This is a genomic window from Paenibacillus sp. NPDC056722, assembly GCF_042790635.1.
GTDB classification, from domain to species: Bacteria; Bacillota; Bacilli; order Paenibacillales; family Paenibacillaceae; genus Paenibacillus_AQ; species Paenibacillus_AQ agri.
In genome coordinates, this window is sequence record NZ_JBHTYV010000006.1 from 288,358 (window position 1) to 331,107 (window position 42,750).

The window sequence follows — 42,750 nt, forward strand, 5'->3', positions numbered from 1 at the left end:
ACACTGGCTAGTACGTTGTCGCTGCCGTTTTTTCTTGATGATGGCACAGCCTTTCCGGCTAGAGATCTGATCATTTTCCTTGCGGCTGGAGTGATATTGTGGACCCTGCTAGCCTCCAACTATCTGTTGCCGCTTTTATTGGGGAAAGAGACGCAAAATGAGCAGGAAGAAGAGGATATTCAGGCCAAAATTGAGATTCTGCGAAATGTAGTTACAGGTTTAAACGAACAGACCACAGATGAGAACCGGCTGGCAACGGTCCAAATTATCAATACGTATACTTCCAGGATTCGCACGCTCAGAAAAGATGACAATCAAGATAAGGTACAACGGTCCTTGGGCATATCTGTCCTGAAATGGGAAAGAGAGAACACGCTGCTTGCGCTTGAAGAGAAAGAAGTGAATCCATACATTGCATATAGTTACCTTAACAAAACTAATAAACTGTTATTTATGCAAACAAGAGATTCCAGCTATAAAAAAGAGCTTTTCCCCATTAAGCATTGGATCGAAATGTTCGAAAAACTACCGCAAGCTCCGTTAAGCTTCCGTGAAAGACGTGCCGAATTGCTTCGGCTCAGAATTCAAAATATTGCTAATGTCATTAAGCAACTAAACGCTCTGCTTGCAGAAGGTGAGCCAGATCATATGGTGACCGTCAGCGCACTGATCCTGCATCAGGAACGTACGCTACAGCATCTGAGCAAAAACGAATCGGTCACCGATACCCGAAAAGAGTTCGACATCTCGCTGCAGGAGCTGGCCCGGATCGGAATTCAGCTGGAGAGAGACAACATCCAATCCATGTTCGAGACAGGGCGGATCTCAAGACAGGGCATGAAGGAGATGAAACGCGATATTCTCTTTATGGAGCATGATCTGCGAGAAGAGATGGCTTGAGTGTGAGCCTGGACTATTCCTAATGAAGTGAACTGTTTAAATAGAAAATTTGAGAAGTTCAATAACATATTCAATACAAAAAAAAGGCAGCCCATTATAGGCTGCTTTTGCTATGTTCATGCTCATTATCCCGCAAAATGAATGCAGGAACGATCCGTATGTAAATCAACTCACCTACAAGTTCCACAATAGTCTGAGTTACAATAACTGCCGCTGCTATGGTAGCCCATTCCCCGGGTAAAGATAATGCCAAAGGGAGAACTACGAGCGAATTTCGAGTTCCTGAACTGAAAATAAGCGCTCTGCCTGCCCCAACATCCAGACGGAACCATGCCGCAATCATGCGTGATAACATTGGCATCACAATAAGAAATACAATATAAATTGGAAGGACATTTAGAATAACATCAAAATCGTTGACAACCTTCTCGATTTGAGAGGCAACTACAACAATTAAGGCTAGTGCCATGAACGGAACGGGTAACCAAGCTGATAAATTAAGTGCTCTTTCTCCACTTGTTTTATTTTTGGCCCACAGTTGCGTCATAATTGCCAGAAATAGAGGGATAACAATTAGAAACAAGAATGCTTCGACAAAAGGTCCAACCTTCACAATTTTAGCTGCTTCATCTCCAATAAATAACCACAAATAGAAAGGAAGCAAAATCATTTGGACAACGAATAAGATAGGAGTCGCTGCTAGCATAAGCTTTTCATTGCCACGTCCCAGTTGTGTAAATACGATTACGTAGTCAATACATGGCGTTAACAGTACCAAGTAAATTCCGACTAAGATTGGAGGGGACTGGGGGAAGATCTGAGTTAATATCCATACTACGATTGGGACAATCACAAAATTAGTGACCAATAAAGCCCCAATGAATCTTCCGTTGGAAAGCGAATCTCGTAGTTGAAGAAATGGGATTTGGGCAAACATGCTATACAGAAGAATCGCAAGAATTGGTGAGATCGTAAAATGAAGCAATGAACCAGCCTGAGGGTTAGTCAATCCTATAATTCCACCAATAATTAGAGCAATTACATACAGCCAAATTTGTTGATGTTCAAGTCTTTCTCTTGTTAACATTTCATTCTCCTTTCAACCATTAAGAAAATTATACTAACAAAGAGTGAAGGGGTAAACTTATTTTGTAGTACTCGATACATAGGCCAAAAGATTTATTTACATAAGTTTACATAAATCTATGTTCCTCCTAATTCTTTGGCGATAGGATAGTAGACGACAAGCAGGTGGTTAATTCTGGCAAGACCTGCCGTTCTATCACTGAAGGAGGATGGGGATGAAGAAGAGTCATTCAGATTGGAAAAAGAAGCTGATCAAAGGCATGTTCGCAGCGGCGGTAGCCGTTCCAATGCAGTTATTCGCATTTGGAGCCGGTCCGGCGGTATATGCTGAGGGACCAACCGACCCTGCGCCGTTCATTGAAGCCAAAGTAGTCAATGAGAATGCGGGCAAAAAGATTTTGTTCGACAATACCCATGAGCAGACTGCGGGCGCAGCCGACTGGGTGATTGACGGCGCTTTTTCCGATTTCGGTAACGCACTTGCGCAGAATGGTTATTATGTCAAAGAGCTTCGTAAGACAACGCCGATTACTTTAAGCGATCTATCCGCTTATGACGTCTTCATCACAGCCGAGGCCAACGTGCCATACAAAGCCAGTGAACAGCAGGCAATGGCGCAATACGTGCAGAATGGCGGTAGCATATTCTTCATCGCTGATCATTACAACGCAGACCGCAACAAAAACCGCTGGGACGGTTCCGAGGCGTTCAACGGATACCGCCGCGGAGCGTGGGACAACCCGGCCAAAGGCATGAGCGCCGTAGAGGCCGCTTCCGATGCAATGCAGGGTGTAGTCAGTTCCGACTGGCTGGCAAATGAGTTCGGCGTTCGGTTCCGCTACAACGCCCTCGGCGACATCAATGCAACCAATATTGTCCCTCCTAATCAGGCCTTCGGCATCACGACAGGAGTGTCGGCCGTAGCGATGCATGCAGGTTCCACGATCGCCATCCTGGACCCGAACCGGGCCAAGGGCATCGTGTACTTGCCACAAACGAGTGCAGCTTGGCCTAATGCCGTGGACCAAGGCGTCTATAGCGGCGGCGGAGTAGCGGAAGGTCCATATGTGGCAGTTGCCAAAAAAGGGGCCGGCAAGGCAGCCTTCATTGGTGACTCTTCCCCAGTAGAGGATGCGACGCCAAAATACCTTCGTGAGGATACCGGCGCTAAGAAAACAACTTACGACGGCTTCAAAGAAGTGGACGATGGCAAGCTGCTGGTGAATACTGTTAACTGGCTAGCCAAAAAAGAGAGCTATACAGATTTCACCCAGGTCAGCGGCCTGACACTGGATCAGCCGACAGCGTTGCTGCCATTTGAAGAGCCAGCACTATCCACCGAGCCAAAGCCTGAGCCATGGGCCGAGCCGAACGCCGGTTACAAATGGTATGATCGTAGTACGTTCAAGGCCGGCTCCTACGGCGGACCAACAACTAGCGCGAACGCGGTGTACAAATTCACGCACCAGGCCGTATTACCGAATGCGCAGGATTTTCAGATTCGAGTGATTGCGGATAATTTACCACCTGGTACTACAGTATCCGGCTTCCAGGTAGGTATCTACCAGGTAAGCGGGGGTACCCAGATTGCTAAGATTCAGAACAACGATGGTACCTGGCCGAGCAGCTACGGCTACAGCGCCTCTTTCAGCCTGACTGCCGATCTGAACGGCCATGCCTACAAGGATCTGACGGTACAGATCAAGCCAGGCACGACGGCTGCTTCGAACCTGCGACTTCGCCTTAATAGCACCAACCTGACAACCGAAGCAGTGACGCTGGGCAACGTTCCGGCCGAACCGCTCCCTGTCGAGAAAGATCCGATTCCGGCCACAATCTCCATCGGCGAAGCCCGGAACAAGGCCACAGGAACACTGGTGACTGTGGAAGGAACCGTGACGACTGAGCCGGGTATATTCGGCGGTCAGAGTTTTTACTTGCAGGATGAGACTGGCGGACTGTATGTCTTTCAGAGCCAGAGCGGCTTTCATATCGGTGATAAGGTTAAGGTGACGGCGCCCACTACTCTGTATATTACAGAGCTGGAGCTGTCCGACGTAGTGCAGATTGCGAAGACAGGAACGGCAGCACTCCCGCTGCCGATCTCGGCAACAGTGGTGAACGATGCTAATCAAGGTCAACTGCTCAAGCTTACGGGTGTGACGGTAAGCAACATCGTGAGCGCGGCTCCGAGTGGTTCTTTTGAGTTCGACGCTATCGCCGCAGATGGGACAAGCAATCACGTGCGAGTAGATGCCCGGACAGGAATTACACAGAGCAGCTTCCCATATACGGAAGGGCAGAAGTTGGATATTACGGGTGTTGCCGCGATTTTTAAAGGTGCCTATCAGCTCAAGCCGAGAAATCTCGAGGACTTCATTATTGTAAATGAGGAGAACGTTCCGGTAACGACTGCAATGCTGTCGTCCCAGCCGGGTGCTTCTGGCTGGCTGAATCAGCCCGTTGAGATTACCCTGACGGCTGACCCTGCTACGGCCACCATCCATTACGCACTGAATGATAAAACGGACAAGGTGTATAGCTTGCCAGTGGTTGTGAAGGAAGATGGACAGCATACGCTGACTTACTATGCGTTGTCTGGCAAGGGCAAGGCGGAAGAAATCAAGACACTTAGCTTTAATATCGACACGACTCCGCCGACCGCAGTATTGACGGAGTCCGGGCATACAGTCGGAGATGTGGAGGAGGGGGCGCAGCTTCAATTTGAATTGACCGCTTCTGATTCCCTATCCGGAGTTGCTTCCAAGCAGCTTCTGCTGGATGGACGGACGATGGCCGAAGGCCAACCCGTGAACGCTGCCGATCTGGGCGCAGGAGCCCATACGGTTGGATACGTTGTAACCGACGCCGCTGGTAACAAAGCGGAGAAGAGCTATTCCTTTCAGGTTACGAGCGGTACTTCGCTGGCTACAGGCAAGCCCGGACAAGCGGTACTGTCTTCGAATAGCGGCTATGCCAGCGGACTCAGTGACGGCAATTATACCGTCACCATGAATCTCTGGTGGGGCAACAATGGCACCAGCTACAAGCTCTATGAGAACGACGTGCTGATCGACAGCAAGTCGCTGAAGGATGTTTCTCCATCGGCCCAGACCACAAGCACAGAGCTTAACGGTAAGCCAAACGGCACGTATGTGTACACCGCAGAGCTGACCAACAAATATGGCACAACCAAGAGCAATACGCTCACAATCACTATTCGCGACGCCGCCCCGGGCAAACCAGTATTGACCCATGACAATTGGGATAGTGATGGCGAATATAAGGTCACGATGAACCTGTGGTGGGGTACCAATGCTACCGAGTACCGTCTGTACGAGAACGGTAAGCTTATCGACACGCAGGCGCTGAAACCGAACGCGCAATCGGCGCAGAGCGCTGAGACGACCATCAACGGCCGTGAACCCGGATTGTACGAGTATCATGCCGAGCTCGTCAACGCAGCAGGAGTGACCGTTAGTGATACAATCAAGGTAACGGTCAACAGTTAAGTAGATGAACTAATCATGACGTTAATAAAGAAGGGCAGCCATATCCGGCTGCTCTTCTTTATACATTGGAGAATATTTATCGGTTAATTCCACCGGTTCCGGCTAACGTAATGACTTGAATGCGGCGCGGAGTTCTGCAGTGAACAGCTCTGGCTGTTCCCAAGCCGCGAAGTGTCCGCCCTTGTCGAGCTTGTTGTAATACATGAGTTTGGGATATGCGCGCTGTGCCCAACTTCGCGGGGCCTGATAAAGCTCATCTGGAAAAACGCTCACGGCAACCGGGATCTCGACGCCCTTGACTCCAAAAAAGGAGAGCTTGTTCTCCCAGTAGAGACGAGCCGAAGAAATCGCCGTGTTCGTCAGCCAGTAAAGGGTGATGTTGTCGAGAACATCATCGCGCGAAAGGCCACCGGGGTGTCCGGCAAAGGCCTGTGAGATCAGCTCCAGACTTTTTGCGTCATGGTCGAGCATAAAGGCGGCCAAACCAACGGGCGAATCTGCCAGTCCGGTCAACGTCTGTGGCCGTGTTCCCATCATTTCAGCATAGCCGATGTGATTATATACGTACTCTAACTGCTTGTATGCACGCTTTTCGTCTTCTGAGAGGCCGGAAGGCATCGGACCGCCAGACTTGAGCGCCTTTTCAATGTCGGATGGAACCGTACCAGGCATGTTAGAGTGAATACCGAGCAATCCTTTGGGCTTCTGCACAGCCATCATATCCGTAATTATCGCCCCCCAGTCACCGCCTTGCGCCACATATTTCGTATATCCAAGGCGCTCCATGAGCTCTGCCCAGGCACTTGCGATGCGTTCAGGTCCCCAGCCAGTCGTAGTCGGCTTGCCCGAGAACCCATACCCTGGAATTGACGGGATGACCAGATGGAAAGCATCTGATGCCTTTCCGCCATGTGCCGTAGGATTAGTGAGCGGATCGATAACCTTTAGTAGCTCGATGATCGAACCGGGCCAACCGTGCGTAATGATGAGCGGCAAAGCGTCTTTATGCTTCGACCGAACGTGGATGAAGTGAATGTCCTCACCATCGATCTCGGTCTTGAACTGCGGCAGGGCATTTAACTTCGCCTCGACCTTACGCCAGTCGTAATCCGAAGACCAATAACGCGCGAGTTCCTGAATCGTCGCCAACTGCACGCCTTGTGATTGATCAGCTACTGTTTCCTTCTCAGGCCATTTTGTCGCAAGTATACGCTTGCGTAATTCGGTAAGATCTGATTCCGGGAACTTCACTTGAAACGGAGTAATCGCGTTCCTGTCTGTAGTTTCCTTCAATAACTCCGTTTGACTAGCTATGTAATGTTGGGGAGTTATTTTCCCGCTGCTTGCTTTGAAATTCGTACCCCAGCCCATCAAACCCATGGATAGAATCAGAATCATTGTCACACGAAACCAGTATCTGCTGCTCATAAGTAGAAACGCTCCATTCGGAAAGCTTTATTGGTTACCCCTCCGTTAGGTTCCTCCGAATAGCAATTCTTATTCCATGTTCTCATAGGAAACAGATGAACAATTAGAACATCAAGGGATGAGAAGAAATCAGAGCTGGCTTTACGACAGGTGACAATACCACTCGTTATTAGCGGGGCCCAAATCAGCCACATTCTACATAGAGTATGGAAAATTTAGGGGTGCAAATGGATTTCATCACTTTTTTGTACAACTAGTTGTCTAAAAAGTGGGATGTAAACGAATTCAACAATCAAATTTGTCATGTTATTATGAATCCACAGCAAGAACTTAGTTAATCCTGCTGGATACAAGGGATCATAAAGTAAGACAAAATAAATTTGAATTGAAGGTGACAAGAGACAAAACAATAACCTGAAAGTTGCAATATAGCTGAAGAAGGATTTTATCAAACCACATTGGAATGGATTTAGAACTCATATTAATTTATCTGGAGGAATTAACATGTCAAACTCAAAAATTGAAATCGTCGTAGCTTGTGGGAGCGGGGTAGCCACTTCAACGATTGCAGCAGATGCAGTGAAAGTAGTACTACAGGAAGCAGGTATTGCAAACTACAATATCATTAAAACGAGTATGGCGGAGCTACCGAATATCATTGACAACGTAGATATTGTTCTAACCACAAATAACTTCAAAACTGATGAAAAGCCACATCTGAACATTATGGGATTTGTAACCGGAATTAATGAAGAAAACCTGAAAACTCAGTTGCTTGAAAAACTTACGGATCTAAAAAAATAGTTAAGGTGGTAAATCATAATGGATACTTTGCATAATATTATAAAATCTATCACCGATATGGGTGCCACTGCTATTTTGCCGTTAATAATAACCTTACTTGGCTTAGTCTTTCGAATGAAATTTGGGAACGCTATCAAATCTGGGTTATTAGTTGGGGTAGGTTTCTTAGGATTAACATTAGTAGTTGGCTTACTTAATTCTTCGTTAAAACCAGCAGTCGATTATTATGCGAAGATTGGTTCTGGATTTACGATCGCGGATATTGGATGGCCTGCTGTAGGCGCTGCTTCTTGGGTGCCCCCATTTGCAGCATTAGCAATTCCGCTTGGTTTAATTATTAATTTAGTATTAGTTCGACTTAAATGGACTAAAACATTAAATGTTGATATATGGAACTACATGCATTTTTTGATTCCAGGGGCTTTAGCCTACTTCCTTTTTGACAATTTCTGGATCGGCTTGGTAATTACATTGGTAATGTCTGTTATTGCTTTATTTGTAGGCGATCTGATTGCTGCAAAATGGCAAGAATACTTTGGTTTAGAAGGTACAACGAATACAACGCTCATTTATTCAGCTTGGGGATATCCGATTGCCTGGCTGGTAAATAAAATCATTGATTTCATTCCCGGTTTGAATAAATTGGAGTTTTCACTAAACAAAATTAATAAAAAAATAGGCGTTCTTGGCGATCCCGTTATTATTGGATTTATTGTTGGTGTAGTTCTAGGGGCGATCACTAAAAGACCAATTGCGGAGATCGTAACTATGGCTACGGGAATAGCCGGAGTAATGGTATTAATGCCTAAAGTTGTTGGAGTGATGATGGATGGACTGTCTCCAATCGGGAAATCAGCCAGAGACTTTATGGTTAAACGCATGGGAACGGACTCCAAGCTCAATGTAGGAATGGATATCTCATTAGGCTTGGGTGATCCAACTACGATTACAACTACAGTTGTGTCTATTCCACTTGTGATGTTGATGGCACTCATTCTGCCTGGCGTTCAATTCTTTCCAATCGGACTGTTAATGTCTGTAACCTATATCTCCGTAATGTGTACTCTAGCAAGCAAAGGAAATCTATTCCGTTCGATTGTATCGACAGTCGTATTTTGTATTATCACATTCTATCTGGCAGGATTGGTTGCACCAGGTGCAACACAAATGCTTACTAGTGCAGGTGTTAAGTTAGACGGTTTAGGGACAGATGTTACATTTACTGGTTTTTGGAGCTTAATTATTTATTGGGTAAGCACTTTAGTTAACTAGGAATTAGGGAAGAGGAAACGATCATGACTTTAATTTTGCCTTCATTGTTTGCTGCAGATTTGATGAACTTGAAAAGTGAATGCGATGTGTTATATGAAGAAGGATTTCGAGTGCTTCATGTAGATATGATGGATGGAAATTTCGTTCCTCATATCGCATTTGGCCCAGAGCAAATTAAAAACTTAAAAAAACAAGTGAATATGAAATTGGATGTTCACATGATGGTGTCGGCCCCAGAGCAGCACATAGCGAGCGTGTTGGAGACTGGAGCAGAAATGATATCGGTACACTATGAATCAACGCCTCATATTCGCTATGTCATTGATCAGATTAAGCAAAATGGTAGGAAAGCAGGGATCGTCATTAACCCTGGGACGGACACTTCCTTACTGAAACCTTTCCTAAACATTATTGACTATATTCTAATTATGTCGATCAATCCTGGAAGACCTAATCAAGTTTTCATAGAAGAAACGATTGATAGAATAAGAGAACTGAAAGTACTGATAGGTGACCGGAGGATTCAGATTGAGGTTGATGGTGGAGTCGATGAGAGTATAGCCAGTCAATGTATTGAAGCAGGCGCCTCTTTGATTGTTATCGGTTCTTACTTATTTGCTAATGACAAAGCACATGTGAAGAATTTGAAGAGTCTAGAACATGGAGAGAGAAAGGAAGAGAGAAAATGAAATCATTAAAACTGTATGGTGTAAGAGATCTGCGTTTTGAAGAAGCGGAAAAACCCCAATTACTGGATGGAAAAGATGTCATTGTAAAAATAAAAGCATGTGGTATTTGTGGATCTGACATCTCTCGTTATAAAAAATTAGGTGCACACACACCTGGTCAAATATGGGGACATGAATTTGCAGGTGTAGTAGAACAAGTTGGCGATGAAGTAACAAATCTGAAAGTCGGAGATCATGTTGCTGGATGTCCGGCACTAATAGATGAAGACGATTATTATTACCGGGCAGGTCAACCAGCTAGAGCGAATTCATTGCATGCCATAGGTGCTAAGGAACCTGGTGGATTTGCTGAATTCATTAAACTCCCAGAGAAGAATCTAGTTAAAGTACCTGATGATTTAGATTTCGATTCTGCTTCAATGGTAGAACCATCTACTGTAGTTTTACATGGGTATTATCGGACCAATCTATCGGTTGGCGATGATGTAGTCATTGTTGGAGCGGGGGGAACCATTGGGTTGTTTGCAGTTCAATGGGCAAAAATTTTTGGTGCGAAAAAAGTAATTGCGGTTGATATTGATGATGAAAAACTTCAAATTGCCAAGGACTTAGGCGCTGATTATACAATTAACTCTCTAAATGAAGATGTTCTGATAAAAGTTGCTGAGTATACGGATGGCATGAATGCAGATATTGTAGTTGAAGCAGCCGGAACGCCAAATACAGCAGCAACTGTGTTTGGTTACGCCAAAAAAGGCGGCGGCGTTGTATTCCTGGGTATCCCTTATGCAGATGTTGCGATGGAAAGATTTTATTTTGAAAAAATCCTAAGAAGTGAGCTAACCGTATGGGGGTCATGGAGTTGTGTATCTGCACCATTCCCAGGTAAAGAATGGGCAACGACGGTTCACTTTATGCACAATAACAGATTAAATACTAAAAAAATGATTACACATCGAATACCACTTGAAGAGAGTCCGGAAATGTTCGAGCGATTAATGGAAAGAAAAGAACTTATCGGCAAAGTAATCATGTATCCAGAAAGCTGAAGGTGAATCTATGAATACTTTAGCGAAACAAATGGGAGTCATTTTGAGTGAATTGGAAACAGGCACTACCTTAATGAACGTTGCTGAGAGTGAGCAAATCTTGATTGCCCTGTACAACACAAAGCGAATTTTCCTTGCTGGCTCAGGCAGATCTGGTTTAGCGATCCGTGCGTTTGCTAATCGACTGCTTCACTTGGGTAAGACGGTGTATGTTGTTGGAGATATAACGACTCCAAGCATACAGGCAGGAGATGTTTTATTTATCGGTTCTGGTTCTGGAGAGACCGCAGGTCTCATTGTAAATGCCAAGAAAGCAAAGCAATCCGGGGCAACGGTAATTCTTAATACAACAAATTCGCAGTCCACTTTGGGTAAACTTGCTGATTATCTGCTTGTGATCAAAGTTGACAATAAAGAAACGGACACCAATGCAATGGAATCATCTGTTCAGCCGATGGGATCGGCATTTGAACAATTAAGTCTCCTCTTGTATGATGCGATTGTATTAGAATGGGTAGTTTCATTTAATGTAACTCATGATGATATGAAATTAAGGCATGCCAATCTGGAATAAGCCTTTTATCAAATCCTCTGGATCTGTCAATATTATGATTAACAAGGAAGGAGGGAAGAGAGCCATGCAGCTTGATGATCGAAGCAGTAGCTTGTTGCAAGAATTGTTATCAAACCCAAGTGTGAAGAGTAAGAACCTGGAAGTAAAGTACGGGCTGAGCCGAAGGCAAATTAGTTACAGCTTAGAAAAGATCAATGACTGGTTAGAGGGTCAACATCTGCCAAAAATCGAACGTAATCAACAAGGTGACTTTATTGTAGATGCCACTCTCTTCTCTGCTGTCCCTGATGAAGTGAACAAGCCCTCAACAAAAAAATACATTTTTTCTGAAGCAGAGCGAGTCGAACTTATTATTCTAATGCTCTTGAGCCGTTGTGAAGAACTATCATTGATTCATTTTACCAGTTCCATATATGTAAGCAAAAATACTATACTCAATGATTTGAAAATGGCGCAAAGCATAGTCGAACCGTATGATCTCATTATCCGTTACTCCCGGCGTTTCGGATACTCCATTGAGGGTCTTGAATTTCAAAAAAGAAAGTTATTGATAGATGTCGTCAACAAAATTCATCACATGTACAACGGGGAAACATGGGTTCAACAATTAGCCGAGATCACTGAAGAAGAAGTACAACTGATTCATGAACGTCTTGAAAAGATTGAAACCCATCTGAACTTGAAATTTACAGATGATAAGATGACAACATTGCCACATATCCTACTGATCTTACTGCGAAGAATCAAACTTGGAAAAACCATTAACTCCTTTCATATTAACTATGAGGAATTGTCGGATACCAAGGAATATCAAGCGGTTCAAGAACTACTAACCGACTTTGCATATATACCGACCGAGGAAAGATTATTCATAACCCTCCAAATTCTTACCACAAATGTTTCCTCGTCGGAGCGTTTAGAGGAAGATCTCGTAACGGATTTAAATCAGGCATTGGAAAAAATGCTGGAGCTATTTGAGCAAATGTCCTGTATTCTCTTGCAAGACAAAAAGCAATTATTGCATATGATGATGCAGCATATAAAGCCTGCATATTATCGCATTAAATACAAACTCACGATTACGAATCCACTGCAAGAAACCATTAACAGTGAATTCATTGAATTGCATCACCTGGTAAAAAAATCTGCATTACCTTTGGCTGAATTCATTGGTTGTGATATTCCAGATAGTGAATGCACCTATTTAACGATGCTTATTGGCGGCTGGTTAACCAAGCAAGGAGACAGCATTCTAAGTAAAACAAAAGCAGTAGTCGTTTGTACGAATGGAGTATCCATTTCTAAACTTTTGCTGATTACATTGAATGATCTATTCCCTGAATTCATTTTTCTGGATTCCTTATCTGTGAGGGAATTCAAGACGTATGATTTGGAATATGACATTGTTTTTTCTTCCGTATATCTGCAAACAAACAAACGATTATTTATTGTCAAACCCATACTTCAAAACGAAGAAAAAAGCTCTCTGCGTAAGCAAGTGATGGAATCGTTACACGGATTCACCCCATCAGAATTAAGCCTAAAAAATATTTTAGAGATCGTTGAGAAGTATGCAATCATCCAGAACCGTAAACTTCTTGCAAAAGAATTGCAACATTACTTTACCAACCAGCACTCGTTGTCGTTCAAATCACAACCGGAATTACAAAAAACAAATTTGCATGAACTAATTATGCCAGAGAATATTACATTGCTTCCTTCAGTATCTTCTTGGGAGGAGGCAGTACGATTAGGCGCACTACCGTTGCTACTTAATGGGAGCATTAAACCTTCTTATGTAGAAGCTATGATCCAGCATTATGATATGGAAGACCCGTATATCATTATTAGTCCATATGTGGCAATTCCTCATGATAAACCGGAAAGTGGTGTGAATGAAGTATCCATGAGTTTGCTTCGTTTAGAGCAAGGCGTTGAATTCGCCAAAAATCGACCAATTCAAATTGTTGTTATTATAGCCGCTGTTGATAAACAACAGCACTTAAGGGCATTAGTGCAATTAATGAAACTTGTTGAAAGTAGGGAAGATTGCGAAGCTATTATTCGTGCCCAAACCCCAAGCGATATCCATAACATCATCACAAAATATGGTTCGGATTAGGACTGGCTATTTAGATTCAATAAAAAGGGAGTAATTTTTATGAGCGAAAAAACGATAAACGGACTCATATTTGATCACGACTTGATCCAGTTGAACGCACGCTATGATTCGAAGGAAGAGCTTATCAAAAGCTTTGGAAGGAAGATCGAAGAGAAACAATATGCCAAACAAGGATATACAGAATCCTTACTTCAACGCGAAAGTGAGTATCCGACCGGAATAAATATGGGGACTATTGGAATAGCTATTCCTCATACCGATAAAAAATTCGTTAATGAAACTACGATTGGTGTGGCAGTTTTAGATCATAGCGTAGAGTTCCAAGATATGGGGGGCGATGAAACTGTCAACGCAGAAATCGTAATGGTACTTGTGGTTAAAAACCCTAAGATGCACATCTCATTTTTAAAGAATCTGACCAGATTGTTTCAAGAAGAAGAGTTTATAAATAGTTTTAAGAATGCTACTAAACCTTCTGAGATCGAGGCAATCCTCTTGAAGTTGCTCTAATAGAAACACATCGATAAAGCATACGACAAAACACCCGCTAACACGAAGGAACGCCTTCTGTTTGCGGGTGTTTTGTGATAGATCTGAAGCGTGATTTTCTTTTTTATAAAAGAGTATATCAACATATTAACGGTACCTGTAAGAAAAGCTTTGACATGTTCAACAGGTACCGTTATAATACAAACCAACAGGTACCGTTACATTGATTAACAGGTACCGTAAACAAAACAACCAAACCCAATCAAGGAGGATTTATTATGGACATGAATACCGAACTATACGAAAAGCTGGCGAAACTGCAATGGCTGCTGCAAAGGAAACAATTTAAAACCCACGCCGCTGTTGGTCCTATGGCAGACACATCACGCGGGCAAGGCAGGATTCTGGCGTTTCTCCGGATGAAAGACGGGATCAGCACAAAGGATTTGTCCTATATGCTGGACATCCGCGTATCATCCCTCAATGAGCTACTTGCAAAATTGGAGAAAGCGGAATATATCACACGTAGACCTTCAGAAACAGACAAACGTATTATTTTGATTTACTTGACGGAAAAAGGACAAAAGGAAGAAGAGCAGGAGATAGACGGTGGTAACATCTTTTCTGGTCTGTCACCAGAAGAGCAGGCTACTTTCGGGGAATATCTCACCCGCGTCATAGCCGCCTTAGAGGAGGAGCTTGGAACCGAAGAAGAACGTGACATCATGGCGATATGGATGAAGGCTGCGCGGGAGCGTATGGGAACAGAGGAATTTGATCGATTAATGGCCATGCGCGAACAGATGGGCAGAGAGTGGAGAAATTCTGGGGACGAGCGCTTTGGCGGAAGATTCCCCGGGTTTGGACGGGATGGACGCGGTAGCGACATGCGCGGATTCGGCTGGCCCTCCAGAGACGATAGAAATGCTTCGACTGACAACTCACAAGACCCGGAGGATAAGTAAGCAGAACATTTCCACCAAGTTCAAATAAATAAAGATAGTGGTGAACCCTATGGATGCAGAAAACCTCCATTACTTTGAAAAAGCCCCGGTCGCTAAAGCCGTCGCTCACTTCGCTATACCGATGATGCTAGGCACATCAATGAGTGTTATATACTCTATCTTGAATGCCTACTTCCTTGGTACACTCGGCAATACTGCCATGTTAACCGCACTGGCGCTAACCTTACCGTTATTCGCGATCATTATGGCGCTAGGCAACTTGATTGGCGTCGGTAGCGGTACATTCATCTCCCGTTTGCTGGGAGAGAAGCGATATGAGGATGTAAAGCATGTGTCTTCATTCGCTTTTTACAGCAGCTTGATTCTCGGTATAATCTTGATGGCTGCCGGCTTCCCGTTAATTGAACCAATCGTTCATAGCCTGGGAGCAACACCTGACTCCTTTGGATTTACGAAGGACTATGTCACGATCATGTTAATCGGTTCACCATTCATCGTATTATTCTTCACGCTGGAGAATATCGTACGTTCAGAGGGAGCAGCCATCACATCAATGGTCGGTATGATTCTCAGTGTCGTCGTGAATATTATCCTCGATGCATTAGTGATCTTCGTGTTCCATTGGGATGTGATCGGCGTTGCGTCTGCTACAGTCATTTCCAACTTGGTTGCGAGTGCATTCTACGCTTTCCATATCAGATATAAGAGCCAATTCTTTACCCTCTCCGTAAAATGGTTCAAGGCTACCAAGGAGATTCTGAGCAATGTACTCAAAATCGGAATTCCCATTTTTATCATGAGTGTCTTTATGGGAGCAATGTCACTCATCTTTAACCATTATCTTATTGAATATGGGGATCAGGCCGTAGCAGCCTTCGGTATTTCATCACGTTTATTGCAATTTCCTGAGTTTATTCTGATGGGATTATGTGAGGGTGTCGTGCCGCTTATTGCCTTCACTTTTGCAGCGAACAAATTGCGTATGAAGCATACCATTGGATTTACGATTAAAACGATAGTGGCGTTGGCTGTCGTGTTCGGCATCATCGTCTATCTGATTTCCGACCACTTAATCGGTTTGTTTACCAATGACCCGCTATTAATTGAAATGGGCAGCTACATTCTGCATGTGACGTTCTTATCCTTGTTCATTACAGGAATGACGTCGTTGTTCACAGGGATCTTCCAAGCCACTGCGCAAGGAACCGCCGCGTTCATTATGTCAATTATTCAAGGACTTACGCTGATTCCAGTGCTCTATATCGCCAATCAAATGAACGGATTTCACGGGGTGATCTGGTCGCTTGTTATTTCGGATGCTGTAGCATTCCTTGTTGGTGCCTTCATGTTGTATGTTCTGCGAAACAAATTGCAGCCAGACTTGGAAGCTTTAGCACAATAGAAAAAGAAAGCAAAGAACATACAAAAAGACAGGTTAAGGGCATCCCCAGATCCTGCCTTTTTTTGTTATATAGACGGGAGATACTAAACCTTCATAAGAAACTCATTCCGTTTCTGCAACTTCTTCAAGTGAATAGATGAGAGGCAGATGCTCGATCGGTGACGACATAATGATCTGAATGGTATAAGTTCCGTATTTATCACACTGTTTACCAAACTCTTCAATGGAAGACGTAGAGTCAGTCACGACTTTTAATAAATAATTGTAATCACCACTGATCCGATGACACTCTTTTATATAAGGGGATGTACGGGCGAAATCAAGAAATGCAGAACAGTCCCTAGTTCGCATAAGCATGTATGCTGCAGCGTTTTTGCCTATTTTCTCAGGTGAAAGGACTGTCCGATAACCCTCAATAACCCCTTTTTCCTCCATTCGTCTAACTCGCTCCGATACCGCAGGCTGGGATAGGCCCACATATTTGCCGAGCTCTGTCATCGAAATTCTTCCCTGTTCCTGAAGATAAAACAGAATTTGCTTGTCTATTTGATCCATTACAACTAGCTCCTTTTAAACTAAAAGTGAAGTATCTATAATTCAAAGTATTCCTTAGCAAATTGGCTATAATTCATCGATTGCGCTATGCAAATTATTCATATTCATTATTATAATAAACTTGTATCAATCAAGTATCAATACACTAAAATTCAGATAGGAGTAATGTTATGAAAGAGTCATTGTTAAAAGCACATCGTCTATTTAAAGATAATCTGCCAAGTTATTCAGCGTCCGTAGATGAGGTTCGTAAAATTACAGAAGAACAGATGTGGGGCTCACTGCCGGTAGCGAGTGATTTAATAACAGAAGAGGTAGACATTTATGGAATGCAGGGGGAATGGCAATTCTTCCCCGAGTCCAGCGAAGAACGTGTGCTATTATATTTGCATGGCGGCGGGTATATGATGGGAAGTATTAATTCACATCGAAGTGAATCCAGCGAAATAGGAAGAGCGGCTCAGGCACGTACATTGACTATAAATTATCGTCTGGCCCCGGAACATCCTTTCCCTGCTCCGATTGAAGATGCGATGAAAGCTTACAGTTGGTTACTGGACCAAGGATATCATCCCAAAAATATTATTATTGCTGGTGAATCCGCAGGGGGGAACCTTACGGCAGCCCTTTTAATGTACATCCGTGATACCGGGACACCATTGCCGGCAGGTGGGATCATGATCTCCCCATGGATTGATTTAGGACTAACCGGGGAGACGTATACCACCAGAGAGGGAGTAGACCCGATTAATACAAAGGCAGCCATTCAACAATTAGCTGATAATTATTTAAATGGTGTCTCACCGACAGTTCCGTATGCCTCGCCGATTCACGGCGATTTGAGGGGATTGCCCCCAATCTACGTCATGGTCGGAGAAGCTGAAGTTATGTTAAGCGAGTCCTTAACTTTTGTGACACGTGCAGCATTGGCGGGCGTCGATATCCGTTTCAGATCTTGGCCGGCTATGTTCCATAACTGGATCTTCTGTCACTCTTTCCTGGAAGAGGCCAGAGAAGGAGTAGATAGTGCAGGGGCTTTCATGGAAGAGCTGTACACAAAACAATAAATAAATCAGAGTTTCAAGAACCTCAGGTGATTCAAAACCTGGGGTTTCTTTTTGGTTTAGTGCACGAAAAAAGCGAATTGAAGCTTGCGAACAACTCAGGATAATAACCATTGGTTAATAATTACATTGACATTCGCAGGTTTTTCCAGAATAATAGAGTCTAATTGAATACTGGTACCTTTAATTCAGTCCAGAGAGGCTGGCAAGGGCAGCGGATTTTTATAATCACGCGTGAATCAGGGCATATTCCGTCAGGGGCTGCTCTGTGTCTTCGCGCGGGTTATGATGTAAAAAAGAGGCTACTTGTCAGTTTGAGACTTGACGAGTAGCCTCTTTTTTCTGCTTTTTTTGGTATCAGAACACTTTAACTTTGGAGGTATTCTGATGAGCAAACAAGATCAAGAGTTTTCCTGGCAAGCAGTGCCGAAAACGCAAAGAAACCATTTTTGGAAGACATTATCCGTGATGCTAGGGTTCACTTTCTTCTCGGCAAGCATGCTGGCAGGGGGGACGCTCGGAGTCAGCTTGACGTTCATGGAGTTCATTGGCATCGTGCTTGCGGGTAATTTGGTGCTCGGCATCTATACGGGGGCGCTGGCGCATATTGCCGCCAAAACGGGCCTGTCCACACATTTGCTAGCAAAATATGCGTTCGGTCAAAAGGGGTCGTACCTGCCTTCGTTCCTACTCGGCTTCACTCAGGTCGGATGGTTTGGTGTCGGCGTGGCCATGTTCGCGATTCCGGTCGCCAAAGCGATGGGTTGGAACGTGTACCTGTTGATCTTCCTGTTTGGTATCGCAATGACAGCATCTGCCATCTTCGGCATGAAGTCGCTCGTCATTCTGGGTTACATTGCGGTTCCGGCCATTGCGATTCTCGGCGGTTACTCCATGTTCCAAGGCGCAGACACGCTTGGTGGTCTGCAAGGGCTGTTCGATTACACACCGACACAAAGTCTCACTGCAGCAGCGGCGTTAACCATTTGTATCGGGTCATTCATTAGCGGCGGCACGCTGACACCAGATTTTGCCCGGTTTTCCCGGACGTCCAAGCAGGCGGTTACCGCAACGGTTATTGCCTTCTTCCTGGGGAATTCACTCATGTTCCTGTTCGGTGCAGTCGGCGCAATGGCGTATAACCTGGCAGAAATCTCGGAGGTCATGTTCCTGCAAGGTTTACTCATTCCTGCGATCATCGTTCTGGGGCTGAATATCTGGACGACCAACGATAATGCTCTTTACGCTTCCGGATTGGGTTTTGCCAACATCACTAAAATTTCGAAAAAGTTCTTCGTTATCGTAAACGGCATCGTGGGTACCGTATTCGCGATGTGGATGTACAATAACTTCGTCGGTTTCTTGAATGTACTGGGCGCGGCGGTGCCGTCTATCGGAGCTATCATCATCGCGGATTACTTCTTCGTGAAGCGTAGAAACTATAAACCGTTTGCCGAAATGACTTTCAAGAATGTAAACTGGATAGCGATGGTGGCTTGGGCTATCGGTGTTGCATTTGCCCAGCTGGCTCCTGGAGTAACGCCATTGAACGCACTGATCGGTACGGCGGTCGCCTACATCGTATTGATGCTGATCATTCCTGCGAAAGAATCTACACAAAACAAAGAAATGGGGAAAATAAATGATTATACAGAACGCGAAATTGCGGGGTAAAGAAGGTCTATGGAATATCGTCGTGAAGGACGGAAAGTTCGAACAAATTACGCAGACGCTTGAAGCAACTGCAAATGAGGAAGTAATTGATGTAAACGGCTCTCTTGTACTGCCACCGTTCATTGAACCTCATATTCACTTGGATACCACGCTGACGGCGGGCGAGCCGGAATGGAATTTGAGCGGAACGCTGTTCGAAGGCATCCAACGTTGGTCGCAGCGTAAGGCATTCCTGACGCATGAAGATGTTAAAACACGTTCCAAAACAGCGCTGAAATGGCAAATAGCGCAGGGCATCCAGCATGTGCGGACACATGTGGATGTTACAGATCCAAGTCTGACCGCAGTCAAAGCGCTGCTTGAAGTGAAAGAAGAGATGGCACCATTCGTCAATATTCAGCTTGTCGCTTTCCCGCAGGAGGGCATTCACTCTTATCCGAACGGCGCGGAACTACTGGAAGAGGCACTAAAAATGGGCGTTGATGTGGTCGGCGGTATTCCGCACTTCGAATTCACGCGGGAATACGGCGTAGATTCCATGAAGGTGGCATTTGATCTCGCTGAAAAATATGACCGTCTCATCGATATCCATTGCGATGAAATCGATGATGAACAATCCCGTTTCGTAGAAGTAGTCGCCAAGGAAGCCTACGAACGCGGATTGGGCTCCCGTACGACAGCAAGCCACACTACGGCGATGGGCTCCTACAATGACGCATACACGTACAAATTGTTCAGATTGCTGAAGATGGCTGACCTCAATTTCGTCTCCAATCCACTGGTCAACATCCATCTGCAAGGACGTTTCGATACATATCCGAAAAGACGGGGACTAACCCGTGTCAAAGAATTGCAGGAAGCAGGTTTGAACGTGTGCTTCGGTCATGACGATATCTTCGATCCATGGTATCCGCTAGGCACGGGCAACATGCTTCAGGTGCTGCACATGGGCATCCACGCTTCGCAATTGCTCGGTTACGATCAAATCGTGAACTCTATCGATCTCATTACGAAAAATAGCGCAAGAACGTTACAGATCGAAGATGTGTACGGCATTGAAGAAGGTAAGCCTGCCAACTTCATCGTTCTTGAAGCAGAGAACGAATATGAGGCTATTCGCAAACAAGCAGGAATACTTTATTCCTTCAAAGGCGGCCGCAAAATCGCAGAAACGAAACCGCGGGAAACGTCGATCATTCTTGAAGGCGGTTTGGAGAAGGTCACTTTCAATAAATAATCGAATAAAGCATGCGATGCAACAAGCAGAGCCTGCGTATTAACCCAAAAATCCCCTCATAGTGAACAGGACAACAAGAGATCACGTGATCTTGAACTCTTCCTGTAAACATGGGGGATTTTTGATTTCCGGTGGGGTGCTGTAAGTCCTTTTACATTTCCACTGAAATAAGGTAAGTACACTTCCCATTTTCTAAATACTGAAGTCGCCCAGAGTTTGCTTCAATAACCTTTCTTGATGATAGGTTTACTTCATTACAGGTTAAGAGCAATTCTCTAATTTTCTTCTGTTTTGCTGCCTTAATCAATTCATTAAGAATGATGTACCCATATCCCTTGCTTCTCTCGCTTGGTCTAATGGTATAGCCGATGTGTCCTCCTGATCTTCTTAAATCATCATTTAGATAATGGCGAAGCTTACCAATCCCGACAGGTCTTGAATTAACCAATAGCCAGTATGTTGTTTGGGGGACATAGTGAGGAGGGAGATTTGTACCTTCGGACATATCAACCTTTCCTTTTAAGAATTTAGGAAAGTCTACATAGGGGATATCAAATCCAGAATTAATATAGCCGTTTTCTCCGGGTCCTAACTCGACAATCATTTCATAAATATCTTCACCATCATCTTCGTTAGCTGGGCGTAACTCAATTAACAACCATCCCAACCTCCAGTCATAGTATCAAAGTTATAGTTTAACTCATAATACCACATATTGGGATTAATCTTTCCACTAGCTTAATCAAGCGGCTGCAGGCGGACCTACAATTCGATCAATTCCATTGTTCGTTCCATTAAGCCGATCTTGTAACTTTGATCTAGATTCTCCCTAAAGATCACTTCAGGTATCATCAGCTGCGGGATGTTGTTTGAGCAATTCATTATTATGTCTTTAACATCGGCTTTACAGAGCAAATCACCCGTGACAACCACTTTTTTCGGTTGTAGTTTTGGTACCATGCTTATTACCGCGTCTGATGCTTGAATGACTGCAGTGGATCGTTCGTGAATTCGGTTATTTGAAAAACCTGAAGGAAGAAAGTAGGACTCACTGAACACTTCTTTAGAAGCTACATGCGGGCTTCCATTTTCCACAAGTCCAGATCTAGGATATTTATTTTTATCAAATGAAACAACAACAATAGTAGCGTCACCCAAATCATTTTGCTCAAGATAAACGCCGTATGCTATCAAATTCATTTCATTTTCAACGAGTACTTTTGTATTAAACTTTTCCTGAAGGATAGACTCTAAAGGAACATGAATCAAGGATTGAAATTCACAGTTTTTAATAATTCCCTCATGAACTGAACCGCATAGTCCAATCCCTATTCCTTTTAATGAGATATATGCTTCCTGCAATACTTTAATAATATCTACGATAGTATCAAGGTTTATTTGCCATAACTCAAGGTGATATGTATGGGTATGTTGTTTAGTCAAATCAGTAACCGCATAGGTAAAAGAGACCTTATTGGACCTATTTTTTATAAAAATACAAACGATAAATGATGAAGTATCGTCATCTATGAATTGATAATTTGTGTAGTTATTCAAAGGGTAGGTGTTAGATACATGCATATCGTACTAAGGCCTCCTAATAAATCGCATCAACTTATTAAACGTGTTTAATAACTGGGGAGAATCATACCAGAATCAAATTATTATTACAACACCAATATTAATAGAATAGTTGAGAAAACGCATGAACTTTGCTACACTTTCTTGGGTATTTTAAATCTATTTAATAAGTCAACTGATGAGGTGGGGTTATCATTGAATGAGTTACTTACAAATGCTAAGGATATGAAAAAGGCCATTCTTCAACGTATCCGTACTCATCTTCTGCATATTGAAAATGCGACTAAAGCTGAAATTAGTGAATCGTTAGGACTTAGTTTTCCAACTGTCAGTAAATTTTTAAAGCTGATGGAGGAAGATGGCGAGGTTTTTCCAGCTGGAGTGGATCGCTCAAGCGGTGGAAGAAGGGCTATGAGATATCAGTATAATCCGGATTATAAGCTGGGACTAGCTATTTTTCTGGAGAAAAATGCGACAAACTACGCAGTATATAATTGCCTCGGGCAATTGAAAGAACAAGGTACAATGGCAAGTCTCTTATCTGCAGATGTTACAAACGCCGCTAAAACTATTGAGAATTTAATTAAGAAGCATCCTAAGCTTGGTTCAATTGCTGTTGGTGTGCCTGGCTCTGTAAAAAACGGAGAAATCATTTATATACCTAATTACGAACAGTTTCGTACAGTTGATTTGAAGCATGATTTTGAACAGCAATTTGCTATTCCAGTTATTGTGGAGAATGATATGAATGCAGCAGTTCTTGGGTATACTCGTAAGAATAACCTATCGAACAAAGTAACAATAGTGTACTTGTATCTTGGTCAAAATGGTCCAGGAGCAGGTATTGTAGTGAACGGTGAGGTTATCCGGGGGAGTTCCTTTTTTTCTGGTGAAATTCAGTTCACCCCCCTATATGATCATTTGAATTTCGGAGAAGCTTTGGAGAAAAGGGACAGCGGAACAAGTGATCATGCCACCGCTGATAAGCAAAAAACTGTAGATGCCATTAGCCGAATGGTAGCGACGTTTGCAGTGATGCTCAATCCGAATGCCATTATTTTTAATGCAGATGAAATAGATCGTTCTATGCTTCTACAAATTCGCACTAAGAGTGCCGAATACGTTCCGGAAGAGCATCTGCCTGAATTGATTGTAAGTGACTGGATACAGGATTATTTATACGGCTTACAGAGTCTCGGTCTAAATCTCATTGTGTCGGAAACAACCATTCCTGACAATAACGAAGGAGCCCAATATGAGAATTGACCACATTGCAATTTATGTTTTATCGCCGAATCTAATGAGCAGTTAAGCCTCGGATTATTTTTCCGAGGTTTTTTATATTTCATTATTGACAAAATGGTGGAGATCGAACATTATGTATTTACTTTATAAAGAACATTAACTAAGGAGTTGTAAAGATGTTAGAAGAAGAGAGAATTTTTCGAGGTCTATTATTTAGTCCGGGTCACCCTGAACTTAAAAAGATCAAACGGCGCGCCCACAACCTTAGCCAACAATATAGCAGTACTTTTGAGGAGCAGACTGAAGAACGTGAAGACATCCTTCAGCAATTGCTTGCTAATAAGGGAGAGCATTGCTTTATGCAAGGTCCGATTTTTTTTCATTATGGAGCCCATACCGAGATCGGCGATCATTTCTTCGCCAATTATAACCTTACTGTGCAGGATGATGCCAAGGTTACCATCGGGAATCACACAATGTTTGGTCCTAATGTAACCATTGTTACCCCGAGTCACCCTTTTATTGCCGCAGAGCGTCAACAGATGATTGATCAACATGGAGATATCAAATCCTTATGCTACGCAAAGCCCGTAACGATCGGCAACAATGTATGGCTCTCTGCTAATGTAACGGTTTGTGGAGGTGTAACGATCGGTGACGGCTGCGTGATTGGTGCAGGGAGCGTTGTAACACGTGATATTCCAGAAAACTCGTTTGCTGCAGGTGTTCCGTGTAAGGTCATTCGTTCAATTACCGATGCAGATAGCATGCGCTATAAGCCGGAAATATTGGGGGATTGTCATATTCTTGAATAGAAGCTGTAATCGTTCCAGGAATGGCTTTTGCTGAAGGTTCGGCAAACGACTGGATCCCGCTAATTATGGTGGACGGGTATAATGTTACACCAGCCCTAGGCTCTATAGCTTACAGTCTATTTGTAGCAGCTATGACGATATTCCGTATAACTACTCATTGTAATATTTGGCCAAAGCTATCACTTTGCCATTGTTGGAGTTGTGTTTTGGGGAATAGGCGCGGCATGTGGATTTCCGGTAGGCATGTCTGCAGCTGGAGACGCTCCACGTGGTGTAGCTGCAAGAGTGAGTGTAGTATCGACACTCGGTTATCTCGCCTCACTCGCCGGGCCACCTTTAATAGGACTCATAGGGGAGTCTGTTGGTTTGCTTCGTGCTCTAATGATTATACTCATCGCGGTAACCGTTACTGGTTTACTGTCTCAGGCAACTATTTTTCCAAGTATTTATTCTACGTAGTATTAATGACCAACATCAGACCTTCCTCTGAATTCACTCGGGGTTAGACCTACGAACTTTTTGAATTGCCGCATAAAGTGTACATCGTTCTCATAACCGCAAATGCCGGAAATATGGCTAATTGTATACGATGTGTTCTTCAGTAAATAGGAGGCATGTCCTAGCCTGTTAAGAATGATGTCATTAATTACCGATATGCCGAAGATTTGCTTGTACATATGCTGAAAATAAGACCGGCTCATATTCATCTTATCTGCCAAAAATTCGACGGTATACCAAACAGAAGGAGAACTGAACACTTCATTTCTCAAATTCAGGAACGAATCATAGTATTTACTAATTTGATTGTGAGGCTCCACATGATTCCGAATATCGCTAAGCTTCATGAACAGAGAGCGAATGGTATAATCGATGATTTCATTGCGGAAGGTTCCGTTCTGCAGATTCTCCCAATGAATCTCATTCACTTTTCTGGAAATATAAAAGGGGTCGTGTGCTTTGATTAAGGTATCCAGAGGGAGGTTCAGCCGAGCGAAAAAGGACTCCGCTTCCTCCATTTCAAAATGGAACCAGTCATGGACCAGAGGTTGTTCGGCATCACGGTAGAAATACGGGCTGTTTTTGTTGAAAATAATAAAGGTATTGGGTTCAGCAAACATAACCTGTGATTGAATCCTCAGTTCCATTCTGCTCCGGAAGAAGACAAAGACGTAATCCCCTGATCCGACCGGGCGGTCGACGGTAAAGCCCTCTGGATGGATTACATTATATCCGCACCTCTTTAAAAGCATCAATGGATTTCGCCCCTTAATAAGATAATAGATCAGTCTTTAGATAGGATAAATCATTTTCTTTCTTTGAACAAGATAGTAATCTGTGAAAGGCATACAGATAATACTTCAGTGATAAGAGAGAGGATAGATGCTAAAGTGACCGCAGCAGCTACGAAATTTTATATGAAAAACTACCCGCGACCCCAATTTGTACGGAGCCTATGGCTGGATCTGAACGGGGAGTGGGATTTTAGCTTCGATGATAACAAAGCCGGCGTTGCAGAACGTTGGATGGACCATTTTCCGGACTCACAAAAAATAAACGTTCCGTTTACCTATGAAACAGGGGCGAGCGGGATCGGCGAGGAGAAATTCCATCCGCAGATCTGGTACCGCAGACAACTGACGCTATCTCCTGAGGCGGAAGGGAAACGGACGATATTGCATTTTGAAGGTGTGGATTATAAAGCTACCTGCTGGGTTAACGGCAGTTTTGCGGGGGAACATGAAGGGGCCTACGCCCGGTTTTCCTTTGATATTACCGATCTGCTGGGGCAAGGCGGTGAAAATGAGATTGTGCTGAAGGTTGAAGACAGTGACAGCTGTCTGCAACCCCGGGGCAAGCAGCGCTGGGCCGGCCGGAATCATGACTCATTCTATGTGCAAACGACAGGCATTTGGAAAAGCGTCTGGCTCGAACATGTTCATGAAACCCGCCTGGATATGGTGAAAATGACGCCGGACATTGATCGTCAAATGATCCGGTTTGATTTTCGCATGCAGGGTACGAAAGACAAAAAGGATCTCCGGCTGGAGACGGAAATTACATTTAAGGGGGAAACGGTAAGAAAGCTGAGCCTTTCGGTGGACAGAGACTGGCTAACAGTGGAAACCAGCATGATGAACGGCATTAACGGGCCTTGGCTGCAAAACCTGTGGTCACCGGGCAATCCGAATCTGTTTGACGTGGAGTTTGTGCTTTACGAAGGAGAACGGGAGATCGACCGGGTGGGCTCTTATTTCGGTATGCGCAAAATCTCGATCAAGGGCGGCCAAATCCTGCTGAACAATATTCCCCTTTACCAAAGATTGATTCTGGATCAGGGCTACTGGACCGAAAGTCATCTGACGCCTCCGTCCGAAGAGGCGCTGATTGAAGATATCGAGGCGATCGCCGAGATGGGCTACAATGGTCTGCGTAAGCATATGAAAATTGAAGACGCCCGGTTCCTATACTGGTGCGATGTCAAAGGTATGCTGGTTTGGTCCGAAATGGCAGCCGCTTATGAATATAACGATGAGGCCGTGGAGCGTTTTACTAAGGAATGGTTAGAGGTCGTGCAGCAGCAGTACAATCATCCTTGCATTATCACTTGGGTGCCATTTAACGAATCGTGGGGCATTCAGAATATTATTCATGATGTCCGGCAGCAAAAATTTACGGAAGGCATTTATCATCTAACCAAATCTATCGATCCTTATCGTCCGGTCATCACCAATGACGGATGGGAGCACACCGTTTCTGATATTTTGACCCTTCATGATTACGTGGAGCGGGGTGAAGATTTGTACGAAACTTACAAGGATAAAGACTCTATCACCGGTAATAGCGGTACGTACAACGAGTGGAAGTTTGCGTTCGCCCAAGGCTACAGTTATAAAGGCCAGCCGATTATCATCAGCGAGTTTGGAGGAATTGCTTTCAAGAGCGAACAGGGCTGGGGTTACGGCAATCAAGTGGATAACGAGGAAGCTTTCCTGGAGCGGTTTGGCAGCATAACCGGAGCGATTAAAGCCATTCCGTTTATTTCCGGCTACTGTTATACTCAGATTACGGACGTGCAGGATGAAGTAAACGGCCTGCTGACCGAAGACCGTAAACCGAAAGTAGCGCTAGAAAAGATCCGGGAGATTAATTTGAGGTAGTGTATGGAAGTTGGACAAATAATATTACTCAAGAAATAGATGTTAGATAAATAAAAATCAGTAGAGCAGTCGCCCTTAGGGCGATTGCTCTATTTACGCACAGGGCAATCGGAATACATTCTCCGTATCTCATGATTGAACTCTCGGATATTATCGTTTTCTTGCTTTGATCACAAAAGTTACCGGGAGCATTTTTGCTTTTTTGGCAAAATCACTGTTCTCGTCATGTGATTGCAAAAGATCTTCATCAGATTCCTCGACCATTTCCTCTATAACAAATCCCGCTTTTGAGAGCGCGTTCACATAGGTTGATAGTTTGCGGTCCGATAAGGTTATTTCACCCTCACCAAGAGCTACCGAATACCAAGATTCATCGAAATAGCATTTTTTAAAAGCAAGCATATCATTTTCTGCAGCAACACATTTATGTATAGGGTGAGACCAGCTGAAAATAAACACACCGTCTTTTTTTAGATAAGAAGCAATCCGGCTAAAAGTACCCTCAAGGTCGGTGGTCCAGCCTATAGCATAAACAGAATAAACAAAGTCAAAATAATCCACGGGTATGCCACATTCTTCTTCCATGGGAGAACAGATAAATTTTGCTGAAAGACCGGATGCCGCTAAATGTTGCGCTGCTTTTTCGATTTGTCGTTCTGAGATATCTGTACCCCATAATTCAGAGGCTCCGCGTTCCCCCAGATATTGCAAGGAATGACCGCTTCCACAGCCAATCTCCAGCATTGTTTTCCCTGAAACATCGCCAAAAAGCTGGAGTTTCTCTTCTGAGACAAATGCTCCATAGAAAGGGAGTGCGGTTGCTCCTATGACGTCATTTCCTTGTGTGTCCCAAAAGATGCTATTTGTTTTATGAATAGAATTCTTATCCATCTCAACCGTGACGGCGCTACCAACCTCGCCAGCACCTATAATGTTTGTTCGATATGCAGAGTTCTTTGCCATGCCCGATATCCTCCCAAATATTAATAATTATGAGACAAAACATATATTCCGACTTGCGCGTGACCTCAACAACACATTTCGAACACGAACACCCGTGCTATTGTTCCCAAAATAATGTACCATTTACCGATGAACAAGTCCACCTAAAATTATCCATTCAACGTCTATTTGGTCTTTCACGTAGGCAGCTAGAACTGACAATCTTTTTTGCATCCACAAGACCTAATACGTTAATAAATTCACTGAATGCACATGTTTTAGCGATATCTTTATGGTAAATGAACAAGCCGTGACTGGTGTCAGCTATACGCAAGGGAATGCACTAGAGACTGCTCAACCTAAGTTAACACCCGTGTATCTGTGCGATTTTCTTACTGGATTCCTTGGTACATTCGGTGCTATGGTGGCATTAGCGCGTCGAGCTAAAGAAGGGGGCTCCTACCGGGTACAGGTGTCATTGTGTCAATCAGCTATGCTCATTCAGAGACAAGGATTATTGGAACAATTTAAACCTGCTCCAGGACACTTGTCGCAAGCGGAGTTTGAATCGTATGCTGTATATGACAATAATACCTCCTACGGGGATTTGAAAAGCTTAGGACCCGTGATTCGAATGAGCGAAACCCCGCCTGAGTGGTCTAGAACTACACCGGCGCTTGGTAGCGATAAAGCGGAATGGTTGCTGCGGTAAAGAAAAATTTCTTCATATTCATTTAACAGGGGGCGTTCATCGGTGTTTGAAACTGAATTAACACGTACGCTTAACATTCGGTATCCAATATTCCAAGCGCCGATGGCAGGGGGTCCCACAACTCCTGACTTGGTAGCAGCTGTTTCAAATGCCGGAGGCTTGGGCAATCTAGGAGCGGGATACTTAACACCGGAGCAGCTCCGAAGTACCATCCACAAGATCAGAGAGCTCACAGATAAGCCTTTTGGAGTCAATTTGTTTGTACCTGAGCAACCGGAAGAAAGTGAAGAAGCAGTCGTTCAAATGATGGATCATCTTAGTAAATACCATATCAGATATGGAATCGCTCAAAATCCACCGTCATTTGAATCTCAGGAACACTTTGAGGAGCAAGTGCAAGTATTGCGTGAAGAGAAGGTTCCGGTGTTTAGTTTTACTTTTGGCATACCAGCACAAGACGTCATTCAAGCTATGAAGCAGCAAGGTACTGTCGTAATAGGGACTGCAACAACTGTTGAAGAAGCCAGACAATTAGACATGGCTGGAGTAAACGCAATTGTGGCACAGGGGTATGAGGCAGGAGGTCACCGAGGCACATTTTTAAAAAATGTTTCCGGGTCTCTGATCGGCACCATGGCTCTTGTTCCACAGATTGTTGATCACGTGTCGATTCCGGTCATCGCATCAGGTGGCATCATGGATGGAAGGGGACTCCTTGCAAGTCTCGCATTAGGGGCTGGTGCTGTACAGATGGGTACTGCCTTTCTGGCGTCTCCGGAGAGTGGTGCCCATGAAGCGTACAAACAGAAGCTCCTCTCATCCAATGAGGACTCCACTGAAATAACATGTGCATACTCGGGAAAAGCAGCAAGAGGTATTCGCACAAAATTCATGAGTGACATGGGGCAGTATTCCAGATCAATCCCTGCCTATCCCTTACAAAACGCATTAACGCGGGAGATTCGCCAGGCAGCTGCAAAAGCAAACGACCCTGAGTATATGTCTCTGTGGGCAGGGCAAGGTCTTAGGTTAGTAAGCGAACAATCTGCAGAGACAATCGTTAAGCAAACCATCGAGCAAGCAATTAGCATACACAAGAGTTTCTAATAAAGAAGGAGAGAACCGATATGCCTTTACTTCGTTTTGATCTAATTGAAGGGCGCGATAAAGTAACTCTGAAAAAGCTTTTAGATGTTGTTCATACTGCGGTCGTAGAGGTATTCGATGTTCCCGAGCGGGATCGTTATCAAATTGTTCACGAACACCCCGCAGAGCATATGATTATTGAAGATACGGGGTTAGGATTTAACCGTACCAATAATGTAGTTGTTCTATCCGTTGTCAGCAAGGCCCGGCCAAATGAGAAAAAACAACAATTCTATTCCTTACTATCCAAACGCTTAGAAGTGGAGTGTGGGATCGCTCCAAGCGATTTGATGGTAAATATCGTCGAAAATACAGGTGCTGATTGGAGTTTTGGTCTAGGCGAGGCACAATTTTTAACCGGTAAGCTATGAGGTGAAAGTAAACTATCTCTCTGATTATTAAAAAAAGGACTGCACCAGCTGGTGGCAGCCCTTTTTGGCCTTAATAAACAAGCTCTTCATGGTCCTAATTCAGACAAATGTTAATCCTGAAGAGATTTTTCTAATGATTTTTTCATGAATTCAACAAAACGTTGACGTGTGTCTTCAGATAACTCTAATAAGGAAAGATACGGATTTAAATCTTCCAATTCGACTAATAAAAGCTCCCCTTGTTTGGTGCGGCAGGCATCAACACGTTGAATTCCCCAGTCAATATTATTCCACTCAATGAAACGTTTAGCAAAAGCTAAATCTTCTTCCGTTGCTACGTAGTTTTTTAGTTCCCATCTCTTATCTTTATCGGGTGCATATAGGGCGTATTGAAATTCTTTGTCGATATAATAAAATGAGACTTCATATTCAAAATTGATAAATGGTTGGATCAAAGTATTTTTTGATTTTGCATCAACTTTTTTATTTAGATCATCTTTTGTAACAAATTCCATACCGATCGAGTCTGCTCCATCTTTTGGCTTTACAATATACATGTCTACATCGGGAAGTTTATGAAGAGAATCAAGGGTATCAATTGTTGGAATAATAGGAAAATGGGCATTTGTTAGTTCAATCAAATACTCTTTTCCGTTCACATCAGCTTTCCCATTAAAGGCATTATATGTCTTTAGACGCTTAGAAACAATCCGCTTACGAAATGCTTCGTATTTGTCCTTGAAATTTGAGACAGGACCTGCATTTCGGAAAACAATTAAATCAGCTATATCTTCAAACGCTTCGATATCTTCAGGATGACAGATGACCAAATTAAAGGCTTCTCTAAGCTTAGAGGTAAGAAATAAATCCTCTTCATAATAGTTTCTGCCTTTTGCTTCATAATATAAGTCTGTTACAAATAGAAGGGTCTTCATTACAACATAACCTGCTTTCTATAGATAAATTTGATTATTTCAAAGCTTTTATATACCACGCGTTCATAGCAGAATGCTCTGAGCCTGACAGAGGTTCTGGTAAAAGTGTAAATCCAAATTTCTCATATAATTTGCATGCAGCTTCTAATTCATGCTGTGTTTCTAAATAACACTTTGTGTAATGTTCGGAGGCAAATAGCAAAGCAGTTTCCAGGAGTTTTTTTGCTAGTCCTAAACCTTGAGCTTTGGGGGTTAAGTAAAGCTTTTGCAATTCGCACACTTGTTCATGCTCGTTGAACGGTGCTATTCCAATACCACCAACAACTTCGTTTTCCATTTCTACTACCCAGTAGTTTGCATGTTTAATATGGTTATAATAGTGATGAAGATCATTAAGTTGAGGGTCAAAGTAAGCTGTTCCAGGAATCGCTAAGCCAAGCGATTTTAAGGAGTCTTGTATTATTTTTTTGATTTTTGCATTGTCTGCATTCTTTATGTCTCGAATCTTCATATATTATCTCCTTCAATTAGATGTTAATACAATATGCGTAACTAGATTACAAAAGTTGACTCAGTCCACATTTAAAAGATATAGTTATAGTAATGCTAAATGTGGACTGAGTCAACTAAAGGAGAACATAATGGATAAAAAAATAGTTTATGAAATCAGAGAATTTAATCGATTTTATACAAAGGTACTCGGTTTATTTAATAATCATATTTTAGATACAAATTATTCATTAACGGAAGCACGAATATTATTAGAAATAAGTGAACGGACGGAGTGTATTGCCAATAATCTCGTGCAAGAGCTTAGTATTGATCGAAGCTATATGAGTAGAATTTTACGTAAATTAGAGAAGGAAGGATTAATAGAGAAAAAAAGCTCACAAAGAGACAGTAGAAAAAACTTTCTCATGTTAACACAAAAAGGAGAGGAAATACTGGGTAAAATTCATATTCAGTCAGATGAACAAATAAATGAATTGTTTAATGGACTAAGTGATAGCGAGGTTAATGAAATTCTTAATTCGATGATGAAGATAAAAGAAAAATTAGACAATAATCAACGAATTACGAAAGGTAGTGAATGGTGATCTGTGCGAGGGGAGAGCGAAAAGAACTTGAATTTTTCTGTTTAGCATTTATAATGATAATTACTTTATAAAGTATCTTTATTATGTTGGAGTATTTTAAAAATTGCAGTAATGAGGAGCGAATGGAATGAGAATAGATCACATCGCCATGTATGTGAATGATTTGGAGTCTTGTAAACAATTTTTCATCAAATTCTTTAACGCCAAATCAAATGAGCTATACTACAACTCCAAAACAGGATTGAAAACGTATTTTCTTACATTCGATCATGGAACGAGACTAGAGATAATGAGTAAACCGAACATGGCTGATGAGACCAAGGAGTTGCTCCGTACTGGATTCACCCATTTGGCGTTTAGTGTAGGAAGCAAAGAAAAAGTGGATATTTTGACAAAACAGCTAAATGAGGCTGGTTATTCTATCTTAAGTGGACCACGCACAACGGGTGATGGTTATTACGAAAGTTGTATTTTGGGACCTGAAAATAATCAAATTGAAATTACTGAATAAATTCGTGAGATCACAGATCACAACAAAGTTATTGTATTAGGAGAGGATTTATCTATGGCAACCTGGTTTTTAATTGTGATCTACCTTGCTTTTGTTAGTCTCGGTCTTCCTGATTCTCTGCTTGGCTCAGCATGGCCCGTCATATGGCCGGAAATCGGTTCTTCTCTGGGCTCGGCAGGACTAATATCCATGATTATTGCTGGAGGAACAATCGTTTCCAGTTTGGCAAGCGGAAGAATGATTCAACGTCTAGGCACTGGAAAAATTACTTTATTCAGTTGCCTCCTTACCGCAGTCTCATTACTTGGATTTTCTATGGCTCCATCAATGTTTTGGTTTATCTTTTTGGCCATTCCACTTGGTCTTGGGGCGGGGGCGGTAGATGCAGCTTTAAATCACTATGTTGCTGAGAACTACAAGGCTCACCACATGAACTGGCTACACTGCTTCTGGGGTGTAGGAGCAACCATGGGGCCGATCATCATGGCCACTTATATGGCGGGTCAGCATTCATGGAGAGGCGGTTATGCTGCAGTAGCCATTATCCAAGCCATTCTGGTCATAATTCTTTTTGTAACTTTACCTTTATGGAAGCGTGTGGCTGCAATCCGGGATTTAGAGAATTCAAAGCACACAGTTCAAGACATACATCGTGAAGAAAAGGCAGAATCCGCTCTCCCAACAAAGGTGCTTCAATTAAGGGGAGTTAAACCCTCACTGCTTGCATTTCTCATGTATTGTGGAGTAGAAACGACTGTTGGGCTATGGGGAGCAAGTTACCTCGTGGGGACAAAAAATGTTACAGCAGAAATGGCTGCCGGATGGATTTCTTTGTACTACGGAGGCATTACCATAGGAAGGTTGATCACCGGTTTTATCACTTTAAAAGTACACAATCGACTGTTAATCCGTTACGGTCAACTCGTAACCATTGCAGGGGGAATCATCTTGTTGCTCCCATTCTCCGCGTCATTTTCCATGTTGGGGTTCATTCTTATCGGACTCGGACTCGCACCAATCTATCCAGGACTTCTGCATGAAACACCTGCTCGGTTTGGGAAAGAGCATTCAGCAAAATTGATGGGCTACCAGATGGCCGTCGCTTATAGTGGTACTACGCTTCTACCCCCTTTATTCGGACTCCTTGCAGCAAAAACGAGTACGGACTTGTTCCCGCCCGTGGTACTTATCCTATTAGTTCTCATGCTACTTAGTGTAGAGACTGTAAATCGTTTGCTAAGCAAACCCGGGAAAGTTAGTGGGTAAGAACCTCTGCAGATCATTTCCTGCAATTGGCGGTTGAACAATAATTTATTACACAAAAATCCGATTGCACCCTGTAGGGCAATCGGATTTTTTTGTATTGCTAGTGTGTAGAACTGCTGGCTGTCGTTACTGTGTCTGTCCTTGTTTCCAGATCACTTTGTGATGTTTACGAAGTATTCCACCCTCAGAAGATAGTACCAGCGCTCGTGACATCAGGGGCAAATGTATGTAAAAATTGGTGATAGAAATGAAAAATTCCCTAAAATGGTGAGTATAGTAAAAAGTTTATTCAACTGACTGAACCTTTTTACCCGCGGGAGCGAATTAAGAGTTGTAACATGTTCAGGAGGGGCCCCCATGAATGATAAAGAGTTACTTCCGTGGCTTGAAAAAGCGGCATTTGGCGACGAGTCGGCTTTTCAACTTGTCTATCAGGCGACTCACCAAGACGTCTATCGCACGGTTGCTTTTCTCGTCTACAACAAACAGGACATTGAGGATATCGTTAATGAAGTTTACATCAGCATGTGGCGTTCGTTTCATAAGTACGATCCCAATCGGCCGTTCCGGTTTTGGTTGCACGGAATCACTATCCGTCTTGTCCAGGATTGGAGAAGAAAGGCTTGGCGGCGAATTCGTCTCTTTGAACGAAACCGCCAAATGACTTGTGAATATTTCGACAGGACGGATAAAGCTGTCCTGCAGTCCGAAATGCAGCATGATCTGTTCGGGCTTGTCCGCCAGCTGTCTTACAAACTACGTGTGGTCGTCATCCTGCGATATTTTCACGATTATGCTCTGGAAGAAATCGCAGACATGCTGCAGATCCCCGTTGGCACAGTGAAATCCAGGCATCATCTCGCACTGAAAGAACTACGGAAACGATTCGAAATGGCGGGAGGAGACGCGTATGTCCATTGATAAGGAATTGCGTGAAGAACTTCGCCAGGCGGCAGATTCGATGCAATGCCCACCCAATTTGTATGGACGTGTCCAACAATCCTATCAACACTATGTAAACGAAAAGAGAGGTAGAACTCCCATGAAAAAACGCATGCTGGCAGGCATTGTCGCAGTAGCAGTCCTGATTCCGTCTGCCGTATTTGCTGCTTCCTATCTGGCCGATGATATTTTCGGTTCTTCCACGACCATTGAACAGCACGGTGGTACACAGGAAGATTATCAAGAGATTGAAGGCATGCTTCAGGCAGCAAAAGAGAAGCTCACGGAAGACGAATTCAAGGAGTATATGGCGCTAACCAAGCAGTTAATGCAATTAAAGCTGCAGATCACCAATGAAAATGGGGTCAAACATGAGGAGAAGTTGACTGAAGAAGAGCAGCAGCAGTTTGAGCAGCTCGCTTCCAAGCTGACCCCGTACTTCGAGAAGATTAACGGAACCGCCAAGCCGTAATAAAATGCAGGGACCCGTCCAATGTGGAGTGGGTCCTTTTTTTCTCGTCCAGGGAGCTTAGGTTCAAATGTCAAAAAACTTTGCATTAGTAATAGAGCATATTTAATAATTACCGCCAATAAGTTGTTATGAGAAGCATTTGATCCGAATCGAATCAAACGGATCGGACTCTAGGCATGCATTGTACCTAAACTAGAGGGGGCTATCACATAGAAAAGAAAACATTGTCGTTATGTATGATTGTGAAGAATGAAGAGAAATGGATCGGTCGCTGCCTGGAAAGTGTGAGGCACGTTGTCGATGAGATGATTATCGTGGATACAGGTTCAACGGATCGGACAGTAGAAATCGCTGAATCTGTGGGGGCTACCGTCTATTCTTTCCCTTGGACAAATCACTTTGCCGACGCCCGAAATTATGGCATTGAACGAGCTTCAGGGGACTGGATTGTATGGCTCGATGCCGACGAGGAAGTGGATAGCGTAGATGCTCCTCGTCTGCGAAGCGTGCTGGAGATGGATGACCAGAATCTTGTATTTGTTGAACTGATTAATTACTATGGCGAGTCCCCGCCAGATCCAGATAAAATCTATCGCCTGGCACATCATCGCTTGTTCCGTAATGGAATTGGCATCCGCTTCAACGGTTCCATTCATGAACAGCTAAATAACCGGGAGATTCTAGGAAATCAGGAGCAAATGAAGATGCTGGATGTTAAAGTATACCACTATGGGTATTTGGATTCGGAAGTAACAGCAAAAGCAAAATCCGAACGCAACCTGACCCTACTGAAAAAAGCGTCCAGCGAACCCGCCCCTGACCCCTGGATAGAATACCATTTGGCTAGTGAGCATTACCGATTGGAGAATTTCCCGGAAGCCTTTCAGCATGTGAACCAGTCTATCCGACTCTTTCTGGAAAATAGCATACTGCCGCCCGCCATGCTGTACAAATTGAAATATTCCTCGTTAATTGCACTTGGGAGCCTGGATAACGTTGTTGCAGCTATTGATAAAGCACTGGGCATTTATCCCGACTATGTAGATCTTCACTATTTAAAAGGCATCGCCCTATTGCATCGGAACATTGTACAAGAAGCAGCAGAAGCGTTTCGCTACTGTATTACGCTCGGGGATGACAATCTGCGATACTTAACGATGAAGGGAACTGGTTCCTTTCAGGCGTATTACTATCTCGGGGAATGTTATGAGAAACTGGGGAAGATCGTTGAGGCAAGAGGGGCTTATCTGGAAGCACTAAGATTGTCTCCCAATTATCTGGAAGCACAAGTAAGATACAATAAATTGCGCGCCAATGAATAGGCACTTGAACAAGCGTCTACAAAACTACCCTAGTCGCTAGTTATCTTTAATAAAATCACCCTACAATGTATAGAAGAGCTCACTCCGGTTATTTCCCCGAAGTGAGCTCTTTGCTTAATAATTTGAAACTCTCAGCGATATGGTGGATAGGTTACCGTACTTTCCGGAGGGCATGGTGGGGTGATGGAAGAATGTAAATTGTCAAAGATGGAACCCAGCTTCTTATGCAGGATCAGTTCTTGTAAAACCACCTCGCCAAGGGTTGCACGTACGTCTTTGTTGACTTGAAGGATTTCATGTAAGGTTGCTTTTGGAGTCAGTCCCGGTAGCGTTCCCAGCGCATATTGAATTTTCTCCGCCTCCGCGTTCACGATATGACTTAAACCGATCTCCTCCAAGGCGATGGATATGAGCAGCAGATTATAAGCATCTTGACTTGTCACACTAATCGTTGGCGTTATATTCGGTACGGATGGCAATGACACAAACATCTCTCCCTAAGTTAAGTATTTTTTTCTTTCTAGGTGGTATGAATAGTATGGGTTTGCTTACCTCATTCAATCACCTCCTTGCAAAACGACGGGGTGATATATGCCTCGCAGTAATCTTCCAGCCCGTAGAACTCCCCACTCAATCCACTCCGCCCTTATCACAGCTCTCTTTCTCTTCGTAATGATCATCTATTAGACAGATAATACGGTCTATCTTATTGAGCCCCAGCCACTGCTCCATATTGATAACTTCCAGCAGCTTGGAGACAGAGGTAGTAAACCTCAGAAAATCCTTCGTTCGAATATTTCAGTTATGCCGGGCATGATGGGCAAAGGCTTGCATCTTCTCCGCTTCCGCATTGAGAATATGGGATATTGCCAGCTCCCTCATAGCGATGGAACTGAGCAGTAGAGATATCATTTCTTTCTTGGTAACGGAAATGGTGAGGGTTATATTCGGTATGGATGGTTGCGACATCTATCTATAACCACCTAAGTACTACTTATCCGATACGAAAATTCCGCTTCAACTAGAATCAATGTATGAAATAGAAAATTTGTTCTATTCCCATTGCCAGTCGGAAATTCTACAAACAAAACTTAGGCTGGTTGTACTCCTTCAGTTCCGATGGATTTAGAACAAGCTGGGGGAACCTCGGTTACAGGAATAGCATAGATGGTAAGTAGCATCTGAACGTTATTATGAGTAAGAGGATGGTGTGCAGCCGTATGTCGCAGGCGAATATTCCTAATATTACACCTCAGATTACTTTGACGAGGGATGAAGTCATTAATCTGATTTTGTCCTCTATCGCCATGCAGGAGCTTGGTCTAAGTCATATCATTAATGCAGAAGCAGAGAAAATACAATTCGCATTAGGTACGCTTCCTGGCGGGTCTACTACACCAGCCACCTTTCCGGAGATTATCCAGATTAACCAGAATGTCAGAGAGACCCTGAAGGAAGTTGTAAAGACCGAATGGGTATTACAGAATAAGATGGACTCTCTAAAAGTATTCCTAGGTCCCGAATCGGGGGTGACAGGGCCAACCGGGGCTACAGGCCCCACAGGTCCTGGGAGCGGAGCTACTGGGGCCACTGGACCGACTGGAGCAACGGGAACCACAGGCGCAACGGGACCTACGGGGGCTGGCAGTGGAGTTACAGGTGCGACAGGCGATACAGGAGTTACTGGTACGACGGGAGCTACAGGAGCCACTGGTGCCACTGGTGTAACCGGAGCAACGGGTGTGACGGGGCCTACAGGCTCCGGCGGCGGACCTACTTCGCAGAGTTACGCTAATCTGGCAATCGATACACAGTGTGTACCTCCATTAGGTCTCGTGAATCTAGTATTGCCAGCGCCTTCAGATCTGTATGGTTTAAATTTTAATGGAACGAACACGATCACTGTGGTCACATCCGGGTTATATTACATTGACTGGGTGATCACACTGTCATCGTGTCAGCCCATTCCTACGTTGTTTAGTCTGCTGATCAATGGAGCCCCTTTTAGCGGGACCGGTGGGCATGCCGCTTCAGGTATTCTTGCTTCAAGCAGGATCGGCTTACTCTTTGCCGGAGATACGATCCAGATCTCCAATCGCCCGATACGCAGCGGGGAATACAGAGCGCCTTTGCCGCCAATACAGCAGGGCATCTATCTATAGTAAGAATAGCGGACAACGGATTGGTCTAGAACACTGCCATATAACCTTGAAGATCAGCAACACTGCATTAAACCATTTCTGCGGAAATGGTTCTTTTCTATGTAATGACGCAGGAATGAATCCACGAGGTGGCGCATACGTTTAGAATAGATTCATAACGGGACATTCCCTGTCGTCCAGATGGGTTCGCAAGCGAGGTGAGGCAGATGATGACATTAACTTTGTGCATAGCAGTGGATCACAAGAACAATAGGCTTGAGCGATGCCTACAGAGTATACATTCACTAGTGGATGAAATCATCGTAGCGGATATGGGAACTTCCATGCCGGTTAACCAATTATGCCAGGATTACGGAGCTACGGTTGTGGATTGTCGCCAAAGCATGCATCCAGCGGATGCACTCAATCTAGCCTTGGAGCAAGCAACCGGAGATTGGATCTTATGGTTGAATCCGAATGAATATCTGAAGGAATCAGCGCTCCCCCGCTACCGGGACCTTCTCTATATTGCAGGTGCGGATCTAATCCTGCATCATGTGGTAGAGTTCCAGAAGACGGTAGAAGGGCGTGTGCGCGTGGTCGATTATGGTCATCCTCGATTATTTAGGCGGCAGGCTGGTTTCCATTTTTTCGGCAAAGATGAGGTCGTGTTCATAGATATTGACTGCACAACTTCAAGAGATGGACAGGGCCAAAGGATACACATGCGGTCGTTCAAGATTCATGCGGAATCGCAGGTGGAACAAACGGCAACCGTGCGCAAAATCAAGCGTGTAGAACAAGAAATGACTGCCGTTCAGTCCCATAGTCCATGGAACTTGTATGAGCTGGCCTGCGAGTATCTCCGGATTCGTGATTATAAGCAGGTGGTCAAATGGACAAACAAGATCATTCAGCTCTTCCTGGATCAAAAAACAACTCCCCCAGCAGTCATTTACAAGCTGAAGTATGCAGCAGTATTGGACCAGACTTCTTTTCCCCAGAATGAACGCAGTCTTGAGCTTGCGGCGAGAATGTATCCGGACTTCACGGATTTGCATTATTATATCGGTCTGAACTATGTGAAGCAGTCCCGATTCGAGGAAGCATTACAGGCGTTTAATTATTGCCTGGAATGCGGAAATACCCCAAGTGATTATTTTGTCCGCCAAGGATTGGGAAGCTATATGGCTCACCACTACAGCGGGATATGCCTGGAGAAGCTGGAGCGGACGGTTGAGGCTGCTTGCGCGTATATCCGTGCTATTGACAGTTACCAGAACTACGTTCCCGCGGTGGAAGCGTTGAACCGTCTCGTTATAGACTTCAATATTGATGTGGCAGACTGTATGTCAGAAGATATTGAGCTTCCACTAGAGCGACTCCAGGATCTATTGATGGCTTATGATGAGAAAAAAGGACAATCCCGCGTTCGATCGTTGTAGATCTAATCGGAACGAACCCGAGGTGAATTGATGACAATCTGTCCATTCAAAATAATAACACAGAGCCTTTTGGGGGTGCGGAGAGGGACAAGGATTCATAGCCTGTAACGTTCGCGTCATGTGGCTAATACTTCGCAAGCCCCGTTTTAACTTAAAGAGAATCATACATCCTTTTCGCTTCCCAAAAATCCCCTCATGGTAAACAGGGCAATAAGAGATAACGTAATCGTTAACTCTTCCTGTAGACCAGAGGGGATTTTTAGTGCGTGTGCATATAGTACTTTTCTATTGTCGGCATGGGAATATCGATTTGCCTTCCCGAACATCTTTCGTCAGATCATTCATAGTGACAAGATTACGTTTAGATCCAAGAACAACAATGACATAATACGAGTCTCCTAGTGAATTTTTGATCACTAACTGATAACCCGAACCCCCGAATAATGGCTTGCAAATTGCATTAACCTTCAAAGGATCATTTTCCACATACTTTTTGCGTACATAATCCATTCCGAGACTTCCTGCTGCCTGTTTGTTCTGACGCTCTGAGTTCCCGTTGATTATTGCTATTACTGCTCCGATAATAATGATCAAAAGGATTAGATAACCTAAACGGTATCTCTTCATCTGTTCTCCTTATCCTGTTTCCCAAACCTGTAAGGTGATCGATTTACATAGAGTATGCAACCATTGAAAGGATTGGCTGATTGGTTGGGAAATCAATATAGTGCTCCTGTTTTGTTCCTGTATTGTCATTTACAATGATCATACTGTCGAAACTATCATAGGCATAACCTTTACCAACCGTCCAGTGATATGTGTAAGCATAATCCCAATCCGGTTCAAAAAAGGTGAACTTCTTATCAAATTTCACAGCAACCGGACGATTAGCATTAATCTCGTTTCTGTAGGCGTTATACCCTGAGATTACGGAAGCCGAAGCCGACCTATAAAAGTCTCCGTTATGCATCTCAAGTCCAATTTTCACTCCAGCTACACTCATCCCACCGATAAACCCACCATGTTCGCTGTAAAAGTGGTTTATAGTAGCTGCTTTAGAGCCATAGTAGATTGTGGACGGCAATAAGTTGAACCCACGATATTGTCTCCAATACTCAGAGATGGCCGCCATGGTTGTCGGTCCGCACGCAGATGCAGAATGATTTACACCTGTCTCGTACTGATCGAAGGTCGTAATCGTTATCTTTTTTTCAGTTAATGCCTTGATTCCTATAGAGAAGGATGAACCATTCAAATAAGCGTCCCACAAGGAATCCGCATCCGGATTCTTGACAAGACCGGTATTGGAATTAGCAAATGTTTTTTGATCACTTTGCTGGTTTTTCTCCATGACTTCTTCAGCATTCAAAGCTGATACAGCTTCAATTCCACCAAGATAATATAACTTACCTTCCTTGTTCAGCTCTGCAATATCGAGACTGCCTTCCCCAGCGGCCAGCACTGGAGAATATGACTTATTAGCTGCTACTAGGACGTATTGGTCACTGAATATGTAATAATACGCAATTAATTCTTCGTTAACATCATATGCTGGTTCAACGGATATTAGCGCTGTGAAAGGTTCTGAAAATTGATGTTTCTCCAAGAACTGCACAGCTACCTTGTCTGCTTCTTCTCTTGAAACCTTCGTACTTCCAACAGGCTCGACGCTGCTAGCCTCTGATATAGAGGGTATAACTAATATCAAAAAAACAACCAACAGAAAAGATTTCATTAAATAAGATTTCATTCTATCACTCCCTATAAGTAAATTAAGTGCACTATCTAAACATTAATATAATACCATATAATAGTATATATTTAAAT

Annotated in this window: 41 protein-coding genes (1 of these 41 only partly in view); 28 read left to right on the plus strand and 13 right to left on the minus strand. The window is 43.6% G+C overall.

Going from position 1 to position 42,750, the window contains the following annotated elements; genetic code table 11:
• Positions 1-900, plus strand: the end of a protein-coding gene (locus ACFRAM_RS17560; RefSeq protein WP_379466946.1) for a Na+/H+ antiporter. Its footprint begins 1,092 nt before the window's first position; the window shows 900 of its 1,992 coding nt (coding positions 1,093-1,992); its start codon lies off the left edge, out of view; the stop codon is at positions 898-900.
• 94 nt (positions 901-994) lie between these two features.
• On the opposite strand, the gene ACFRAM_RS17565 is transcribed toward ACFRAM_RS17560, so the two are convergent.
• Positions 995-1,987 (minus strand): arsenic resistance protein, encoded by a 993-nt coding sequence (locus ACFRAM_RS17565; RefSeq protein WP_379466947.1) that lies wholly within the window; start codon positions 1,985-1,987, stop codon positions 995-997.
• Between the two features lie 214 nt (positions 1,988-2,201).
• Here ACFRAM_RS17565 and ACFRAM_RS17570 point away from each other — a divergent pair, with 214 nt between their 5' ends.
• On the plus strand, positions 2,202-5,498 hold the full coding sequence (locus ACFRAM_RS17570) for a chitinase N-terminal domain-containing protein (RefSeq protein ID WP_379466948.1): 3,297 nt from the start codon (positions 2,202-2,204) through the stop codon (positions 5,496-5,498).
• A 102-nt stretch (positions 5,499-5,600) separates the two neighbouring features.
• On the opposite strand, the gene ACFRAM_RS17575 is transcribed toward ACFRAM_RS17570, so the two are convergent.
• Positions 5,601-6,926 (minus strand): epoxide hydrolase family protein, encoded by a 1,326-nt coding sequence (locus ACFRAM_RS17575; protein ID WP_379466949.1) that lies wholly within the window; start codon positions 6,924-6,926, stop codon positions 5,601-5,603.
• Positions 6,927-7,430: 504 nt separating this feature from the next.
• Between ACFRAM_RS17575 and ACFRAM_RS17580 the strand changes: the two genes are divergently transcribed.
• From ACFRAM_RS17580 to ACFRAM_RS17620, 9 genes are all read left to right on the plus strand, one after another.
• Complete coding sequence (locus tag ACFRAM_RS17580) at positions 7,431-7,730, plus strand: PTS sugar transporter subunit IIB (protein WP_066366598.1); 300 nt, start codon at positions 7,431-7,433, stop codon at positions 7,728-7,730.
• A gap of 18 nt (positions 7,731-7,748) precedes the next feature.
• Positions 7,749-9,002: a PTS transporter subunit IIC gene (locus ACFRAM_RS17585; RefSeq protein WP_379466950.1), complete on the plus strand. Its 1,254-nt coding sequence runs from the start codon at positions 7,749-7,751 to the stop codon at positions 9,000-9,002.
• A gap of 23 nt (positions 9,003-9,025) precedes the next feature.
• Positions 9,026-9,691, plus strand: a complete 666-nt coding sequence (rpe, locus tag ACFRAM_RS17590; protein WP_379466951.1) for a ribulose-phosphate 3-epimerase — start codon at positions 9,026-9,028, stop codon at positions 9,689-9,691.
• Positions 9,688-10,740, plus strand: coding sequence for a galactitol-1-phosphate 5-dehydrogenase (locus ACFRAM_RS17595; protein WP_379466952.1), 1,053 nt, complete (start codon positions 9,688-9,690; stop codon positions 10,738-10,740). Before rpe ends, ACFRAM_RS17595 begins: the two co-directional genes overlap by 4 nt.
• Positions 10,741-10,750: 10 nt before the next feature.
• Positions 10,751-11,314 carry a 6-phospho-3-hexuloisomerase gene (gene hxlB, locus ACFRAM_RS17600; protein ID WP_379466953.1) on the plus strand — a complete coding sequence of 188 codons (564 nt, stop codon included), beginning with the start codon at positions 10,751-10,753 and terminating at the stop codon, positions 11,312-11,314.
• Between the two features lie 64 nt (positions 11,315-11,378).
• Positions 11,379-13,436: a BglG family transcription antiterminator gene (locus ACFRAM_RS17605; RefSeq protein WP_379466954.1), complete on the plus strand. Its 2,058-nt coding sequence runs from the start codon at positions 11,379-11,381 to the stop codon at positions 13,434-13,436.
• Between the two features lie 39 nt (positions 13,437-13,475).
• Positions 13,476-13,946: a PTS sugar transporter subunit IIA gene (locus tag ACFRAM_RS17610; protein ID WP_379466955.1), complete on the plus strand. Its 471-nt coding sequence runs from the start codon at positions 13,476-13,478 to the stop codon at positions 13,944-13,946.
• Positions 13,947-14,203: 257 nt separating this feature from the next.
• Positions 14,204-14,890, plus strand: coding sequence for a MarR family winged helix-turn-helix transcriptional regulator (locus ACFRAM_RS17615; protein WP_379466956.1), 687 nt, complete (start codon positions 14,204-14,206; stop codon positions 14,888-14,890).
• 49 nt (positions 14,891-14,939) lie between these two features.
• A complete protein-coding gene (locus ACFRAM_RS17620) occupies positions 14,940-16,292 on the plus strand; it encodes an MATE family efflux transporter (protein ID WP_379466957.1) in 1,353 nt (450 codons plus the stop codon).
• Positions 16,293-16,394: 102 nt separating this feature from the next.
• Here ACFRAM_RS17620 and ACFRAM_RS17625 read toward each other — a convergent pair whose 3' ends face one another.
• Positions 16,395-16,847 carry an Lrp/AsnC family transcriptional regulator gene (locus ACFRAM_RS17625; protein WP_379466958.1) on the minus strand — a complete coding sequence of 151 codons (453 nt, stop codon included), beginning with the start codon at positions 16,845-16,847 and terminating at the stop codon, positions 16,395-16,397.
• Positions 16,848-17,017: 170 nt separating this feature from the next.
• Here ACFRAM_RS17625 and ACFRAM_RS17630 point away from each other — a divergent pair, with 170 nt between their 5' ends.
• From ACFRAM_RS17630 to ACFRAM_RS17640, 3 genes are all read left to right on the plus strand, one after another.
• Complete coding sequence (locus tag ACFRAM_RS17630) at positions 17,018-17,914, plus strand: alpha/beta hydrolase (protein ID WP_379466959.1); 897 nt, start codon at positions 17,018-17,020, stop codon at positions 17,912-17,914.
• Between the two features lie 384 nt (positions 17,915-18,298).
• A complete protein-coding gene (gene codB / locus ACFRAM_RS17635; protein WP_379466960.1) occupies positions 18,299-19,585 on the plus strand; it encodes a cytosine permease in 1,287 nt (428 codons plus the stop codon).
• The gene (locus ACFRAM_RS17640; RefSeq protein ID WP_379466961.1) at positions 19,554-20,822 is read left to right on the plus strand and encodes a cytosine deaminase; all 1,269 of its coding nucleotides are present in this window, start codon (positions 19,554-19,556) and stop codon (positions 20,820-20,822) included. Before codB ends, ACFRAM_RS17640 begins: the two co-directional genes overlap by 32 nt.
• Before the next feature lie 151 nt (positions 20,823-20,973).
• Here the strand turns inward: ACFRAM_RS17640 and ACFRAM_RS17645 are convergent, their stop codons facing one another.
• Together ACFRAM_RS17645 and ACFRAM_RS17650 are read right to left on the minus strand one after the other, a co-directional pair.
• Complete coding sequence (locus ACFRAM_RS17645) at positions 20,974-21,480, minus strand: GNAT family N-acetyltransferase (protein WP_379466962.1); 507 nt, start codon at positions 21,478-21,480, stop codon at positions 20,974-20,976.
• A gap of 104 nt (positions 21,481-21,584) precedes the next feature.
• On the minus strand, positions 21,585-22,403 hold the full coding sequence (locus ACFRAM_RS17650; RefSeq protein ID WP_379466963.1) for an ROK family protein: 819 nt from the start codon (positions 22,401-22,403) through the stop codon (positions 21,585-21,587).
• Between the two features lie 195 nt (positions 22,404-22,598).
• On the opposite strand from ACFRAM_RS17650, the gene ACFRAM_RS17655 reads away from it, so the two are divergent.
• Entirely contained in the window at positions 22,599-23,669 is a 1,071-nt protein-coding gene (locus ACFRAM_RS17655; protein WP_379466964.1) for an ROK family transcriptional regulator, read from the plus strand.
• Between the two features lie 155 nt (positions 23,670-23,824).
• A complete protein-coding gene (locus ACFRAM_RS17660; protein ID WP_379466965.1) occupies positions 23,825-24,463 on the plus strand; it encodes a sugar O-acetyltransferase in 639 nt (212 codons plus the stop codon).
• A gap of 461 nt (positions 24,464-24,924) precedes the next feature.
• Here ACFRAM_RS17660 and ACFRAM_RS17665 read toward each other — a convergent pair whose 3' ends face one another.
• Positions 24,925-25,713 (minus strand): AraC family transcriptional regulator, encoded by a 789-nt coding sequence (locus ACFRAM_RS17665; RefSeq protein ID WP_379466994.1) that lies wholly within the window; start codon positions 25,711-25,713, stop codon positions 24,925-24,927.
• 165 nt (positions 25,714-25,878) lie between these two features.
• Here ACFRAM_RS17665 and ACFRAM_RS17670 point away from each other — a divergent pair, with 165 nt between their 5' ends.
• Positions 25,879-27,621, plus strand: coding sequence for a glycoside hydrolase family 2 protein (locus tag ACFRAM_RS17670; protein WP_379466966.1), 1,743 nt, complete (start codon positions 25,879-25,881; stop codon positions 27,619-27,621).
• Positions 27,622-27,771: 150 nt separating this feature from the next.
• Here the strand turns inward: ACFRAM_RS17670 and ACFRAM_RS17675 are convergent, their stop codons facing one another.
• Complete coding sequence (locus ACFRAM_RS17675) at positions 27,772-28,584, minus strand: class I SAM-dependent methyltransferase (protein ID WP_379466967.1); 813 nt, start codon at positions 28,582-28,584, stop codon at positions 27,772-27,774.
• Between the two features lie 271 nt (positions 28,585-28,855).
• Between ACFRAM_RS17675 and ACFRAM_RS17680 the strand changes: the two genes are divergently transcribed.
• Genes ACFRAM_RS17680 through ACFRAM_RS17690 form a run of 3 tightly spaced genes read left to right on the plus strand, consistent with a single transcriptional unit; the run spans position 28,856 to position 30,792 of the window.
• Positions 28,856-29,275, plus strand: a complete 420-nt coding sequence (locus ACFRAM_RS17680) for a CoA transferase (RefSeq protein ID WP_379466968.1) — start codon at positions 28,856-28,858, stop codon at positions 29,273-29,275.
• A 42-nt stretch (positions 29,276-29,317) separates the two neighbouring features.
• The gene (locus tag ACFRAM_RS17685) at positions 29,318-30,382 is read left to right on the plus strand and encodes an NAD(P)H-dependent flavin oxidoreductase (RefSeq protein ID WP_379466969.1); all 1,065 of its coding nucleotides are present in this window, start codon (positions 29,318-29,320) and stop codon (positions 30,380-30,382) included.
• 20 nt (positions 30,383-30,402) lie between these two features.
• Positions 30,403-30,792, plus strand: a complete 390-nt coding sequence (locus ACFRAM_RS17690) for a tautomerase family protein (RefSeq protein ID WP_379466970.1) — start codon at positions 30,403-30,405, stop codon at positions 30,790-30,792.
• A 110-nt stretch (positions 30,793-30,902) separates the two neighbouring features.
• Here the strand turns inward: ACFRAM_RS17690 and ACFRAM_RS17695 are convergent, their stop codons facing one another.
• Positions 30,903-31,727, minus strand: a complete 825-nt coding sequence (locus tag ACFRAM_RS17695) for an ATP-grasp domain-containing protein (protein ID WP_379466971.1) — start codon at positions 31,725-31,727, stop codon at positions 30,903-30,905.
• Positions 31,728-31,761: 34 nt separating this feature from the next.
• Positions 31,762-32,238, minus strand: a complete 477-nt coding sequence (locus ACFRAM_RS17700) for a GNAT family N-acetyltransferase (protein ID WP_379466972.1) — start codon at positions 32,236-32,238, stop codon at positions 31,762-31,764.
• 130 nt (positions 32,239-32,368) lie between these two features.
• Between ACFRAM_RS17700 and ACFRAM_RS17705 the strand changes: the two genes are divergently transcribed.
• The 6 genes from ACFRAM_RS17705 to ACFRAM_RS17730 all read left to right on the plus strand — a co-directional run bounded on the left by ACFRAM_RS17705 (position 32,369) and on the right by ACFRAM_RS17730 (position 37,337).
• On the plus strand, positions 32,369-32,824 hold the full coding sequence (locus ACFRAM_RS17705) for a MarR family winged helix-turn-helix transcriptional regulator (protein ID WP_379466973.1): 456 nt from the start codon (positions 32,369-32,371) through the stop codon (positions 32,822-32,824).
• Between the two features lie 127 nt (positions 32,825-32,951).
• Entirely contained in the window at positions 32,952-33,335 is a 384-nt protein-coding gene (locus ACFRAM_RS17710; protein WP_379466974.1) for a VOC family protein, read from the plus strand.
• Positions 33,336-33,389: 54 nt separating this feature from the next.
• Positions 33,390-34,601 carry an MFS transporter gene (locus tag ACFRAM_RS17715; RefSeq protein ID WP_379466975.1) on the plus strand — a complete coding sequence of 404 codons (1,212 nt, stop codon included), beginning with the start codon at positions 33,390-33,392 and terminating at the stop codon, positions 34,599-34,601.
• Between the two features lie 357 nt (positions 34,602-34,958).
• Positions 34,959-35,522: a sigma-70 family RNA polymerase sigma factor gene (locus ACFRAM_RS17720; RefSeq protein ID WP_379466976.1), complete on the plus strand. Its 564-nt coding sequence runs from the start codon at positions 34,959-34,961 to the stop codon at positions 35,520-35,522.
• Positions 35,512-36,015 carry a DUF3600 domain-containing protein gene (locus ACFRAM_RS17725; RefSeq protein WP_379466977.1) on the plus strand — a complete coding sequence of 168 codons (504 nt, stop codon included), beginning with the start codon at positions 35,512-35,514 and terminating at the stop codon, positions 36,013-36,015. Before ACFRAM_RS17720 ends, ACFRAM_RS17725 begins: the two co-directional genes overlap by 11 nt.
• Positions 36,016-36,239: 224 nt before the next feature.
• Entirely contained in the window at positions 36,240-37,337 is a 1,098-nt protein-coding gene (locus ACFRAM_RS17730; RefSeq protein ID WP_379466978.1) for a glycosyltransferase, read from the plus strand.
• Positions 37,338-37,468: 131 nt separating this feature from the next.
• Here ACFRAM_RS17730 and ACFRAM_RS17735 read toward each other — a convergent pair whose 3' ends face one another.
• Together ACFRAM_RS17735 and ACFRAM_RS17740 are read right to left on the minus strand one after the other, a co-directional pair.
• Positions 37,469-37,822 (minus strand): alpha-helical endospore appendage domain-containing protein, encoded by a 354-nt coding sequence (locus ACFRAM_RS17735; protein WP_379466979.1) that lies wholly within the window; start codon positions 37,820-37,822, stop codon positions 37,469-37,471.
• Between the two features lie 313 nt (positions 37,823-38,135).
• On the minus strand, positions 38,136-38,306 hold the full coding sequence (locus ACFRAM_RS17740) for an alpha-helical endospore appendage domain-containing protein (protein ID WP_379466980.1): 171 nt from the start codon (positions 38,304-38,306) through the stop codon (positions 38,136-38,138).
• A gap of 251 nt (positions 38,307-38,557) precedes the next feature.
• On the opposite strand from ACFRAM_RS17740, the gene ACFRAM_RS17745 reads away from it, so the two are divergent.
• Together ACFRAM_RS17745 and ACFRAM_RS17750 are read left to right on the plus strand one after the other, a co-directional pair.
• Entirely contained in the window at positions 38,558-39,499 is a 942-nt protein-coding gene (locus tag ACFRAM_RS17745) for an alpha-helical endospore appendage domain-containing protein (protein WP_379466981.1), read from the plus strand.
• 206 nt (positions 39,500-39,705) lie between these two features.
• Entirely contained in the window at positions 39,706-40,923 is a 1,218-nt protein-coding gene (locus ACFRAM_RS17750) for a glycosyltransferase (protein ID WP_379466982.1), read from the plus strand.
• A gap of 285 nt (positions 40,924-41,208) precedes the next feature.
• Here ACFRAM_RS17750 and ACFRAM_RS17755 read toward each other — a convergent pair whose 3' ends face one another.
• Complete coding sequence (locus ACFRAM_RS17755; protein ID WP_379466983.1) at positions 41,209-41,550, minus strand: hypothetical protein; 342 nt, start codon at positions 41,548-41,550, stop codon at positions 41,209-41,211.
• Between the two features lie 43 nt (positions 41,551-41,593).
• Entirely contained in the window at positions 41,594-42,673 is a 1,080-nt protein-coding gene (locus tag ACFRAM_RS17760) for a C39 family peptidase (protein ID WP_379466984.1), read from the minus strand.
• Positions 42,674-42,750: the final 77 nt, after the last annotated feature.

What these genes read in the sequence shown, in the direction of transcription:
- ACFRAM_RS17705 (WP_379466973.1), top strand. Translation starts at nt 32,369, where the DNA reads ATGGATAAAAAAATAGTTTATGAAATCAGAGAATTTAATCGATTTTAT.
- ACFRAM_RS17720 (WP_379466976.1), top strand. Translation starts at nt 34,959, where the DNA reads ATGAATGATAAAGAGTTACTTCCGTGGCTTGAAAAAGCGGCATTTGGC.
- ACFRAM_RS17625 (WP_379466958.1), bottom strand. Translation starts at nt 16,847, where the DNA reads ATGGATCAAATAGACAAGCAAATTCTGTTTTATCTTCAGGAACAGGGA.
- ACFRAM_RS17615 (WP_379466956.1), top strand. Translation starts at nt 14,204, where the DNA reads ATGGACATGAATACCGAACTATACGAAAAGCTGGCGAAACTGCAATGG.
- ACFRAM_RS17755 (WP_379466983.1), bottom strand. Translation starts at nt 41,550, where the DNA reads ATGAAGAGATACCGTTTAGGTTATCTAATCCTTTTGATCATTATTATC.
- ACFRAM_RS17610 (WP_379466955.1), top strand. Translation starts at nt 13,476, where the DNA reads ATGAGCGAAAAAACGATAAACGGACTCATATTTGATCACGACTTGATC.
- ACFRAM_RS17670 (WP_379466966.1), top strand. Translation starts at nt 25,879, where the DNA reads ATGAAAAACTACCCGCGACCCCAATTTGTACGGAGCCTATGGCTGGAT.
- ACFRAM_RS17595 (WP_379466952.1), top strand. Translation starts at nt 9,688, where the DNA reads ATGAAATCATTAAAACTGTATGGTGTAAGAGATCTGCGTTTTGAAGAA.
- ACFRAM_RS17580 (WP_066366598.1), top strand. Translation starts at nt 7,431, where the DNA reads ATGTCAAACTCAAAAATTGAAATCGTCGTAGCTTGTGGGAGCGGGGTA.
- ACFRAM_RS17745 (WP_379466981.1), top strand. Translation starts at nt 38,558, where the DNA reads ATGTCGCAGGCGAATATTCCTAATATTACACCTCAGATTACTTTGACG.
- ACFRAM_RS17700 (WP_379466972.1), bottom strand. Translation starts at nt 32,238, where the DNA reads ATGAAGATTCGAGACATAAAGAATGCAGACAATGCAAAAATCAAAAAA.
- codB (WP_379466960.1), top strand. Translation starts at nt 18,299, where the DNA reads ATGAGCAAACAAGATCAAGAGTTTTCCTGGCAAGCAGTGCCGAAAACG.
- ACFRAM_RS17710 (WP_379466974.1), top strand. Translation starts at nt 32,952, where the DNA reads ATGAGAATAGATCACATCGCCATGTATGTGAATGATTTGGAGTCTTGT.
- ACFRAM_RS17665 (WP_379466994.1), bottom strand. Translation starts at nt 25,713, where the DNA reads ATGCTTTTAAAGAGGTGCGGATATAATGTAATCCATCCAGAGGGCTTT.
- ACFRAM_RS17715 (WP_379466975.1), top strand. Translation starts at nt 33,390, where the DNA reads ATGGCAACCTGGTTTTTAATTGTGATCTACCTTGCTTTTGTTAGTCTC.
- ACFRAM_RS17690 (WP_379466970.1), top strand. Translation starts at nt 30,403, where the DNA reads ATGCCTTTACTTCGTTTTGATCTAATTGAAGGGCGCGATAAAGTAACT.
- ACFRAM_RS17605 (WP_379466954.1), top strand. Translation starts at nt 11,379, where the DNA reads ATGCAGCTTGATGATCGAAGCAGTAGCTTGTTGCAAGAATTGTTATCA.
- rpe (WP_379466951.1), top strand. Translation starts at nt 9,026, where the DNA reads ATGACTTTAATTTTGCCTTCATTGTTTGCTGCAGATTTGATGAACTTG.
- ACFRAM_RS17620 (WP_379466957.1), top strand. Translation starts at nt 14,940, where the DNA reads ATGGATGCAGAAAACCTCCATTACTTTGAAAAAGCCCCGGTCGCTAAA.
- ACFRAM_RS17740 (WP_379466980.1), bottom strand. Translation starts at nt 38,306, where the DNA reads ATGTCGCAACCATCCATACCGAATATAACCCTCACCATTTCCGTTACC.
- ACFRAM_RS17725 (WP_379466977.1), top strand. Translation starts at nt 35,512, where the DNA reads ATGTCCATTGATAAGGAATTGCGTGAAGAACTTCGCCAGGCGGCAGAT.
- ACFRAM_RS17695 (WP_379466971.1), bottom strand. Translation starts at nt 31,727, where the DNA reads ATGAAGACCCTTCTATTTGTAACAGACTTATATTATGAAGCAAAAGGC.
- ACFRAM_RS17565 (WP_379466947.1), bottom strand. Translation starts at nt 1,987, where the DNA reads ATGTTAACAAGAGAAAGACTTGAACATCAACAAATTTGGCTGTATGTA.
- ACFRAM_RS17585 (WP_379466950.1), top strand. Translation starts at nt 7,749, where the DNA reads ATGGATACTTTGCATAATATTATAAAATCTATCACCGATATGGGTGCC.
- ACFRAM_RS17660 (WP_379466965.1), top strand. Translation starts at nt 23,825, where the DNA reads ATGTTAGAAGAAGAGAGAATTTTTCGAGGTCTATTATTTAGTCCGGGT.
- ACFRAM_RS17650 (WP_379466963.1), bottom strand. Translation starts at nt 22,403, where the DNA reads ATGCATGTATCTAACACCTACCCTTTGAATAACTACACAAATTATCAA.
- ACFRAM_RS17750 (WP_379466982.1), top strand. Translation starts at nt 39,706, where the DNA reads ATGATGACATTAACTTTGTGCATAGCAGTGGATCACAAGAACAATAGG.
- ACFRAM_RS17680 (WP_379466968.1), top strand. Translation starts at nt 28,856, where the DNA reads ATGGTAAATGAACAAGCCGTGACTGGTGTCAGCTATACGCAAGGGAAT.
- ACFRAM_RS17575 (WP_379466949.1), bottom strand. Translation starts at nt 6,926, where the DNA reads ATGAGCAGCAGATACTGGTTTCGTGTGACAATGATTCTGATTCTATCC.
- ACFRAM_RS17675 (WP_379466967.1), bottom strand. Translation starts at nt 28,584, where the DNA reads ATGGCAAAGAACTCTGCATATCGAACAAACATTATAGGTGCTGGCGAG.
- ACFRAM_RS17640 (WP_379466961.1), top strand. Translation starts at nt 19,554, where the DNA reads ATGATTATACAGAACGCGAAATTGCGGGGTAAAGAAGGTCTATGGAAT.
- ACFRAM_RS17760 (WP_379466984.1), bottom strand. Translation starts at nt 42,673, where the DNA reads ATGAAATCTTATTTAATGAAATCTTTTCTGTTGGTTGTTTTTTTGATA.
- ACFRAM_RS17570 (WP_379466948.1), top strand. Translation starts at nt 2,202, where the DNA reads ATGAAGAAGAGTCATTCAGATTGGAAAAAGAAGCTGATCAAAGGCATG.
- ACFRAM_RS17630 (WP_379466959.1), top strand. Translation starts at nt 17,018, where the DNA reads ATGAAAGAGTCATTGTTAAAAGCACATCGTCTATTTAAAGATAATCTG.
- hxlB (WP_379466953.1), top strand. Translation starts at nt 10,751, where the DNA reads ATGAATACTTTAGCGAAACAAATGGGAGTCATTTTGAGTGAATTGGAA.